This is a genomic window from Vagococcus sp. WN80Y (assembly GCF_059621045.1).
The window spans coordinates 1-42,989 of sequence record NZ_JCAQHY010000139.1 but is presented as its reverse complement, the minus strand read 5'-3'; the positions used below and the strand labels follow the sequence as shown (position 1 = coordinate 42,989).

The window sequence follows — 42,989 nt, the reverse complement described above, 5'->3', positions numbered from 1 at the left end:
ACAGATACCTAGAAAAAATTTGTATTCTTCTCTAGGTTTATTTATGTTGCATTAAAAATCACAACAAACAATTTTAAAATAGTTCAGTTTTTACTTGACCTTTTTATAGCTGGCTTATTGTCTAAAGTTCGGTTGCTCATTTAGTTTTTCTGGACCGTATCTTTTCTTCACATAAGTATCAAAAAAAGTGAGCATAATCGGAGCAAGTAGTAAGGTGATAATACTCGCGGTTGCAGCCTGTGCGGTTGCCATTTCAACATAGGGAAGTAACGAGGGATCTGCCTCCGCAACTATTCCTGGTGTTAAGGCCGAGTTAGCTGCCACCGTCCCCAGTAGTACCCCAAGAGCTGTTTTCTTCTTTAGAAAGACATTATATAAGAAGAAGTACAGGACGCCGATTGCTAGGGAAATAAATCCTAATAGAACACCAGAAAAACCCGCTTGCAAGATAGTTCCAACACTTGTATTGGCACCTATTGCAAATGACATGAAAATAATCACTAAGGGCTGAGCCTTGCCGCATAACTCTTTAAACTCTCCATCTAAATTTCCCCACAAAGCACCAACCAGCAACGGAATAATCATCGCGACAATTTGTTGCCAAGGAATATCAGCTAACCCCGTCATCCCCATTGCCACCATCGTAATAAAAGGGCCATCTTTAATTGAAAAGATAGAAATAGCTCCAGTATCACTAGCATTTCCATATTCCGATGACATCGCTATGTATAGCGAGCTATTCGAACTAGTTAATGTTGCAATCAGAACAAAGGGAGTTAAGCCTAACACCCCAGCAGGGCCGAAGACACTTCCAACCACGTATCCAATACCAGCACCGACAGCAAATTTTAATATCAGTAAGACCGATCCTTTATAAAGCGGAAGTCCAGCTTCTTTAAAGTTAATAGCTGAACCACAAACAATTAGAAATAACCCCATCATAGCAGCATTTCCATTTTTCAAGAGAGCCGTTGCCGGCCCACCGATTTCTAACAGTGCTGGAAAAAAAGTATTAACCATAATCGCTGCTAATAAAGGCACAATGATGAATCCACCTGGAACTTTTTTCAGAAATTTCATTTTTTTCTCCTTTTCTTATCTAAGCTTCCGCTATCAATTTATTAATAGCAACTGCAGCCGTCTCCAATTTACCAGTCAAACCGCCTTTACCGATAATAGACAGCCCTGAATAATTACCACCAATCACTTTTCCAAAATCAGTCTGCGGAATAACATAATCAATTAGCTCAATTCCGACAGCTCCTAGCGATTTTAAAACTGAAACCATCGTGTCGCCACCAGTTAAATACAAACCACTAACAGTCGCCTCAGTCTCTTTTAAAGTAGATAAGACCGTTTCACCTAGCATTGTATTAATATTATCGGCTGACGTTCCTTTTTCAAACTTGTTTTTGGTATCTAATTCATCTAAATCAGTGGCACCTGAATTAACAGCCGTCTCTAAAATAGCCACTGTCATCTTTGAATTTTCTAATGCCGCTTTTGCTTCACTAATAGTATTTTCAGCTAATTTCTGCTTACTTTTTTCAGATTTGTCCTGAGCGCTTACCTGAGCATCTATTGAAATACTTGTGACATTATCAAATTTTTGAATGTACCTAATTTGCTCCCTCGTTACCGCAGTCGCACTTCCCGCAACCACTATCACCTTTCCGTCTGCCACTATGTCATCACCACTCGGTAAAGTTGTATCTTCTAATTTTTTTTGACCTAAGCCTTTTTGCAAAGAGAGAGCCATAGAAAACGGCCCCGGGTCAATAGCTAACACAGACCATTGTAACTCATGAACACTTTCAGCAATCATCTCAATTTCTTCTAACGATACCGCGTCACAAATGATGATTCTGGCGCCTAAGGACTTTTGATATTCTAAGGCTGCTTTCGTCGAGTCCTTCCCACCAAGGATAGAAGCTAAACCAACCATCCCCATTTTATGCCGCGTCTGCTTCCCAATTATTTCTGGAACATAGGTTTCTCTGATTGGCGTTCTGACATCATTAGCCACATCTGTTTTTGATAGAGCGATACCATCAATAATCGAATACCCTCCAACCAAAATCCGATTTGACTGTGGCATAGATGGCACCATAATCCCAATCGTATCAGCTGGCAAATTATCCAGAAACTCGTCTACTTCATAGCCAATTCCCCCACGTAAAGTCGTATCAATCCGCTTTGAGAAAATGCTACACCCGTGATTCATCAGCTTTTGTAAATGATGATGAATACTTTTTTTCGCATTTTCAGGAGATAAATGACGACTATCGCTGCTTAACACGATAGCGTCTATATTTTCTACATCTGCTTTATCGAAATCATCGAAAAAGGCTGCCGTTCTTATATTATTACGAGCAAGTAAAACGCCAACCGTTGTCGCTCCAGTTAAATCATCAGCAATAATCCCTACCTTGTTCATCTAAATTCCTCCTATTGACTATTTTTCATGCTCCAATAATCTGCTGCTACCATCACGGATTCAAGTAAGCTAATATAATTAGCACTTCCTTTTCCTGCAATATCGAAAGCCGTACCATGATCAACCGATGATCTCATAAACGGTAACCCCCACGTAATGGTAATGGCTCTTTCAAAATCAAGAGTTTTACACGCGATATGTCCTTGATCGTGGTATAACGACAGGATCGCATCATAGTGTCCTTGTAAGGCAAGGTGAAAAACGGAATCTGCTGGAACTGGTCCTACCACATTTAAACCAATTGCTTGAGCTTCTTTAACAGCGGGAATCAACTCCAATTCTTCCTCATTACCAAATAAACCATTATCTGAGGCATGAGGATTCAGCGCAGCTAACGCAATCTTGGGATGAGCAAAGCCAATAGATTCAAAAATTTGATTGATTTTCCCTAAATAATCCACACACCGTTCTTTAGTAACATGATCACATGCATTACGAAGAGACATATGTCGACTTAAGAAAAAGACTCTTAAATTTCTAACATGGAACATGGTTAAACCAAATTCAGATTCGGTATTATTTTCAAAAATCTCGGTATGACCTTCTTCTTTAATCCCGACTAATTTAATCGCTTCTTTATGAATTGGCGCCGTTCCCACAACATCAACTATACCCTCATTGCCAAGTTCGATTGCCTTTAAAACAAAATCAACCGACATTTGGCCCGCAAGCTTTTGAACCTTGCCGTACTCAATACTTTCACAATCGTAGTCACCCGTAACAAGTAAATCAATCGTTCCAAATGTAAAAATAGCCTCTTTAACATCCGTAATAACGTTCAAATTAAATGTTGAATTTTTTAGCCTCATGGCACGCTTAATTGTTCCTTCTGCCCCAATTAAAAGCGGATTCATTTTGCCGTAAACTTCTTCCTGAGAGAGTGTTTCCACACACGTCTCAGGTCCAATTCCTGCTGGATCTCCAATAGTTATTGCTACAATAGGTTTTTTCATGTTATAGTCTCCTTTATTTTGTGTACTGTGCCCAGTCTTTTTCAAATTGCTCAATTCCTTTATCCGTTAAGGGATGCTTCACCATGTCACTAAAGAGACTCGGCGGAACAGTCGCAATATCACAACCAGATAAAGCTAAATCCTCTACATGTTTCAGTGAACGAATACTAGCTCCAATAATTTCCGTTTGATACCCATACGTATCAATAATTGAGTGGCAAGCCCTAATTAGGCTAAAGCTATCAGTCCCAATATCCTCTAAACGACCTAAGAATGGGCTTATAAATGTTGCCCCTGCTTTCATCGCCGTCAACGCTTGTGTAACACTAAAAATGAGCGTGACATTCGTTTTAATTCCCGACTTAGATAATTGCGAAACCGCTTTTAATCCCTCAGCAGTCATGGGTATTTTTACCACAACATTGTCGGCCCACTTTGAAAGCATATAAGCCTCTTCAACCATTTGATCTGCTTTAGTTCCGATAACTTCCGCACTCACAGGCCCCTGAGTTATCTGACAAATTTCTTTAATCGTTGCCTCAAACTCTTTTCCTTCCTTAGCGATTATCGAAGGATTGGTCGTAACACCATCGACTAATCCCATTTCATCAATTACTTTGATACTCTTGACATCTGCCGAATCAACAAAAAATTTCATGTTTATCCTCTACTTTCCATCGCAATAATCTGCTCAATTTTTTTTGCTGAGCTTTTACCTCGTTCATCCAAGGTAAAAGTATTTGTAACAAATGCTTCAACAATCTTTTTAGCTAGCTCTGGTCCAACTACTAAAGAGCCAATGGTAATAATCTGTGCATTATTACTCAATTGTGCTCGTTCCGCCGAATAAACATCATGGGTTTGCGCCGCTCTGATTCCCTTAACCTTATTAGCCGAAATCGCCATCCCTATCCCTGTTCCACATATTAAAATTCCTCGATCCAACTTATTAGCAACAACGTCATTTGCTACACTTTCTGCAATTTTAGGATAGTCTGTTTGTCCGTCACTATTAACACCATAATCAATTATTTCAATTGTTTGCTGCTTTAAGTACTCTTTTAAGAGGGTCTTCAATTCATACCCATTGCTATCAGAACCAATGCCGATTTTCATAAACATCTCCCCTTTCATTTATAAGCCCATCCTAACTTAAATTTTTTATTTACTCAACCAATTATCGACATTCGAAAGTTTTTTCTTTTCGAAATTTTCGTTTTCACTTTCTTTTGATTTTCGTTCAAGAGTGCGCTATACTGATAGACGAAAGGAAATGAGTAATATGAAAAATAGACAGGAAGAAATATTGACCATTATTGATCGACAAAATCATGTTGATGTTTCCGATTTGGCTGAGCTATTCGAGGTCTCAAAGCCAACTATTCGAGCAGACCTGAATGACCTGAATGAACAAGGCCTCATCTTAAGAACCCATGGTGGTGCAAAAAAGAAAGAATTAGATTATCATCTAAAGGACTCAGAGTACGACGAACGAAAATTACAACATATAAACGAAAAAAAAGAAATAGCATTAAAAGCTATTTCCTTAATTGAAGATGAGGATTGTATCTGTCTGGATGCAAGCTCCACTTGCTACGAATTAGCAAAACTTCTTTTTGTCAGTGAAAAAAAGGTGACTGTTTTAACCAGTGGCTTACGCACCGCCAACCTTTTAAAAGAAGCTAATAATTTAACAGTCATTATTATTGGCGGGATTGTTAAAGCAAAATCAAATGCTGTAGAAGGCAATTTAGCAAGTGATTTGATTCAAACCTTTAACATTAAAACATTTTTCACCTCTAGCTATGCGATTTCTATTGACGAAGGGTTATCTGATTTCAGTTTGCACGAAGCAAATTTAAAAAATGAGCTTATTCGCTCCTCATTAAAAACCATCGCTTTAATTGATCATACTAAATTTAATAAAAATTCAATCATTAAATTTGGGAATCTTTCTGATATTAATGCGATAATCACTGATAAAAAAATCAGCCCAGAAGTCTATCAACAGTATAGTCATCGCCTTAAAATGATTAAATAGATAAACTTAAAGACACCTCGTTGACTTCATAAAATGAAGACAAACAGAGGTGTCTTAAAAAAATACTAGTTTTTGTTCTCTATATCCTTGAGTTTTCTCATATCATTTTTTTGTAATACTATCCTTTATTGAATATATTTTGAGAGACTATTTCGAAAAGTGGTTAGTGTGATAGAACTAAGCAACTTTTGTACTCAGTCCTCCAATTAGTTTAGAATTATGTAAGTAAAGATATCTCATCTAACTTAATTTGACGAGTAGTTCTCTCATAGAAGTCCCCATGTAAAAAAGTATATGAAATATGATGAAGAATTTGGGTGACATTAAAAAAATCAACACTTCAAATTATTAATATAAATAAACATTATGAGAAATCACTCATATATATTTACTTACTGTTTTATAAACAGTAGTATATTAATTAACTATTGTTTATAAAACATTAGTTAATTGAAAACAGGAGGTTTTTTTATGAAAATTTTTAAAAGTATGATGGTTGCAGGTTTAGCAATTAGTTTATGTTCAGCCAGTTTAGCGATGGTGCCAAGCACAGCAGAGGCTGCAACTGTGGTAGAATCAAATTACAATAAGACAATCACTTTATTTAATAAAGCAGATATCTTAGAGTACACAGGCTTATCATTAACTAGTTCAAATGTATCGTCTGTTTACAATGAATTGGTTAAAACAAGTACATGGGAAGCCGCTGGTTATAGTTCATCAGAAGCAACTGTAATCGCAAGAGATTTCGGTAGAAACTATTACAAATCAGTAAATTTATTACAAAAAATGACGTATCAAAAAGATTTACACCTTAAAGTTATCTTAATTACAAAAGGCTATGTCAAAGCAGAATTTGGTTTACAATCATACTATGTACCAGAAACTGAAACACCTGAAGTTGAGATTCCTGAAGTTGAGATTCCTGAAACTGAAACACCTGAAATTGAGATCCCTGCTGCAAAATCTGATTTGAAAAAATTAGAAATCCAAGTAACATATAAAACTGGTCAACAGATCCAATTACAATACCAAGTAAATTCTAATGGGACTGTTAAAGCACAATATCAAGACAAATCAAATAAAGTTCAATTACAAGGTAGCGCTGCTGAAACCAAGATTGAAGGTATCATCGCTGGTTTAGATTTAAAAAATGCTAACGAAAAAACGATCACTTCACACATTTTGAACAAGTTAGGCCGTGGCACAAGCTATAAACAATTCCAATACCAAGGTCAATTTAACGATAATACACAAGTTAAATTCAAACTAAAATAGGCAGTAACATTATCGCAAATAGAAAAGAGCTCACGATACAAGTTCGCTAAACGAGCGTTAAAAAACGACAGCACAGCATCTATAAATTGGATATAATTCCAAGTTATAGATGCTGTTATTATTTGAACTCTAATTAAATATAATCAACTAATGGTAAATCAGTTGTTACTAATTCAACAACTTTATACCTCTCGCGTCAACGTCCACTGAATCTCTGTCTTTTGCTCACCAGTCTCTGTAAACTTGGCCGGAATCGTTAATTCTGGTTTTAATTGAATATCATATCTTTCCTTCTCGGCCCCACCATTAGTAAAAAATAGTTGCTCACTTTGAGAGAGTGGAGCTGCCTTTAAATCATCTGTATCAGCCGATATTGGATTTAATATCAAATTTAAGCCATTAGTAACAAAGTTTGGATCAATATACTTAGCTGTGACCTCCCACCCCTTAGCTTTATTTGAACGAGTATCAGTTACAATAACTTTCGCATTAGTCGTTTCTGCTGGATGCTGTTCTAAGCCATTTAATGTCACATCTGCAAAGCTCATCTTGGCATCGGTCGTGATATTTCCGAAGCTAACTGCGCCAGTCGGCTGCTTTTCTAACAATCTAATATTAGCATCTGCTAAGCCAGTATCTGTATCTGCATTAGATGAATTTGCTTTCCATCTGGCAGTAACAGTGATATTTCCCATATTAGCCACTTTTGGGGTCAGTTCATCATGCTGATACACTACACCGTTATCTCCTTGCCAACCATCAAAAGTATACCCTTCCTTGATTGGCTCTTTGAAAACTTTAAACTCTCTTCCATTGCTTAACTTGAAATCACCACTAATAGGAGACGTAAAAATAATTTTTTCAATAGTGTCTGTATAAAAAGCCTCTTCATCTAAGCCATTACCGCTACCAGCAACTGTATTACTACTGGTTATTCCTTTGGGTAGCCGAACGCTGGTTAACCCACTTCTAGCAAACGCTCTAGCCTCAATGGTTGAAACATTGTCAGGAATATCAAGGGTTGTCAATGCAGTTGTGCCGTCAAATGCCATGTATGAAATTCTGTCTAAATTCTTTGGTAAAGTCACAGAAGATAAATTTTTAGCCCCTGAAAATGTATTTATAAACTCAACGCTATCACCCATCATAGTCTCTGGAAAAACGACTGATTCTATCCCAGAGTCCTGAAAAACCAAGTTTCCCATAACTTTTAATGTATTAGGTAAATTAACGGATTTTAAGGAAGCTGTTCCCTCAAATACCGCACCTGACATAAATTCTAAATTCTTCCCTAAATAAATAGTCTCTAGCAGAGAACGGCCTTGAAAGGCTCTCCTCTCAATTCTAACAATCGTATCAGGTAAGATTATTTTTCTAACGTTATCAATTTCACCAGCCTCATTAGATTGTTGATCATAAGCTAATGCTTTAGAGTCAATCTCTGTTACAATGTACTCTTTTCCAGTAGTCGTATCTGTGACTTTTTCTGGAATCTCGACTACCTCAGATAAACTATTTAGCACATAACTCTGTAGCATTACCTTCGTTGAATCAGCTTTATTCTCATCTTGAATAACTGCATATTCAAAATTATCAGCAAAAAAAGTAACAGTCTCCCTCAAATGAGTTTTTTTACCTTCATTCACTAGACTTTTTCCAGCAACTTTAGCTGAAACATGAATAGGTTGAACCATCAATACTATCCCTGTTAAACACAAACTACTAAATAAAATCAGCTTTTTTTTCTTCATTCTACTGCTCCTTTAAACCTCAGGTGTTAGTGTCCATTGTAGGGTCGCACGATAATCTCCAGCTACGTCAAGCCCCATCGGAATTTTTAGAGTTGGATTTAAAACGACTTCTTTTTCATTCACGCCATCTTCATATTGGCCACTAAAAACTAGTCTATCTATGTCACTGATTGTTACAGATGAGCTATCAATATTTAGAGAAAGAACCAAGTTATTTGCTAAAAAAGGCTTAGGTTCTGTCGCTTCTGTTACATCCTTTACACTAACATCATAAGCTCCTGTTTTACCTGCATCCGGTTTTTTGCGCGTATCATCCAAAATAATTTTCGCACTTGTTTCAGCCTTTTCACTCACTGTTTGCTCTGCACCTGTTAGTGTTGTATCAGCGAAAATAATTCTAGCGTTTGTTGTAATGTCTCTAAACTTAATACTGCCAGCAGGTGGTGTACTATCTTCTAGTATTACGACAGACGCATTTGAATTACCGCTATCCGTATCCGCATAAACAGTTCCAGTCCCTCCAAGTGTTACTCCCATTGTTGCAACAAATAATACGCTTAAACTTTTTTTGATTTTCATGTTCATTTCTCTTTCCTTCCTATACTTATATATTTATGGGTTATTCCCACATAAACCTGAGTCACTTTTTACTTAAGATAATTACTGTGGATTAGCATTTCCTTCAATAGCCTCTTTGGATAGCTTAAGCTACCACTCAACACAAAACTAAAATAGAATTGACGTAAAAATGCTCTAACCATCGCCTAAAAAATCACTGGTCATCCTGTGTTTTTCAATAGGCTGTACCTTTTTGTTTTCTATATAACACGATACAAGTACTTGCTAATACTATGCTTCCTATATATGAGAATAAACACGTGTTGTTCTCCCCTGTTTTAGGTAATTCCTTACGATCTACCGCTTTATTATGCTCTTTTTTACTTTCATATGTGTGATCTGTTGATTCACTTGTCGTTGGCAGCATGAGTTTAATGGTTGCTGTACTAACGTCTGAATCCTCTGTTATTTCCGCATTGACTAAGACTGGTGCTGTTACTCCTAAATAGAGTAATAAAACAAGCAGATTCATTTTATTTATTTTCTTTTTTTTTCTACTACGCTTAACTTTTTTTTGCTTTCTTTGACGATAAAACAGATAGCAGACTATACTAAAGATAAGCAATACGAGGCCGATAATGAGATACAATCTCCAGTTGCTCCCTTTTTTGAAGACCATTGAGTCATTTAATTCTTTTGCTTCTTTTTTAGTGATCTCAAATTCTTCAACCCACTTCTTGTTTAAATCTTTAGCTTTAGCAGTCAATTCTAACCTATAACGTCCTGCTTTAAACTCATTTTTACCCAATGAAATGGAATAAGCAAAATTCGAGTTCGGTGCCAGCTTCATGTTCTTTTTAGTTTCTTTATAAACTGCCGTTTTTTCCTTTGCTCTAAAAATGTTTGCCTCGATAACTAATCCCCTCAAAATCTCTGGTTGGGGATTTTGCAGTTTTGCTTTGACAACATTTTCAAATGCTTGTTGCCCAATACTAACACCTTGAAAATTCAATTTGTTTACAATATCGATTTCAGTTTGTCTAATTTTAACGGGTAAAACATAAGAAAAAACGTTGGTAATAGCGCCATTACTTTTAGTCTCATCTGACCTTTGCTCATAAACCCGAATCCCACCAAGTATGATCCCATCAAACTCATCACTAGGCATCTCCAACTGAACCTTGAGCGTAGCTACATCCCGACCTTTGACCTCAACTGCTCCATCACTTTTAGCGAGGTCCGTCAATTTATGTTTTAACGTTGGGTCATATTCTTTTGTTTCATGCTGATATTCAATCACACCATTATCATTCGTAATTGAATTTTCAACAATCGCTACAAACGTTTTCGGTTCAATGCTTTCATTATGTACTTCTATCTCTAATACCTGCTTTTTATTGGGTCCTAACTTGATATCAAAAAAATCCGTTACATCTAATTTCTGATTTGTTGGTAACATCGGCACAACAAAAAATGTTTGCTTGTCCTCATTTTCAGCCAAAACTTTCAATGGGGCAATTACACTTAACAAGATAACTAAAAATAATGCCCACCTCTTTTTCCTTTTTATCCCTTCCTTTCGGCTAAAAATAATCTTATCCTCTGACAAAACATCATTCACTTTGGACTAACACATCCTTCCTTTCATATTAAATAAAACCCCAACAATGTTAATTCCTCTTTGTTTCAAATTATCTAAGCATAACTAGCATCGCTAGATTCTTTCCATCTACTTCCAAGGTGACCATTGCTACTTTTTCTCCACCAATATTGATCTTATATCAATTTAAACCGGCTAGCTGTTGCAGTAAATGTATAGTCAGTCCGCTCCTCTTGAAAAATAAACCATCCTGTAAAATCACTAAAACTAACTTCAGCCAGCTCTAAATCATTAAAGGAGGAACAAACGACACTATCTTCAATGATTACCTCAATTTTTTTCAATTGATGAGCAGATAATGCGACTATCATTTTTGTTCCAGCTCTCAACGACTCACCATTATTTTCGACCTCTTCTGTATAGATAGGCGAGAGGCTCACTAAAATAAATTTTCCACCATTTAAGATCATCGTATCACTGAGCTTAATATCTGTTATTTTTAGCATACTTCTACCCCTTTACTTGATACTAATGGACAGCTGGTCCTCATGAAAGCATGAAGACCAGCTACCACCGCTACTCTTTATTTTTTAGGTGTTACAATATTCCAGTCATGCTTATCATTCCAAATTGCGTCATGCTTGTTACCACTTCCATCTTCATACTTCACAGTTATTTTATTACGAGCTTGATCTAAAGGTATCGCTAAGATTTCTGTCTCCATCACCAGCGAATTATTCAGTCCGGTGAAGCTTTTATATTTCTCGCCATCAATATAAACAGTAAAAGAGTTTATATTAGAATAATAAACATGCAACTTGTCGTTAACCATCGAAAGGAAAACAGAAGTATTTAACTCTGGTTTCACATAAACTGTTAACCAAAATTCAAGGCTGCGACTGGTGTCTATAGAGATTTTCCCTTGAGCGATCTCAGTCTCCTTATGCTCCTTATTTTCAGTAGTTAATACATGACCGACCACTTTATAAAGACCTAAACTAGTTGGTGTTACAGTAAAAATTTCTTTTTCAGCCTCTAACAGCATTTCAATTGGTGTAAACTTCGATGGTGAACTATTTAAGCCTGATTCGATTTTTTTCGTTACCTTATTCTCTAAGTTCGAACCACGTTGAATCTTGACAGTTCCTTGTGTCGGAATTTCTACTTTACTTGTTGGCTCCAACACAATTTGCCGAATATTAAATGTCGTTGCCATTCTGTGGTAAACATACGTCACAGTGTAGTCTTTCTTCACTGAGGCGATTGACACTTTCGTGCTTCCCGTTGCAGCTATTTTTGCTCCACCGTCGATCTGATACCCTTTAATACTGTAGCCTGTTGAGGCTGCTGGGAAAGTTTTCGAATAACCTAACCCATCATTCAGGGTGACTGAGGTATCCGCCTTGACGGTAGTCCCTCTTTGATCGATATACTTCTCCGTTATCTTCCACTGCTTCTGATAGACATATGTTACAGTATAGTTTTTCTGCACTGACGCGATTGACACTTTTGTTGTTCCGATCGCCGCTTTTTCTGGCTCGTTCTCTATCTGATACCCTTTTATCACATAACCGGCTGGTGCGGCTGGGAAGGTTTTAGAGTAACTTGCTCCATCGCTCAGGGTTACTGACGTTGCGTCTTTGTCTTTGATCTTCACACCGTTTTGATCCACATACTTCTCTGTTATTTTCCACTGTCTTTGATAGATATACGTCACGGTCTGATCTTTCGTCACTGGGGCAATCGTCACTTTCGTCGTGCCTGTGGCCGCTTTTTCTGCCCCTCCATCAATCTGATACCCTTTTATCACATAACCGGATGGTGCGGCTGGGAAGGTTTTAGAGTAACTTGCTCCATCGTTCAGGATCACTGACGTTGCGTCTTTGTCTTTGATCTTCACACCGTTCTGATCCACATACCGCTCCGTTACTTTCCACTGTCTTTGATAGATATACGTCACAGTATAGTTTTTCTTCACTGGGGCAATCGTCACTTTCGTCGTGCCTGTGGCCGCTTTTTCTGCCCCTCCATCAATCTGATACCCTTTTATCACATAACCAGATGGTGCGTCTGGGAAGGTTTTCGAATAACTTGCCCCAATATCTATGGTCATAAAGGTATCTGCTTTGATTGACGCGCCACTTTGATCGACGTATTTCTCAGTAATTTTAAATTTCGATTGATAGAGTTGGGCTTTTGCCAAACTATTTAGCACAACATTTGCCCCTCGGGTATACCGATATTTCATGGTATAGTCCATTGCTTTTTTAGCATTTTTCAAACCCGTTAAATGTTCATTCGCTCCTGATTGATGAGCATCCGTTATATTGGTTTTATATCCTGTATTAGCTAATTTCGTTGCCGCTGTTTGTCCCGCTAATGCCCAATTATGATCATACGAATACGTTGCAGAATGACTTAAAGAAAGGACTTTTGCATCTGTTATTGCCGAAGCCTGTTCCAGTGGATATCTGAAATTATCGGCATACAAGACAAGATTTTTTGCTTTATCCACTTGAGTGGTTGGTCCTGTCACAAAAACAGTGATTTTTCTTGTGACCCCCTGATAAGTCAAGGTCAATGGATATGGTTTCAAAATATCAGAAAAATCCTTAGTAAATTCTTTTGCTTGTCCTACACTGGTTAAGGCATCATATTTGGCTTTCGCTCCTTTAATGGCATTCAACTCTGTTGCATTGACTGTTACAGCATTCTTAGCTGTAGTTCCATTATCTATGGTTGTTCCGTCAGTTAAGTTCCACGCAAAAATACCTGCTTTCTTTTTAGCACTTACAGGATCTAGGCTAGTCACACTGTTGATTGGGATATCAAAATTCTCAGCTCGAATTGCGAATTTTGCATTGTAAGCTGTTTTATCATCAACATTATTCACCCATCTGGAAGCCGTGGTTTTCTGCTTTTGACTATCTGTAATAAAATAGGTCACTTGTTGAGGCCCTATCTTTGTATAACTCTGATATCCCAATGCATTCCAATCAATCGCTCCCTGAGAGGAAATCGTATTACCAGTAGCGTCATAAGCCAGTAAATTGGGATTTCGATTAATTCTTGCGTTCAACCAGGCTTGTGTCTTTTGGCCCGAAATATTATTCGGGGATAGCTCATACGTATCATAAACACTTACCCCCGATAAGAGGTGTTTTTCAATCTGAGCCTTAGTCTTCGCAGTGTCAATAACCAGCCCATTCGTCACTTTGATAGCTGACGCAAAATCATCGTCTCTTTTTAGAGAAGCTGCAAAGTCATGGGAATAAGAATTTTTCAGTTTGGGATGATAGCTTCCACTCACTAATTCTGTAACATTAGTTTTTTCATTTTGCTGACCGACAAGTATCACTTGATTATTATCAGAAAGCATTGAGGTAAATTCAATGTTAAAGCCCACTTTGATAGCTGAAAATGTTGACAATGAAAAATTAGAAGCTAACACCTCACCTAGTACAATAGAATGGGCACTACCTCTACCTAAAAACTCCCCATCAAACGTGTCCATCGTACCAAAAAAAGAAATCTTTTTTGGATCATCTTGACTTGGGACGAATGTTAATTTGCTGTTTTTAGGAAACTTTTTTACAGTGTCAATATTCCAAGTTGAATAATTAATTTTTGCAAAAATTAAATTTTTGCCATCCTCATAAGTAATATACTGGTTCTTTACATCAGAAATTGCTTTTTGAAAGATAACACTTTTTCCAGCTAGTAGATTGGCCTTCAACCCACCACTAGTATTCCACAAACCCAGGGAACTTTTGTGAACATTTTTCGCAGTAACATCCAGTATTAACGCATAACCAGCAGGGGACTTATAAACATGAGACGCGCTATAAAAGTCAGTGGACGTTTGTCCCCAAGCAGGATTGACTGTTGCAAGATTTGGAAGTGCCAAAACTGAATAATCAGAAAAACCATCTAAATTAGCATTAAAATTGTAGAGAAGAAGAACGTCTTTTGCCCAATTGGCGTCACTAATCATACTTGTATAATGATGACCGTTTGGTGCGAACCACTGACCATTAAAAGAATCAATACTTGCTAACCATCTTCCACCAATCAAATTAACCTTTTTTTCAATATTTTTCTTACTAATGATTGTTCCATTCTGGTTGATTGTCACTACTGCAAATGCATTGGCTGATGGTTTATCATACCAAGCGACATAATTACTACCACGTTTTACAATTCTACTGTAAACTAACGTATTTATTGCCGCTAAGCCATTAGTATTTAACGGCGGTTCAAAATACTGTCTACTCTCTTCCTTCCCACTACTATCTAGAATGGCAACATATGAATTAGAGCTATAATTCAGTCCAGCCGTTACCGAGTAACTTGATTCACTCCCGATGACTATTTTCTTATTGTTAGGCAGTGAAACTATGTCACTGTATCTTTCAGATAAAGGAGAAACACTATTTGTATAATAACGATTCTTGACGTAGTTCTTTATTTTTTCGTTGCCTTGAACGTACCCATTATAAGTTGGATTCCCAACCAAGGACGGTTCAACTAGCTTTGTCGCATCAATTCCTATTGGAAATTTCTTTGTCGCATTCGTTGAATCTACCGTAATGCTTGTTATCGGATGAGCCTCCAGTTCTTCTTCACTCTTACTTAAGACAAAATAAATTCCCATGAAAATACTAAACAGAAGGACCAGTTTAAACGTTAGAAGGGAATAGTTCTTTGTAGTTTCTCGTTTCTTGATTTTCCCTGTCTCCTTCCCACTCAAGATCGTATCAATTGTTTTCAACAGCTCAACACTTGTAGCTTTCCCTTTTTTCCTAATTCTCCTTTTCACCCAACTCGCCTCTTTCGTTCACTCCTATTTTTTCGCCTCTTCTTCATTAACAGCTAATGCTTTCCCAGTTTCATATGTTGATAGATAATACATACTCAAATTGATTGTCGAAGAATAGCTAAAGCTCTCTTCTCCTGCCGAATCCGGGTTGTGACGGTAGTTGACTTGTGTCACTTTTGTAAACCGACGATCGTTCTCCAACTTTTCGATAAAGCTCAACAAGTTAACTTCACTTCCACTTATAACATCAAAACTCATAACCAAATTTCTAATTTGATGCTCACTCATGCTCGCATTTTCGGAAGTGACATCTGTGACAGGAAAGACCGGCTTATCTTCGAAGGTCATATGTTGAATAGACACACTATTATTTTTAGCTAATCCTTGAAAATAATCTGCCAACATCATGCCATTTGGAATGATTGGTACCTCCGTCACCAAGGTCGTTTCCAATAACGCCGGTAAGTTCTTTAGCTTATCGGCCTTCGCCTGCTCGGTTTGAATTTCAGCTGTCAACGTACTCACTTGCTTTTTTAGTTCTGTTACTTTGGCAGCTTTTGGCTGAATGAGTATTCCCCAGAAAATCAACGCAAATCCAATCAATGAAATAGCAAGCAAAGCTAAGACCATCATATGTTTTCTAGAAAATGAAATTTTAGTCATTTGGTTGATTCTCCAATCTAGTTATCATCGGTAAGCCCTCTTTTTTTAGACGAATAGTATAATCTGATTCTGCAAAATCCGCCTCTTTTGTCAGTGAGATTGGCTTACAATCATAAACCCACTCAAGCTTTTCTATGGCTTCTTTAAATCTAACGCCACCATTATAAAAGTCCCCTCTTACCTTAATCGTCAGGCTAGGAAATAATTTTGAGCCATCACCAGCTAACAGCTCCTGATTCAGTTGATCCTGACCTCCGTCTAGTAATAACTCGTAAGATAACAAGGTTACCTCAACCTCTTTGGCAGTCTCACTGAAGGCTTTCATGACTGAGGTCGCTAAGATTTGCTCCTGCTTCAACTCCGAAACTGCTCCCTGTAACTCAACTAATTGGGAATCCTCTAAACGCTTAGTTGTTTTCTCCAATCGGACCTTTTCCATCCGTTTAGTCGTGACATCACCTGTATAAGCAGTGACAGTCAATTGATAGAACAAGAAAAACAAAATGAGGGCAACGATGACAATAACGGCCGAGAACGCTGTTCCAATTAAAATAATATCCATTGCTCTATTTTTTATAAATTTATCTGGTAACAGATTTATATTCATACTTAAACCTCTTTCATGGCTAATCCTGCTGCCAGCAAGAATCGCTCTGGAATCGTCTCTTGACCATTTTTAAGAGGGGAATTTAACGCTTTAACAGGTAAGTCAGTTCGATTTTGAATGATGGATTCTGCTTCCTTACTTAACAGTGGGTGTCCACCAACTAAATAAATTTGAGATACTTCTTTTCCGAAAGCCAGTTCTGTTGTAAAATAGTCAACCAAATTTTGAATAGTCATCCCTAATGAATCTAGTGCTTCTAACTCACTCTCTGTCGAAAATTCTATCTTGACAGAACCACTTTTTTCGATATATTTCCAGTTCACTTGATTATAATTGTCATATTGAACATAAACAGGGACATTTTTTTCAAAAATAGTAATCGTCGCAGCTCCACCATTTAACTCCACCAACAAAAAGGTTTCTGACCAATTAATCCGCTTTTGAAACACTCTTCCGTAAGACAAAGAACTAGCATCCACACCGATTAATTGTCCGCCGCTTTTCTCAATAGTATCGCCAATCTTTTCTAAAAATGGTTCTGACGTCACAATGATAGATACATTTCCATCAATAACAAATTGTTGCTTTTTCACTAGGATATTTTTGATCTTATCCGGTGACCGCTTTTTTTTCTTTCTTGACTTTTTAATTTCCCCATGTTGATAGACCAATAAATCAAATATTGGTTGCTCAAATGGCAACGCAATGGACTCGCCTAATTCAAAAAACAAATACTCTCTGACTTCTTTTTCTGATTGTTTCTCTTGAACAGGGACCTGCCTAATCAACAATTTAGAATTAGGGGTTGCGATCACCATATCCGACTGCCTCATGCGCGTTTTACGATAAATCTCTTTCAACGAATTCACAAACTGCTCCGAATTTCGCAATTTGTCCCCCTTAAAAAAAGAGCCATTATTAACAATTTCGCCGTAACTCCATTTATTCCCTTTTGATACACAATAGCGTATGACATTTTTTTCTATATCAATCCCAATGCCGTGACGCCTTTTCTTTTTCAGCATACTATTTACCCACCTTTATCTCATCTAACTAATAACTCTATTAATTGGTGATATTGTCCTGTCGTATATTGATAAACGATCACGGTCCCAATCGCAATAAATGGCCCAAAGGGAACAACTTTTGAGTTGGTTTTCTTTACAAGAAAGAGTCCTAAATAGAAAAGAAGTGCCACTAATGATGCCACAAATAAAATGACTAATACCTGTAAAGGACCCACAAAAATACCAATAACAGCGAATAATTTAATATCTCCCCCACCCATTGCTTGTTCCTTAATCAACGTTAACAAGAACAATGGAAGAAATCCCACAAGAAAACCCGCAAAAGGGTACCACCAATACCCATTTTGAGGAATCAAAAAGCGTTCAATCAGAGCCAGTATAAAAAATGGCAATAACACTTTGTTAGGAATTAGTCGATATTGAATGTCAGATACACTAATGATTAGCAACAACGAGAATAATGTCATACTAACAAGTGTCTCTGATGTCAGCTGTAACAAAACAGCTGACATCACAAACAGTACCCCTGTTAAGACTTCAAAGAGTGGTGAATAACCACCAATCTTTGAAGCACAGTAATAGCATTTGCCTTTTAATAGTAAATAGGAAACACCAGGAATCAATTGCCAAGCCTTTAATTGATGCCCACAATGATCACAATGCGAACGGCCAGTCAAAGTTTCCTTTTTGGGTACACGATAGCCTACCACCATGAAAAAGGAGCCTAGACACATTCCTATAATGAAGATGTATAGATATATAATTATTTTCGGAACCAGTCCTAACACGCTCATAAAAAAACTCCTATCTTATTTCAAGTGGCAACAAAATTAATATAATAAATTACTTAGCAAATCCAAGTTCAGTTCTTGTTAAAGTCGCTACTTTTGTACTTGTCAATGCTGTAGTTGCTGTTCCTTTATTAGTTTTAGTGCCTGCCAAAATTGCCGAAGCACCAACCGTCATTGTTAATGTACCATCTGCATCTACATTGAAAACTACTTTCTTTTGATTAGTAGTTCTTGTTGCGGGATCTTTTCCCCAAATTGTTTCATTACCAACTTCGAAGTTTTTGGAAGTTACTAAATCTGCTAAATCAAACTTGTCTTTGTTAGTACCTAAAGTACTAGATTGATATAATTTAGCCGCAGTGTAAGCATTCTGAAGTTCTGATACAGCAGCATCTTCTCTCGAATTTTGTATCACCTGACCAATTGCTAATGCTCCAACTCCCATAATAATCGCCAAAATAACCACAGTTGCTAGTAACTCAACCATTGTTAACCCTCGCTCATCATTTAATATACTAGTCAATCTACTTTCTTTTCTTTCTTGTAACGTCACAACATTTGTCATTCTTTCATCCTCCTGAAATTCTTTTTTATCTATATTAGCTAGAAGTCTAGGTTTCTAGTTAATAACTCCTTTTATTACTGCTCTAACCTTGAATCGCTCCATACATCGCAAACATCGGCAACATAATCGCTGCTACAATAAAACCAACTATCCCACATATCAACAACAAAACTAATGGTTCTATGATGGTCTTAATTCGTTTAGACGATTCGTCTACTTCTTTTTCATAAATAATACTTAGCTTTTCAAGCATATCTTCCAATGAGCCGGTACTCTCTCCCACCTTGACCATTTGTGTCGCTAATAACGGAACAGCGGAGCTTTTTGAGAAGATAGCGCTAAGTCGTCCTCCTTGAGATACCTCTACTTCACATTCCTGAACCATCTGCTTGATATACGTATTACTGACCACATCACTACTCATGTCAAGCGCTCTTACCATCGGCACAGAACTAGAGAGTAATGAAGAAAGAGTGGTCATAAATACCGAAAAATTACTCTTTTGGATCAATTCACCAAAGCCTGGTATCCTCAACATCACCAAATCATATTTCAACCGAAACACTGCATTTCGTTTGCCAATAAATAACCCCAACCAAATTAGAACTATCACCACCACTATCACGAGTCCTTTAGTCTGTAAAAACTCACTAATTCCCATGGTCATTTTAGTGATCGCTGGCAATTCTGCTTCAAAACTATCAAACACCGTCACAAACATCGGCACAATTGAAACCATTAGAAAGATTCCAACGGCCACCGATGCGATCAACATCATAATCGGATAGATCATCGCTGTAATCACACTGCTACGATTGGCAGATGATTTTTCATAATAATCTGCCATCTTCTTTAAATTACTCTCCAATGAACCAGAGATTTCTGCTACGGCTATGACATTAATCAACAAAGGAGGAAAAGCATTCGTATGTTTTCTATAACAGTCTGATAGTGTCGAACCACTTTCTAACTCCTCTGTTACCTCCACCAAGACTTTTTTAAACGTTTTATCTCGTTGCTGTTCTTCTAACATCTTCGAGGCATCTAGCACCGTAATCCCCGCATTAATCAACGTCGAAAACTGTTGTAAGTAGCCTACTAATAATTTAGGCTTGACCTTAGAAAAAAGATTAATTTCTTTATTCGCAAGCGTAGCTTCTTGCTCGATCACAGATAATGGCTTGATATGCTTTTTCTTTAATTGCTGGCTTGCCTCTAGCGCAGAACTCGCTTGAATCGTCCCTCGAGCAGTTTCACCGGAGTATCGTTTTCCTTGATAGGCAAAAGTGGCCATTACACCTCACCTCCATCTTCTAACAGACTAGAAGCCACATCTGCATCCACTCTCCCTGCTTGAGAAAGCTGTGTAACAGAGGCGCTCATGGTATGCATGCCTTCTGATTTCCCCATCAATAACATGTTGGTGATTTGATGGGTTTTGCCTGAACGGATAATACTGGCAATCCCTTTAGAATTTACCAACATCTCAGTCGCTGCCACCCGTCCTGTTCCATCTCTCGTCGGCAATAACCGTTGTGACAAAATTCCCACTAACGCCCCTGCTAATTGCGTACGCACTTGTGATTGCTGCTCCGCTGGAAAAACATCCACAATTCGCTCAATCGTGGAAGGCGCACTGGAGGTATGCAAGGTTCCTAAGACTAAGTGACCTGTTTCAGCCGCTGTCAAAGCAATTGAAATAGTATCGAAGTCACGCATTTCGCCCACTAAAATAACATCTGGATCCTGACGTAACGCGGCTCTTAAGCCATTGGCAAAAGACACCGTATCACGGCCGATTTCGCGTTGAGAAATGATGCTTTTTTTGTGCTTATGGAGATATTCCACTGGATCTTCTAGTGTTAAAATGTGCGTCTTTTTCGTTTCATTTAAATAATCAAGCATCGCCGCTAAGGTCGTGGATTTACCAGAGCCTGTCGGTCCTGTCACTAAAAATAAGCCTTGATTCTTTTGAATCATACTCCGCAACACCTCAGGCATCCCTAATGAATTAAGATTAGGGATGTCAATGGGAATCTGTCGTAACGCGATTGCCACTGTGTCCATTTGCCGAAAAACATTTACCCGAAAACGGCTAATGTCTTTCAGCTCATAAGCTAAATCGACTTCTCCCATTTCCTTAAAATCCTGCCATTGCTTGGGTGTACAAATCACTTGTCCCATCGCTTCAATGTCTTTCGAATAGAGAGTCTCTGTCCCTTCAATCCCTTGTAAATTTCCATGAAGGCGAAACATCGGGGGTAACCCCTCTACGAGGTGAATGTCCGAAACACGTTGTTCAACCGCTAACCTTAACCAGCTCTCAATTAGGCGTTGAGCGTCGTTTCTAACCAATAATTCATCCGGGGTAGGGGAAAGAAATAAGGCCTCGTTATTACTTCGGCTTCTCCTTCGTGACTGTTTTTTTGAGCGAGTCTCACTCATTTGCTCACACTCCTGTTCTTTTTACGCCTCTTCCGCCACTACTTTCAATAATTCTTCCACCGTGGTTTCACCAGCCATGACTTTCTCCAAACCATCATTAATTAAAAAAGTCATGTTTTGTTGCTCGACATAGGCAACTAACTCATCATTCGTTGCCTGATTTGTCACCATTCGGCGTAGTTCAGCTGTCATCATCAACAATTCTTGAATCGCAAGTCGTCCTTGATAACCGGTGTAGCCACATTTGGCACAGCCTTTTCCCTTCATCAACGTCGTGTCAAAATGACCATGTTCCTCTAAAAAGATCCGTTCCTGTTCCGTGACAGCTGTTTTAGTCTGGCAACTGGTGCAAACCTTCTTCACTAACCGTTGAGCCAATACGCCTTCCAACGCATTGGCCACTAAAAAACTGTCCACTTCCATATCAATTAATCGATTGATAGTTCCAACTGAATCATTCGTATGAAGGGTAGACAAGACCAAATGACCGGTCATAGACGCACGAATCGCAATTTCAGCTGTTTCCTTATCTCGAATTTCGCCGACCATCACAATATTGGGGTCTTGCCGCAAAATACTTCTTAACCCGCTAGCAAAAGTTAGCCCAATGCTGCTGTTAACCGCCACTTGATTAATGCCTTCCAATTGAAACTCAACAGGATCTTCAACCGTAATGATATTAACATCTGGTCGATTCAACTCCTGTAAAGCCGCATAAAGGGTCGAAGACTTTCCCGATCCTGTTGGCCCAGTCACTAAAATAATCCCGTGAGGCTGCGTCAATAATTTTCGGAAGTTTTGAAGCAGGGTCGCCTCAAACTTAAATTCATCCAAGCTACGAATCCCAATTGAGCGATCAAGAATCCGAATCACAATTTTCTCCCCATGAATGGTCGGTAAAATTGAGACCCGTAAATCAACTACGCGCCCACTATTTGTCAACATTGCCCGGCCATCTTGAGGCAGACGAGTTTCAGTGATGTCTAATGAAGATATTATTTTCAGTCGCGAGGTAACCGCCTGTTGACTATTTTTAGGCAATCGTTTCAATTCGCGCATCTCGCCATCCACGCGTATCCGAACAACCAAGTACGTTTCCTGAGGATCAAAATGAATGTCACTGGCCCGTCTATCAACCGCTTCTTGTAATAAAGTCGTCACCGTTTTAATCACAGGGGAGTCCTCATTAACAGGCCCTGTTGGCTCAGCCATTGTTGGGGCGAATTCTTGACCGGCAAACAAGGTATCAATATTTAAATCAGAAGGATAGTCACGGACAATCAGCTGTTGGATGTCGCTCTGATCGGCTTGTACAGGGTTAATCACAAGTCCCGTAATGAGTCGCAATTCATTCAACACTGAAAAATCTTTGGGCTGACTCATGGCTACTGTGAGTCGATCCTCTTCTCTTTTTAACGGAAAAACGTTGTATTGTTTCGCAAAACTCCGAGGAATTAATTCTAATAAATGCTTATCTAAAGAAGCGTTGAACACGTCTTGAACCTGAGTCGTTTCAGACTGGCTAGTCGAGCCTCTTTTTCTTCTTTTAGATGACTTACCACTTTTAGTGGACACTCTCTGACTCACTTGCTTCCCTCCTCTAATACTCAAGACTTTCCACATAATCAAAGGTCCGATTAATGATCTCACTGGCCCCTTTATTCGTTGTTTTCGTCGGCTTCACCAACACTACTTTTCCTTCTAGAGAATGACTTTCCTTGGCAGTTGTTAGGTCAGCCACAGTCGTAATTGGTAGACCTCTTCGCTTCAAGTCCGTTGCCAAAGAAGTGGCATCTGCTTCACTATAGGGCTGTAAAATCACCCGACCTTTTAACTGTCCTTTACTTACCATTTCTTCCAAAAAGAGAGGATCAAAGAGTAAATTATCAGGTAATAGCTTCAGTGATAAATAGGACTTCTTCCCTACTTCTAAGTGAAACGGCTCAACTCCGGTATAGCCCAGCTCTATTTTACTTCCTTCTTTTAAGATAATTTGATTCCAGTACGCCTCATCATCGTAAAAGTGAGTAAATTCTTTGGTATCAATTGATAGACCTGTTTTATCTTTAGGGTATTCACTATAAGACTGTCTCCGCGACGTTTTGACAGAATCTATAAAACTAACGCCTTTGACAGCTAAACTTGTATTAGGCCCCTCTAAAATGATACTTGACGGTGTCTCAGGTTTATTTTTAGCAAAGTAAGTAAAATTAATGCTGTCAGAATCTTTTTTCATTAACACATTTGTCAAAAGAAAATTTCCTTCCACCTCAATTGTTCGAGCATCATTCACGGTTGAACTAATCCCACTTTGACTCACTGGTCCAGCATATAAACTGCCACTAGAAACCACCATCCCTCCTTTGAGAAAGTCGTTCCAATTAGTCGCCTTTGGATCTTGTGCTAAGGCGCTTGAAGCGTACTGAGCAAAAGAAAGACTATTCGCCTCTACTTGATTGTCAATACTTAGCTGGCCCTTTGAAAACAACACACCTTGTGTTGATTTCGCCTTACTTTCCGTATGAGTTCCGTTGATCAATAGGTTAGTTGTTTGAAAATCTGGCACATCAATCACTAAGCTCGACTTTGGGACATCCAGCTCAATAAAGGTGCCTGTTGCCGCCTTAACTGACTCAACTTGAATAAAACTCGCCTGCTGTGGATTCGTCGTGGTGTTTCTTAGAGACAGTAGATTGCCCGTTTGAAGTGAACTCCCGGTATTACCTGTCATTTGTGGCCCATATCTAACCAAAAATGACCCAGCAAAGCGTAAGGTGCCGATTTTTTTAGTACCTGTCGTAAAATCCAAGGGGGCTCCATCTGTTATATCCACAATGTGTGACGGATAATCCCCATAAAGAGGACTCTTTTGACTTGTGTAGCTGCCATAATCAAAGCCCTTTTCAAGCCCCTCCTGATACGTCTCAAGCTGCATCATTTTCTTCAACCATTCATCTGCAGACAGATACTTGCTGCCACTTGGTAAATAATAGGAATAAAACACATTTCGCCAGGTATCCATTTCTTGAATCGTTTCATCAGAATCCACTTGCTCCCACTGTATCTCATACAGATAATTGGAACTGATTTTAGACGTTGACTCACGGCCCTTGTGCGTCTCTGTGACCTCAACGGTTAACGGAAAAACAAGTTGAATATTCGTCCGAGTATCTCCTATTTCATAACTCGATTTCGCCCAACCAAAGCCTCCTGAGCCGCCACCTAATTCATATGGATCAATTTTACTGGCAGTCATCTGGCTTGGATCATAGATAACCTTATAGGAAAATTGTTGCTCTGAGCCAACATTGGTGTCAGTTATATCACTCACTGTTGACGGCAAAATCCAATTAGCCACCAGACTCTTTAGTTTCTTTTCATCACTTCCTAATGATTGGGTCACAATGGTTACTGCCAACTTTTCTTCCAGTGTCTCTTTAATTTTCTGGGTGCCCTTTTGCATGGCATACTCTCCGACATCCTTGCTTTGCTTGAATTTATCTACCCGATCAATTTGAGAAAAAGCCCGCATCGCAAACAGAAAGATCGCCCCTACAATCACACTTGCTAAGATAATCGCCCCTAAAGCGTAAATTAAGGCATATCCTGATTCTTCTTTTGCTTTACCACCTACCATTGCCCGGCGTGTCTCCCTTCGCTTTTTCATCGTCTCGATAACTACTCACAAATTTACGGCTATACTGAATCTTATCTTTAGTACGTGTATCTGTTAGTAAGGCGTCCATATCCCATGTCCCATCGCTACTATAAAAAGGGGTAAAATTGATGGACTCTTTATAAAATAAAATGATGCCACTTGTTTGAATCGTAAAAGTATCACGGTAACTTGACATACCATATTTTGTTTTTCTCGCTTCATACTCATTTTTTTGTAACAACACTTTAATTTTTACGGCACGATCTTTTATCTGATAAGCTTCCGCTTTCAAGTTATTATTATCATTGATATCAGTCAGAAAAATCGGATTGAGTCCGTCTTCTGACGGGGTGTTTGTCTTCGGTGCTGACGGATCACCATCCGTTAATTTAATGATGTGTGCTTCCTTCCAATTGACTGTCGGATCAAATTTGCCAAAATAATTGGCCTCTTTATAAATAGCTGAATTTCGATTAATTTTTTCGATATGCGCAATCATCAAATTGGCTGTTTGTTGATACTCCACCTGTTGACCTTGAATCGTAGAGGCTTTAGAAATACTAAACAAGATACTTGAAAGCAAGGTCGCGACTAAACCGAAAATAGCCAACGCCCCTAAGACTTCTATCAAGCTCAAGCCCTCTTCATTTTTGAGTACCGTCATCTTTCTCATCTCCTCACCCCTCCACTACCCAATTCAATACCGTTGACGTCAACAAACTCCCCGTCTTTTTGTCATAAATCAGGATGGTTAAATCAATCCCATTTGTTCGAGAATTGTAATGAGGGTCTACCTTAGGCTTTTTGGCTTGAACCTCGACTAAGAACTCACTCGCTTTTTTTTTCGATGAGACATAGACATATTCGCCAATATAGAGTTGATTCGCCGCCGATTGAAGTCTTGTTGGTAAAAATTTTGGATTATCAATGTGATAGAGAACCTTTGGAACGAAGTTACCGCGCGAGTTCTCACTATCCGTTTCTTCTATCTCTACTTCTCCATATAAAGGCTGTGAGCCTGAATCTTTTTGTATCCCAGTATTATCCAAGATTAAGTGTGCTCGCCGAGCTTCTTGTTCAGCCGTTAAGCTTTTGTCGGTTTGAACAAACACATATTGATTTAAATCTGCCACATCTTGAATTTGTCTTTTATAAAGTAGCCATTCCTTAATATCTTCTCGAATATAGGCGGCTTCTTCTTTTCGTTTATTTAATTGAATGGCTAACGCATTTTGATGAATCAGTGTGGCTAATAGCATAAAACACGATCCTAGAAGAACCACCGCAACAAGTATTTCTATTAAAGAGAAGCCAGTCTCATCTTTAGTGATCTGGTAGTTTCGTTGGAACATCCTTAACCACCCCTTCAATAATAACGTTCATTTATCATAATAGTTTAACAACACCTGAGTACTCCAGCTCATAATCAATACACGTTTCTCTTTAAGAAGTGTGAGGTGCCCCTTGATTGTATTAAGTTCACTTCCAAACACATGTAAATTGACTACTACTATTGTGTCTCCTGGAATTAATTGATCAGACATTCGTTGAAATTCTCCTTGTAGTCCATTTCTTCTAGAGGGTTCAATAAAAATTGTTTCACAATCATAATCTGAGACAATTTTTAGCTGATCATTTGTTGGTAAGGGATACAGTTGTCTGACATAGCCATATATCGCCATAACCTTCATTCCCTCCTTAGTTGACTCCTAGCTTGGTTTCCTTTTTTATACGGTCTTCTTGCTGAGTGTACTTATAGACGCTTCCCAAAGATACCCCACATTCACTTGCAATTTGGCGCATGGACCATTTTTGCTCATGATATAAAAAAGCAATCTGTTCTATGGTTTGATCATCAATCGTTGGACGGCCAATAACTCTCCCTCCTTGACGAGCAAGATCAATGTTTTCTTTTATCCGTTCACTTCGGCACACAATATCTGTTTCTAATAGCAGATCGAGTGCTTTATAGAAAGACAAATCATTAGACGTATCTACCTGATCATCGATACTAATAATATAAATATCCTTTTCTTGAAATAAAGCCATGATTGCCTTTAAATCACGAAGCCCTTTCCCAAATACCTGCAATGTCAGAATAATGACATAATCCTTCGGTCGTAATTTCTCTAATAATTCTTTTAATTTGGTTTCTTCAAATAATGACTGATTTTCAAAAAACAATTCCTCACACTTATATTGCATGATTTTTTCGACCTGCTCAATTTCACTTTTTGGAAATCCTTTTCTCACATAGCCATATACCGTCATAGCTTACATTCCTTTCACTATTTTTATCTTTTTAATCGAACGACTTTTTTGCAATTCCTTGATAGATTCTGCTGTCAATTGGGTGAGCTAATTCCTCTTGTAACTCACTATGAATGGTTGTCAATTCTTTGATTTCATTATAAACAGATCTAGGTAATACCACTCGCTTAGGAAACCGCTTAGACTGTACATGAGACAACAAAACTTCCTCTGTCTCATGGTCAGTAAAACAACGTAAACGAGGAGAGTACTTAAAGTCATACCACCCATCAGGAAACTGTTCTTGATAAACTTGCCATGTCCAGCTTAGCCCTTGAAGGGACTCTTTAAGACGGTCATACTCCTCATAAGATAATCGTTTTTTTTTCATGATCCTCTTTCCTTTATTTCTTGTTCAACTATCATCTTTGGAAGTCATCAATTGGTTAGCATACTTATGAACAGTTCCCAGTGAAACACCACATTCAATAGAAATTTCACGTAATGTCTTCCGTTGTGTTGAATAAAGTTTTTGAATGCGTTGAATTTTTTTCTTATTAATTGTCGGACGTCCCCCTACAATTCCCTTTATCTGAGCTTTTTCTATGCCAATACGTGTTCGCCAACTGATTACTTCTTTTTCTTTTTTTGCCAAATCATACAGCAAGTCCAAATAACGTGAGGTCGAATCTAGTGGATTTTCAATGATATCAAATGTAATCTGATAATCCTTGATCAATTGAAATATAGGAAGTAGCTGCGTTAATTGTAGCCCCATACTTTGATAATTTAGGACTACTAGGCTTTGTTCCCTATAGGTTAATAAAAACTGTTCAAACTGATTAAAATAATCAATTTGATGATTGGCTATGATAACTTTCTGACAGTTGCCTTGTTGAATCAACTGGTTATATTCAGTGTTTGATGTAGAATTTACTGTATAACCAATCACTATTTTCGACATATTTTATCTCCTCATTTTATTATTTATTAATCGAACATTGATAGTAAATGATAGTCTATACTAGCCTCATAGCTAATGATCTCTCATATCTGAATAAGTAAAGAAAATAATGGACATCGTGGCTACTGCACAAATAATCAATTGAATCGCCCAGTTATCTGAATAGTACTGCGCCACTTTTAAGCAGAGAACGGTCATAATAAATGTGGAAATTAACCATAATACTTGTTTTAATTTGGTGATTTCTCGTTTAATTCGTAATACGGTTGCTTTAGATACATCATTCAATTTAGCCGTTTTACGCAATGACACGCCATGAGTCAAGTCATTAAAAATTTTCCAATACAATTGCCGATCTAACGCTATTTTTGAAAAGGGCCGAATACGATCGCGCTCAGTTAGTTCTTCTTTTCCAACAGAAATAATTTTGAGTGCTTTATTATATTTGACCTCATTCTCTTGCCACCAGTTCAATAAATCTAACCATTCCTCCATTCTCATAGAAGGAAACGCCTGAACTTTTATTGTTACTTGACGGTCATAAAAAGATGTAAATACGTCAAGCAAGGTGACATAAGAACGGCTCAAACGTTCTAATGAGAGAATAATCACCGTATCTCCAGGTTGACACTTTGCAACTAATTTGGTGAACTGACTTAGTTTTGAGAAGCTATCTGGAGGATGGTAATCGTCAAAAATAAATTCATCCATTGCTTGATCATCAAAAAGCCGCTGTTGATCAGCTTGGGACTCTTTTTGAGTTAAAGCTCGACTATATCCGATATTCACCTAATCTTCTCCTTAATTTGAGTTTAGATAACTTGCTAGTTGTCTCATGCATCACATAACCAATCATCGTACTTGTCTTAATATGACACCGAGAAAGTCATAACTTTCTCGGATTTTTAGTTCTCTTATTTGATAACACTATACGTCTTTCCATTTTGGCCACTATAATTTAAGCCATAAAAAGCTGGCTCTACTGTCGTGGGTTCTAAATAGATCGTAATCTGATAGTTTTTATTGCTATCAAATGTAAGTTGGATAGGATCTGTATGAGCGTATTGGTTCGTGCCATCAGTCCAACCAATATAATGATAATACTCAGGAACAATTGGTCTAATCACTAAACCTTGATAGCCAACATTCGGTTTGATTAGCAGTTCAGTATAAGAAGACAACGTTCCTTCATTTCCACTCAAAATAACACTATTAACAGTACTCGCAATTTTCGTTTTATCCGACAAGTCATTATTATCTACAAAAATATAACCTTGAGTTGGTAACACTACTTTTTTATTTGACGACTTGATTTCTTGACGAATATTAAATTTCATAAAATTAGTGTAGATATAGGTGACAATATAATCTTTCTTCACTGAGGCGATCGCCACTTTTGTCGTGCCTGTGGCCGCTATTTCGGTGCCTTTATCAATCTGATACCCTTTAATCACATAACCAGCTGGCGCTACTGGGAAGGTTTTAGAATACGTCGCTCCTTCATTCAAGGTCACTGACGTTGCTTCTTTAACCTTCACACCATTTTGATCGATATACTGCTCCGTTACTTTCCACTGCCTTTGATAGATATATGTCACGGTCTGATCTTTCTTCACTGAGACGATTGACACTTTTGTCGTGCCTGTGGCCGCTATTTCGGTGCCTTTATCAATCTGATACCCTTTAATCACATAACCGGCTGGCGCGGCTGGGAAGGTTTTAGAATAGGTTGCTCCATCATTCAAGGTGACTGACGTTACCTCTTTAACCTTCACCCCATTTTGGTCAAAATATTCCTCCGTTACTTTCCACTGTTTTTGATAGATATAAGTCACGGTCTGATCTTTCTTCACTGAGGCGATTGACACCTTCGTCGTACCTGTAGCCGCTATTTCGGTGCCTTTATCAATCTGATAGCCTTTAATCACATAACCAGCTGGCGCGGCTGGGAAGGTTTTAGAATAGGTCGCTCCTTCATTCAGGGTCACTGACGTTGCGTCTTTGTCTTTGATCTTCACACCGTTTTGATCCACATACTGCTCCGTCACCTTCCACTGTCTTTGATAGATATACTTCACGATGTAGTTTTTCTTCACATTGGCGATGGTCACTTTCGTGGTACCGGTGGCCGCTTTTTCTGGCTCGTTCTCTATCTGATACCCTTTTATCACATAACCGGCTGGCGCGGCTGGAAAGGTTTTAGAATAGGTCGCTCCTTCATTCAAGGTAACTGACGTTGCCTCTTTGATCTTCACCCCGTTTTGATCAAAATATTCCTCCGTTACTTTCCACTGTTTCTGATAAATATACGTCACGGTCTGATCTTTCTTCACTGAGGCGATTGACACTTTTGTCGTGCCTGTGGCCGCTATTTCGGTGCCTTTATCAATCTGATACCCTTTAATTACATAACCGGCTGGCGCGGCTGGGAAGGTTTTAGAATACGTCGCTCCTTCATTCAAAGTAACTGATGTTGCTTCTTTAACCTTCACCCCATTTTGATCAAAATATTCCTCCGTTACTTTCCATCGTTTTTGATAGATATAAGTCACGGTCTGATCTTTCTTCACTGAGGCGATTAATATCTTCGTCGTGCCTGTGGCCGCTGTTTCTACACCCTTATCAATCTGATACCCTTTAATCACATAACCAGCTGGCGCAACTGGGAAGGTTTTAGAATACACCGCTCCTTCATTCAAAGTAACTGACGTTGCTTCTTTGACCTTCACACCATTTTGATCAAAATATTCCTCCGTTACTTTCCACTGCTTATGATAGATATACGTTACAATCTGATCTTTCGTCACTAAGGGGATTGAAACTTTCGTGTCCGATTTTTCTGCCCCGTCATCAATCTTATACCCTCTAATCACATAACCAACTGGCGCGGCTGGAAAGGTTTTAGAATAGGTCGCTCCAGCATTCAGGGTGACTGACGTTGGTTCTTTCAGCTTCACACCATTTTGGTCCTCATACTTCTCTGTTATCTTCCACTGTTTTTGATAAATATACGTCACGGTCTGATCTTTCTTCACTGAGGCGATTGACACCTTCGTCGTGCCTGTGGCCGCTATTTCGGCCCCTCTATCAATCTGATACCCTCTAATCACATAACCGGCTGGCGCGGCTGGGAAGGTTTTAGAATAGGTCGCTCCAGCATTCAAGGTAACTGACGTTGCTTCTTTAACCTTCACACCATTTTGGTCAAAATATTCCTCCGTTACTTTCCACTGTTTTTGATAGATATACCTTACGGTCTGATCTTTCTTCACTGAGGGAATTGACACTTTCGTCGTGCCTGTGGCCGCCGTTTCTGCGCCAGTATCAATCTTATACCCTTTAATCACATAGCCTGCTGGAGCTACTGGGAAAGTTTTAGAATACGCTGCCCCCTCACTCAGCATAACCGACGTATCTGCTTTAATCATCGTGCCACTTTGATCGACATATTTCTCAGTAATTTTAAATTTGGATTGATAGAGTTGGGCTTTTGCCAAACCGTTTAACACAACATTGGCCCCTCGGGTATAGCTATATTTCATGGTATAATCCATTGCTTTTTTAGCATTTTTCAAGCCCGTCAAATGTTCATTCGCTCCTGCTTGAGAAGCATCTGTTATATTGGTTTTATAGCCTGTATTAGCTAATTTCGTTGCCGCTGTTTGTCCCGTCAAAGCCCAATTATGATCATAAGAATACGTTGCAGAATGACTTAAAGAAAGAACATTTGCATCTGTTATTGCTGAAGCCTGCTCTAGCGGATATCTGAAATTATCAGCATACAAGATAAGATTTTTAGCCTTATCTACTTGAGTGGTTGGTCCTGTCACAAAAACAGTGATTTTTCTTGTAACACCTTGATAAGTCAAGGTCAACGGATATGGTTTTAAAATATCAGAAAAATCTTTAGTAAATTCTTTAGCTTGTCCTACACTGGTTAAGGCATCATATTTTGCTTTCGCTCCTTTAATAGCAGCCAACTCTGTTGCATTGACTGTGACGACATTCTTAGCTGCGGTCCCATTATCTACAGTTGTGCCATCCATTAGATTCCATGCAAAAATACCGGCTTTATTTTTCGCTCCTACAGCATCCAAGGTACTTACATTACTAATTGGTAAATCAAAATTTTCAGCTCGAATTGCGAATTTTGTATTGTAAGCTGTTTTATTATCAACATTACTCACCCATCTAGAAGTTGTTGTCACCTGTTTTTGGCTGTCTGTAATAAAATTGGTTACTTGTTGAGGGCCTACCTTTGTATAACTCTTATATCCCAGCGCATTCCAATCAATCGCGGCTTGAGAAGTAATCGTATTACCAGTAGCATCATAAACCAATAAATTAGGGTTTCGATTAATTCTTGCATTTAACCATGCTTGTGATTTTTGCCCAGAAACATTATTCGGGGATAGGTCATACGTATCAGAAACACTTACCCCTGATAAGAGCAGTTTTTCAATCTGGTCCTTTGTCTTCGAAGTGTCAATCACTAGACCATTCGTCGCTTTGATAGTTGGGGCAAAATCATCTACTTTTTTTAATGAAGCAGCAAAATCATGCGCATAAGAATTATTCAGTTTTGGATGATAACTTCCACTCACTAATTCTGTCCCACTGACTTGTTCATTTTGCTGGCCGACAAGTATCACTTGATTACCATCAGAAATCATTGAGCTAAAATCAACAGTAAAGCCTAATTTAACAACAGAAAAGGTTGCTAATGAAAAATTAGAAGCTAACACATCTCCTACTACGATAGAATAGGAATTTCCTTTACCCAAAAACTCCCCATCAAAGGTATCCATCGTGCCAAAAAAAGAAATCTTTGTTGGATCATCTTGACTTGGGACAAACGTTAATTTGCTGTTCTTAGGAAATTTTTTTACAGTGTCAACATTCCAAGTTGAATAATTAATTTTTGCTAAAACTAAATTCTTGCCATCTTCATAAGTAATGTACTGGTTATTTACATCAGAAATTGCTTTTTGAAAGATAACACTTTTTCCAGCTAGTAGATTGGCCTTCAACCCACCACCAGTGTCCCACAAACCTAGAGAGCTTTTGTGAACGTTTTTTGCACTAACATCCAATATTAACGAATAACCAGCAGGGGATTTATAAACATGAGACGCACTATAAAAATCACTTGCCGTTTGTCCCCAAGCAGGATTGATTGTCGCAAGATTTGGAAGTGCCAAAACCGAATAATCAGAAAAACCATCTAAATTAGCATTAAAATTGTAGAGAAGAAGAACGTCTTTTGCCCAATTGGCGTCACTAATCATACTTGTATAATGATGCCCATTTGGTGCGAACCATTGACCATTAAACGTATCGATACTTGCTAACCATCTTCCACCAATCAAATCAACCTTTTTCTCAATATTTCTCTTACTAATGATTGTTCCATTCTGGTTGATTGTCACTACTACAAAGGCATTGGCTGATGGTTTACCATACCAAGCCAAATAATTACTGCCACTTTTTACAATTCTGCTGTAAGCTAACCCATTTTTTGCCGCTAAGCTGTTATCATTTAACGTCGGTTCAAAATACTGTCTACTTTCTTCCTTTCCACTACTATCTAAAATGGCGACATATGAGTTCGAACTATAGTTCTCTCCAGTCGCTAGCGAAAAGCTTGATTCACTCCCAATAACTACTTTTTTATTGTTAGGCAGCGCAGCTATATCACTGTATCTTTCAGATAACGGGGAGACACTATTTGTGTAATAATGATCCTTAAGATAGTTCTTCACTTTTTGATTGTTTTGAACATACCCACTATAAGTTGGATTTCCAACCAAAGACGGTTCAACTAGCTTGGTCGCATCTACCCCTATCGGAAACTTGTTGACAGCATTCGTCGCATCTACCGTAATTCCCGTTGTGGGATGAGCCTTCACCTCTTCTTCACTCTTACTTAAGCTAAAATATATTCCCATGAAAAGAATAAACAGAGGCATTAGTATAAACGTTAGAAGAGAATAGTTTTTTTTATTTTCACGTTTCCTGATTTTCTCCATCATCTTCACCCCTATTCTTTCTTTCCATTCAAGATCATATCAATTGTTTTTAATGGCTCAGCACTTGGTCCACTCGTAGTATTCCAGAAAGCTTTTTGATACTGACTTCCTCCTGTCGTGATAGACTCAGCTTTAACAAACATCGTTAGCTTTCCTTCACCTTTACCAGTTGGAATTTGGAGCTTAGTGAAAAGCATCGAAGTCACTTTGCCAGCTTCTAGTTTATCCAGATAGTAATAATATCCGTCACCACCATCTTTCCAATTCGTTGTGTTCAAATCCTTGGCTAACGTCTCCACCTTAAATTCCTCTTGCACATTACTCTTGTTCGTATACACAGGTAAGATCATGACACGTACAAACTGATTCGTTTCTCCATCATTTTCAATTTTGAACTCACGATTCGTTGGGCTGGTTGCGCCAATTTGAATACTTCCTATCGTTCCAATATCTTGAACATCAACCTTCAAATTACCAATATATGTTACAACTTCCTTTTTATCCTCAGCCTTCGGTAATGCATTTGTTGAGCCGACCCATACAAGCAACGTCACAAATAAAATAAGAAGTGTCAATAACAGCACAACTTTCTTGTTTATCTTTCGTTTCATTTGTCTCTTCCTCCTACTCCAAATGCTCAATCAATAAGTCATAAACGGGATTTCCTGATACCTTTGGTATGTCCCAAGCAGTAAATACTTTTTCGGTTGCCAACACTGCATCAGCCACTAGTTCTTCTGCATAAAAACTTCCTTTAATCCCATTAGGCGCATCCTCTTTCAATTGAATATTATCCAAAAGGACACTACTACTATTTGTTGGATAGAGACGTTCAGAATAATAAAAATACCCTTTATAATAAATCCAATACATAGAAGGATCGGGTGTTGTTGGATTTAAATTAGTAAAATTTAAACTTAGATACTTCAAATCTGTTGTATCGCGATCCAAAGTATCCTCTTTGTAAGAGTATTCCACTTTTTTGACTGCCTTGTAGATTCGATTTTTTTTATCGTCTCGAAAAAAGTGATTTGCCCCCCATGTTCTCGGCTTCTCAAGTAAAATTGACGTTGTCGGAACTGGTGTTGTATTGGCATAATCATTTAAATTCGCATTCCCAATCTGGTCAATAGTATCTATTTCATACATCAGTAATACTTCCTTCAAAGAAAGCCGTACAAATACCGGTTCTTTGCTGTCATTGCGTATACTAATCATTTTTTTCATTCGTTGGTTTGGTGCTAAAACCACTGGCTCTAATTCTCCTTGCAGATTGACTGCCAGTTTATAGTCATCTGCCTCTACACGGTTGATTCGCTTATCGCTATAGGTTTGCCAAGAATAGGTTGCCCCTACTAAAACAATTGTGCTGAAACATACGGAGTATAGAAAAAAAGCTAATTTATTCCTTCTTTTTTTAGAATACTTCATCTTATTTCTCCTCATCCTTCTGCTCCCTTTGTCTTTTCCATAAAAGTAAGACAATCAATAGTAATAATAAACCTGCTAATAGTTGATAAATAAATTGTCGCCATTCTTCACCTGTACTTGGCAATCTGCCCAAGGAGGTTTTGTCTGAAGTGCTTATATCCGGTACTGTTCCCTTTTTTGTGGCAATAAATTGCCAGGAAAATAAAAACTCATTATCTTTTTTAAAATCATCTGTTGTTAAATCCTTATTAATCTCAAAGGTTGCTTCTAACACCTTGTCTGTTCCAAATCCAAATTGCCCTAAAGAAAGTTCTTCTTTTGACCAGTCTCGCTTTCCGTCTCCTAGCATTTTGCCTTTATAAATCACCTTATCATCTAGCTTCAACGTCATGATAATATGATCATTCCAATCAATGATTCCTTTCGAACCTTTAGAATGGACACGCAGCCCTAATTCAAATGCTTCTTTTTCACTCGTACTCCGCAGTGTAATTTCCTTTTTATAAACCTCACCAGGCTTTACATCCGGTATATCAATAAAATATTGGTCTTTATTATTAACTGTAAGACCCTCATTGTCTGCAATCACCATTCCACGAGGGAGCTCAGAGGCGAAAACAGTTGAAGTCCCCGCCAATCCGATCAAGATGATTCCCAAAATCCAAATACTAATATATTTTCTGTTCCTCATTTCTCTCTTCTCCCTCTAGAATGACGATAAAAATACTAATTATTTATGCGGTGTCGCTTTGTTTTTCAAAATTTCTTTCAAAATTGGATCATCTGAAGCAAGCCCCCATCCAGCTGTTGCATCTGTCAATGCATCATCTACATACTGAATTGCTTCAATTTTGACTGTTAGATCAAAGAATGCACCTGATACTTCTTCGCTGATGTTATTACCATACGAAATTGCGTTCAAAAGATTGGGCGTAGTTGCTCCAGAAGCCAATGGACTTGTAAAGTAGAACCAACCGTCAGCTTTGTTATAAACCCATTTTCCTGCCTCTAGTGTTCCAGTAGGATCTACAACTCCAGCTGCATTGTAATTCAGGTTAATAGTGTTATTTGGTGCTTTGATATCAGTATCTAAAACAGCTTGAAGTTTAGCTGTTTGTATAGGCGCTCCAGCTGTCGGTACTTGTGCTGTAGCAGGTGTCGGCGCAGCAATTGTCCCAACAATACTTGTTTCATAGTTGTAGTCTTGACCGTAAAGGTTGCCTTTTGAGCCTAAAACAGCTGCTTTATCTGCTGCACTAGGCTGACGTCCAATTTTACTTTCTGCCCAGTTACTGTTTTTGAAAGCATAACCACTTGGATAAACCATATACTCAAGATCAGAGGCTTTTTGGACTTTTACATCCCATTGTGCCACATCCGTTGGATTGGCTGCTGCTTTCGTTTTATCAAATACTACCTTCCCATCAGTTACTTGGTAACGTGTTTCTTTGACATTTGTTTCATCCTTGATGATCTCAACCTTTGTAAAGAACTCTGCCTCCACACTATATTTGATATCTGTTGGATCCAACGGGTTAGGCGTTACTTTTCCAGATACATAGACAGCTGTCTCTGCTGGAAATGCTGAAGCGTCATCATAGACGCCACTGATTTTTGTTTTTCCTTTATACTCAGCTGGTAAAGCCGCTGGTGAACCACTTTCTGATAATGCTGATAGCACTGGGAAAGATTTTCCTAATCCCTGAGTTTCATAGTTATCATCTGTTCCAAGGGTCCAAGCTTTTTTTTCTGTACCTTGTGCAGCCTTATATTTCCCAATTGAATCAGAACCATCTTTGCTAGCTGTCAAATACTTCAGCACCTCTTCATAAGACGCTCGTACATAAACTGGTGCTGAACTAGCATTAGATATAGCCACTTCCTTTTTTGTTGTACCACCAGGCACAATTTCTGTTGGTGCTGGATTAAATTTTTCCGTAATAGTTACGGAGCCATCTGTTACATACGCCGATTTCACTCGGTTAATACGTGCATCAGTTGCTGTCAACCATGCAAACGTCCCTGCAATTAATGAAACAACCGCTAGAAAAGCTGCTATAACTAACAGTTTTCTTTTGTTTTTCTGCTTTTTCTTCATAAAAAAGCCTCCTATCAGTAAAATAATTTTTATATAAACTCAAAAATGAGGTCATACCGCTCTTTAGCATTTCCCAATAGTCAATAGATGATTTAGCCAGAATTTCAGCCTTTCTAAAAATCATATCTAGGCAGAAATACCTATCAATACTCCTTGTATCCTCCACTTAATTTCCAAAAAAATATATTTTAAGAACAAGCAAACTCCCAAATACGCCTAAGACAAAGACCAGACATAACCAAGAATAGTCACGGATAAACTCAAGAATATATCCGATATACGGCACTATAAAAACAGCCTTTCCGACCAGTCTATCTGCTAAAATAGGAGGATCATTTGTTTTATTGGCGTCCCCCTTAGTGATTAGGAATTCTCCTTCCCTATCACCTACATGGTCTATTTTTTCAATCACTCGGTGCGTCAAGTAACTTTTGTCATTACCTAACTTATACGTAACTACATCATATTTTTGAATCTGATTGTATGACGTATTCTTAACGATAAGCACATCTTGTGCATTGAATCCCTTAATGTCCCCTTTAATTGTTTGCCCCTTTACCGGTACCATCGAATTCGTCATAACTGTGTAAAATCGATACCCATATAACGACGCATTTTCATTTGAATTTAAAGCAAACAAAAGAGCTGTCAAGATAATACTTATTGTGAAAGCATAAAAGATAAGACTAAACATCATTTGGAATAAAATCCCAACTAACGACCTCTGCTTTTTTTTATTCGTCGGCGACGACTGTCTAATGAACTCTGAGTCTCTTTGTCTTTGACTACGTCGACGTGAGGTACCTACAGTGCTACCACTCTCATCTATGACGTGTTTCCTATAATCATGTCTAGTCTCACGTGTTCTTCGGTGTCTTCGTGGTCTTTCGTGTTTTCTTTGTTTTTCTGACTGACACGCTCCTTTTTTTCTTTCTCGACTTTCCAACGACTCTTCGCCCCTTTTTCTTCGCCTCTTGCTCTTTTCGATTGTGTAAAATGCGTTTGATTATTACCCATCCACTTATCACACCAACGATACTTACCATCGCCAAAATCCAGTTTGCTTTCAATTTGAAAAGTAAATAACCAACTTTAGGTACTTTACCCACTACTTTTCCTAAAACACGGTCATAAGCTATAGGAGGATCCTCACTATTGTTCGCGTCTCCCTTAGTAACTAAAAACTCTCCTTCTATACCAGCAAGTGAGCTCAGCTTTTCAGTCACTCTATGAGTCAATTGATTACTATCCGTGTCTAAGCGATAACTGACGACATCACCGACTTTAGTATCTTTATAGGTAATTTTTTTTATAAAAATTAAATCACCTGCAAAAAAGCCACCTTTTTGATTTTTTCGAGTTGGTGCCATTGAATTTGTTAACACATTCGATGCACGATAACCGAATAAAGACCCATCACTATCTTTATTAAAAAGATAGAACAGAGAAATTGTCACCAACCCTATAGTTATCAGGTAAAACAATCCATTACTAATGATTCTTAAAACGTTTAACTTATTATTTTTTTTTCCTTTCTTATTTGGCATTTTGATATTTTTGCGTTTTGAGTCGCTATTTCTCAATTCCCACAACTTCCTTCACCCAATTTCAAAAAGAGAAATTCTGATAATATTCTCATAAATTATATATATTTTCTAAACGTACAATAGAGTCTCACTCTCAATCTATCTCATGCATGTTGTTTATAAGGTAAGTAAATCTCAGCCATACTCTTTTCAGCACAGGCATAATTGATTCCTGATCGCTCATGCATGCCAGGTCTCCTCCTGCTGAGAAGTTGGCTTTAATATAAACATGATTTGTCATGATATTTTCCTCCTTATTAGTAAACAAAATAAGTTCGCTACGCTAACAGGCGTATCATTTTTCATTTCACACATTATTCAGTACACTAACACGTATAAGACTATCTAGTGATCGCATGTCCATTTCTTGGTTTACTTAATACCAAGAAGTACTGATGAAGATAGCTCTATATCAAAATTTACAGGTGATCTTGACGGCGTATCTGACGGCTATCGGCCCTAAAAAAAAGTCGCATAGCCTCGGCTTGCAATCTGGAAATAGAATAGTTAGCAAAAAAATACTTAATAAACGTTTCTCGAATTCTTTGTAAGAAAAACAGAAAATTGATTTGACTCATTTTTTTAAAGAATCGCTAATTTTTCCACAGCTACCCGCTGATCCGACATAAAAGAACTGGTATAAACATCTAGAGTCATTTTGATAGAAGAATGACCCATTAAAGAACTAATGGCCGCAATATTGACTCCTAATTCCACACAACGTGTCGCAAAGGTGTGACGGAGCGTGTGAAATGAATAATTGGGTAAGCTTAATTGCTCTTTTATACGCTTGAATCGATAAGTAACTGTTCGAGGATCAAGTGGATTTTCCGTTTCATTTAATACATATTCACCGATGTGAGTTGGTTTTATTTTTAATAAGACCTGTTTAAGACGATCGGATAATGGGAGTATTCGTTCTGATCCCACTGTTTTCGGCGTACCAATAGCAAGATAGGTTTTTAAGTGGGGGTGAGAGTAGTCTGTTAACCGTTGTACCGTCCGCTTAACCTGAATCAGCTGCTGGCTAAAGTCAATATCAGACCACCTTAAAGCACAAATTTCCCCAACACGCATACCTGTTTCTAAAGCAATCATTACAGGAAGAGCTTTGGCATCCGTTTGACAGTGGCTCATTAATAAGCGTTGTTCAGTAACAGAGAAGGCCTTAGGTTTTTTGGGGGACAAGCGGGGTAGTGAAATGGCCGTTGTTGGATCAACTAAAATCATGCCACGTTTCTTGGCATACGCAAAACACCCTTTGACAATCCGAAAAAGCACATGAATGGTTGAAAGAGCTAAGTCCTTTTTTAGCCCACGTAGCCACTCTTCAAGTGACTGAGGGGTAATTAGGTGTAAACGTTGATCGCCAAAAGTCGGAATAAAGTGAAGACTTAACTTGTTCATGTAACTGGCATAAGTACTTGACTTTACCCTTCCTGCGACAATCTCTTCCAACCAATAACCGACCCATTCTTTAGTAGTTCCTTGGTACAAGCTAGGTGTCTCGTCACTGATTACAGCAAATTGATTGCGTAATAAGCTGACCTCTTCTTTCACTTTTTTATAACTACGAGCATAAACGTACCCATAGTAAATAGCCCCATCAGGCTTCCTACTCTTGGGATAGCGTCCTTCCCACCGACCATCTTTTCGTTTATAAATATTTTCACCACGTTTTGACATAACTGTTCCTCTCCTTTAGCATATAAATAGTGACGGCTCATTTGACGGCTCAAAAAACTAGGGATAATTTTTACAATTTCCCTCGCCTTCAGTCTCGACAGGTCGTTGGATTGTTTTCCTTTCTCTAAACTGGCAATTTAGCGTACAATTGCAAAAAAAGGTTGACCAACGTAATAAAAAAGGTATAATTAACATAGTAATTAACTTCTTTTCAAACAAAACTAACAAAAAAAAGGAAACTATTTCTTGGTATTAAGTAGACCAAGAAATAGTTTCCTATTAATATTTCAGTAACTCTCAGCAAGCCTCTTTAGGCACCCCATTCACCGTTTCCCCTATTTATCTGTCACAGTAACAGTCTTTATTGACAAGCTACCTTTAATTTTTTCAGTGATTTTAGTAGGATGCCCCTTACCGTTGATATCGTTTAATTTCTTATGTGTGACTTTATGTTACAGCTATTGAAATAAACACTAGAAAAATAGAAAATGCCAGCATGTATCAAAGAGAATATACTAGTTATTACTATAGATAAAGCAAGTATTCACATGATGATAATTAATACGGTTACATAAATAAGAGACATATATTCTCTCTAAATCTGATTATGGTTATTTCAGCACATTAAAATAGCCTATAATAACGAACGACTTTCTACGTTCTAATTAATTATCATGACAGAACCTCACTAATTTTGAGTCAAATTTTATTATACCACAAAATCATAAGGAACAACTCTTAGTTCCTGACACCTCAGATCGAGTCGTCCTTTAATAGAAAACGCTCCCTTAAAACTATTTCCATAAGAACGGTGACGTTTAACTATTTCTTTGTTCACTTAATTTCCTCCAGTTAATTTTAGCCTTTCCACTAGCCCCAAACTGTCCGGTTACTACTCACTTTTATCGACTTAAGAAATTCCTAAAATTTCCCCTAAACTAAGCTGTTCTTCTGATAAAGCTGACGGTACACTTATAACGGCAAGGAGAGATAGTGGCTGCTTAAATCAATTGTCCTATTTTCTAATTGATTGACAGTTTGCACTTCAAGTAGATTATCTCAATCATTGAGAAATACAAAAACTGAGACATAAACTAGAATTTCTTCTAACTCCATGTCCCAGCTTTTTTGTCGCGAATACTAAAATTAAGATAGACAAATAAAAAAATATTTTGAATGTATCACGATAGCCAGTATCTCCATTTCTAGCTAAATTAATATAACACTCTTATCAACTAATAACCTACAGAAAGAGTCTCAGTTGACAGTTTTGATGCTAGGACATATTTTAGTAGAGACGATTACACCATCCTATCGGTTCGAATTTAATTATAGATACTTTCGATACAACTAAACAGAGATTTTTTCACTTCTTCAAATCTGAGTGTGTAGATATTCATTTATTCCTTTTTCAGTGAAACATAAAAAATTCGGTCTTAGCACTCTCATAAGGGGCACTCTTATCCCTTATTATAATAATCCACCGCTTCGCTTATAGTAATTCAAATGCAACTGAGTACTCCAACTAATTAACTGTACCTGCTTGTGTCGCAAGGTCGACAAATGGCTGGATACTTTTGTCGCCTCCTCTCCAAACACCTGTAAACTCGCAACCACAATGACATCACCAGGATTTAGTGCCATCACCAGTCGCTGAAACTCATCTTGCTTTCCCTTCCTTCTTCCTTCAA

39 protein-coding genes are annotated in these 42,989 nt (G+C 38.1%); 2 read left to right on the top strand and 37 right to left on the bottom strand.

Annotated elements, in window-relative coordinates:
* Nucleotides 1–114: 114 nt before the first annotated feature.
* From AC5KOD_RS08280 to AC5KOD_RS08260, 5 genes are read right to left on the bottom strand one after another with little or no spacing between them, the layout of a single operon-like run.
* The gene (locus AC5KOD_RS08280) at nt 115–1,080 is read right to left on the bottom strand and encodes a 2-keto-3-deoxygluconate permease (protein WP_496914078.1); all 966 of its coding nucleotides are present in this window, start codon (nt 1,078–1,080) and stop codon (nt 115–117) included.
* Between the two features lie 19 nt (nt 1,081–1,099).
* The gene (locus AC5KOD_RS08275) at nt 1,100–2,437 is read right to left on the bottom strand and encodes a four-carbon acid sugar kinase family protein (RefSeq protein WP_496914077.1); all 1,338 of its coding nucleotides are present in this window, start codon (nt 2,435–2,437) and stop codon (nt 1,100–1,102) included.
* An 11-nt stretch (nt 2,438–2,448) separates the two neighbouring features.
* On the bottom strand, nt 2,449–3,450 hold the full coding sequence (gene pdxA / locus AC5KOD_RS08270) for a 4-hydroxythreonine-4-phosphate dehydrogenase PdxA (RefSeq protein ID WP_496914076.1): 1,002 nt from the start codon (nt 3,448–3,450) through the stop codon (nt 2,449–2,451).
* Nucleotides 3,451–3,463: 13 nt separating this feature from the next.
* On the bottom strand, nt 3,464–4,108 hold the full coding sequence (gene fsa, locus AC5KOD_RS08265) for a fructose-6-phosphate aldolase (RefSeq protein WP_496914075.1): 645 nt from the start codon (nt 4,106–4,108) through the stop codon (nt 3,464–3,466).
* Nucleotides 4,109–4,110: 2 nt separating this feature from the next.
* Entirely contained in the window at nt 4,111–4,566 is a 456-nt protein-coding gene (locus AC5KOD_RS08260; protein WP_496914074.1) for an RpiB/LacA/LacB family sugar-phosphate isomerase, read from the bottom strand.
* A gap of 166 nt (nt 4,567–4,732) precedes the next feature.
* Between AC5KOD_RS08260 and AC5KOD_RS08255 the strand changes: the two genes are divergently transcribed.
* Together AC5KOD_RS08255 and AC5KOD_RS08250 are read left to right on the top strand one after the other, a co-directional pair.
* On the top strand, nt 4,733–5,491 hold the full coding sequence (locus AC5KOD_RS08255) for a DeoR/GlpR family DNA-binding transcription regulator (protein WP_496914073.1): 759 nt from the start codon (nt 4,733–4,735) through the stop codon (nt 5,489–5,491).
* Between the two features lie 471 nt (nt 5,492–5,962).
* Nucleotides 5,963–6,769 (top strand): YusW family protein, encoded by an 807-nt coding sequence (locus AC5KOD_RS08250; protein ID WP_496914072.1) that lies wholly within the window; start codon nt 5,963–5,965, stop codon nt 6,767–6,769.
* 182 nt (nt 6,770–6,951) lie between these two features.
* Here the strand turns inward: AC5KOD_RS08250 and AC5KOD_RS08245 are convergent, their stop codons facing one another.
* From AC5KOD_RS08245 to AC5KOD_RS08090, 32 genes are all read right to left on the bottom strand, one after another.
* Nucleotides 6,952–8,520 (bottom strand): leucine-rich repeat protein, encoded by a 1,569-nt coding sequence (locus AC5KOD_RS08245; protein ID WP_496914071.1) that lies wholly within the window; start codon nt 8,518–8,520, stop codon nt 6,952–6,954.
* A gap of 12 nt (nt 8,521–8,532) precedes the next feature.
* The gene (locus AC5KOD_RS08240) at nt 8,533–9,099 is read right to left on the bottom strand and encodes a hypothetical protein (protein WP_496914070.1); all 567 of its coding nucleotides are present in this window, start codon (nt 9,097–9,099) and stop codon (nt 8,533–8,535) included.
* A gap of 214 nt (nt 9,100–9,313) precedes the next feature.
* Complete coding sequence (locus AC5KOD_RS08235; RefSeq protein ID WP_496914069.1) at nt 9,314–10,699, bottom strand: WxL protein host-binding domain-containing protein; 1,386 nt, start codon at nt 10,697–10,699, stop codon at nt 9,314–9,316.
* A 155-nt stretch (nt 10,700–10,854) separates the two neighbouring features.
* Nucleotides 10,855–11,184 carry a hypothetical protein gene (locus tag AC5KOD_RS08230; protein ID WP_496914068.1) on the bottom strand — a complete coding sequence of 110 codons (330 nt, stop codon included), beginning with the start codon at nt 11,182–11,184 and terminating at the stop codon, nt 10,855–10,857.
* Between the two features lie 77 nt (nt 11,185–11,261).
* Entirely contained in the window at nt 11,262–15,497 is a 4,236-nt protein-coding gene (locus tag AC5KOD_RS08225; RefSeq protein WP_496914067.1) for a MucBP domain-containing protein, read from the bottom strand.
* Nucleotides 15,498–15,521: 24 nt separating this feature from the next.
* Nucleotides 15,522–16,160, bottom strand: coding sequence for a hypothetical protein (locus tag AC5KOD_RS08220; protein ID WP_496914066.1), 639 nt, complete (start codon nt 16,158–16,160; stop codon nt 15,522–15,524).
* Nucleotides 16,153–16,767, bottom strand: coding sequence for a hypothetical protein (locus AC5KOD_RS08215; RefSeq protein WP_496914065.1), 615 nt, complete (start codon nt 16,765–16,767; stop codon nt 16,153–16,155). The genes AC5KOD_RS08220 and AC5KOD_RS08215 overlap by 8 nt, the downstream gene beginning before the upstream one ends.
* A gap of 2 nt (nt 16,768–16,769) precedes the next feature.
* Nucleotides 16,770–17,792, bottom strand: a complete 1,023-nt coding sequence (gene pilM, locus AC5KOD_RS08210) for a type IV pilus biogenesis protein PilM (RefSeq protein WP_496914064.1) — start codon at nt 17,790–17,792, stop codon at nt 16,770–16,772.
* A 20-nt stretch (nt 17,793–17,812) separates the two neighbouring features.
* Complete coding sequence (locus AC5KOD_RS08205; RefSeq protein ID WP_496914063.1) at nt 17,813–18,589, bottom strand: prepilin peptidase; 777 nt, start codon at nt 18,587–18,589, stop codon at nt 17,813–17,815.
* Between the two features lie 49 nt (nt 18,590–18,638).
* Nucleotides 18,639–19,151, bottom strand: coding sequence for a pilus assembly FimT family protein (locus tag AC5KOD_RS08200; protein ID WP_496914062.1), 513 nt, complete (start codon nt 19,149–19,151; stop codon nt 18,639–18,641).
* A gap of 82 nt (nt 19,152–19,233) precedes the next feature.
* A complete protein-coding gene (locus tag AC5KOD_RS08195; RefSeq protein ID WP_496914061.1) occupies nt 19,234–20,445 on the bottom strand; it encodes a type II secretion system F family protein in 1,212 nt (403 codons plus the stop codon).
* A complete protein-coding gene (locus tag AC5KOD_RS08190) occupies nt 20,445–21,596 on the bottom strand; it encodes a type IV pilus twitching motility protein PilT (protein WP_496914060.1) in 1,152 nt (383 codons plus the stop codon). Before AC5KOD_RS08190 ends, AC5KOD_RS08195 begins: the two co-directional genes overlap by 1 nt.
* Nucleotides 21,597–21,617: 21 nt before the next feature.
* On the bottom strand, nt 21,618–23,183 hold the full coding sequence (locus tag AC5KOD_RS08185; protein ID WP_496914059.1) for a GspE/PulE family protein: 1,566 nt from the start codon (nt 23,181–23,183) through the stop codon (nt 21,618–21,620).
* A gap of 13 nt (nt 23,184–23,196) precedes the next feature.
* Nucleotides 23,197–25,263, bottom strand: a complete 2,067-nt coding sequence (locus tag AC5KOD_RS08180) for a hypothetical protein (protein ID WP_496914058.1) — start codon at nt 25,261–25,263, stop codon at nt 23,197–23,199.
* Nucleotides 25,220–25,918: a PulJ/GspJ family protein gene (locus AC5KOD_RS08175; RefSeq protein ID WP_496914057.1), complete on the bottom strand. Its 699-nt coding sequence runs from the start codon at nt 25,916–25,918 to the stop codon at nt 25,220–25,222. Before AC5KOD_RS08175 ends, AC5KOD_RS08180 begins: the two co-directional genes overlap by 44 nt.
* 13 nt (nt 25,919–25,931) lie before the next feature.
* Entirely contained in the window at nt 25,932–26,606 is a 675-nt protein-coding gene (locus tag AC5KOD_RS08170; RefSeq protein ID WP_496914056.1) for a type II secretion system protein, read from the bottom strand.
* 27 nt (nt 26,607–26,633) lie between these two features.
* Nucleotides 26,634–26,936: a recombinase family protein gene (locus AC5KOD_RS08165; RefSeq protein WP_496914055.1), complete on the bottom strand. Its 303-nt coding sequence runs from the start codon at nt 26,934–26,936 to the stop codon at nt 26,634–26,636.
* A gap of 16 nt (nt 26,937–26,952) precedes the next feature.
* Nucleotides 26,953–27,525 carry a recombinase family protein gene (locus AC5KOD_RS08160; RefSeq protein WP_496914054.1) on the bottom strand — a complete coding sequence of 191 codons (573 nt, stop codon included), beginning with the start codon at nt 27,523–27,525 and terminating at the stop codon, nt 26,953–26,955.
* 31 nt (nt 27,526–27,556) lie between these two features.
* Nucleotides 27,557–27,895, bottom strand: coding sequence for a hypothetical protein (locus tag AC5KOD_RS08155; RefSeq protein WP_496914053.1), 339 nt, complete (start codon nt 27,893–27,895; stop codon nt 27,557–27,559).
* A gap of 24 nt (nt 27,896–27,919) precedes the next feature.
* Nucleotides 27,920–28,468 carry a hypothetical protein gene (locus AC5KOD_RS08150; RefSeq protein WP_496914052.1) on the bottom strand — a complete coding sequence of 183 codons (549 nt, stop codon included), beginning with the start codon at nt 28,466–28,468 and terminating at the stop codon, nt 27,920–27,922.
* Nucleotides 28,469–28,540: 72 nt separating this feature from the next.
* Nucleotides 28,541–29,257 (bottom strand): recombinase family protein, encoded by a 717-nt coding sequence (locus AC5KOD_RS08145; protein ID WP_496914051.1) that lies wholly within the window; start codon nt 29,255–29,257, stop codon nt 28,541–28,543.
* Nucleotides 29,258–29,382: 125 nt separating this feature from the next.
* The gene (locus AC5KOD_RS08140; protein WP_496914050.1) at nt 29,383–34,497 is read right to left on the bottom strand and encodes a MucBP domain-containing protein; all 5,115 of its coding nucleotides are present in this window, start codon (nt 34,495–34,497) and stop codon (nt 29,383–29,385) included.
* 11 nt (nt 34,498–34,508) lie between these two features.
* Entirely contained in the window at nt 34,509–35,108 is a 600-nt protein-coding gene (locus AC5KOD_RS08135; RefSeq protein WP_496914049.1) for a hypothetical protein, read from the bottom strand.
* Between the two features lie 13 nt (nt 35,109–35,121).
* Nucleotides 35,122–35,928: a hypothetical protein gene (locus AC5KOD_RS08130; RefSeq protein ID WP_496914048.1), complete on the bottom strand. Its 807-nt coding sequence runs from the start codon at nt 35,926–35,928 to the stop codon at nt 35,122–35,124.
* Between the two features lies 1 nt (nt 35,929).
* Entirely contained in the window at nt 35,930–36,619 is a 690-nt protein-coding gene (locus AC5KOD_RS08125) for a cell wall protein (RefSeq protein WP_496914047.1), read from the bottom strand.
* Between the two features lie 39 nt (nt 36,620–36,658).
* Nucleotides 36,659–38,026 (bottom strand): hypothetical protein, encoded by a 1,368-nt coding sequence (locus AC5KOD_RS08120; RefSeq protein ID WP_496914046.1) that lies wholly within the window; start codon nt 38,024–38,026, stop codon nt 36,659–36,661.
* A 166-nt stretch (nt 38,027–38,192) separates the two neighbouring features.
* Complete coding sequence (locus tag AC5KOD_RS08115; protein WP_496914045.1) at nt 38,193–38,723, bottom strand: signal peptidase I; 531 nt, start codon at nt 38,721–38,723, stop codon at nt 38,193–38,195.
* 160 nt (nt 38,724–38,883) lie between these two features.
* Nucleotides 38,884–39,609, bottom strand: coding sequence for a signal peptidase I (locus AC5KOD_RS08110; RefSeq protein ID WP_496914044.1), 726 nt, complete (start codon nt 39,607–39,609; stop codon nt 38,884–38,886).
* Between the two features lie 97 nt (nt 39,610–39,706).
* Complete coding sequence (locus AC5KOD_RS08105; protein ID WP_496914043.1) at nt 39,707–39,853, bottom strand: hypothetical protein; 147 nt, start codon at nt 39,851–39,853, stop codon at nt 39,707–39,709.
* A gap of 341 nt (nt 39,854–40,194) precedes the next feature.
* A complete protein-coding gene (locus AC5KOD_RS08100) occupies nt 40,195–41,298 on the bottom strand; it encodes a tyrosine-type recombinase/integrase (protein WP_496914042.1) in 1,104 nt (367 codons plus the stop codon).
* 709 nt (nt 41,299–42,007) lie between these two features.
* Nucleotides 42,008–42,136 carry a hypothetical protein gene (locus AC5KOD_RS08095; protein ID WP_496914041.1) on the bottom strand — a complete coding sequence of 43 codons (129 nt, stop codon included), beginning with the start codon at nt 42,134–42,136 and terminating at the stop codon, nt 42,008–42,010.
* Nucleotides 42,137–42,768: 632 nt separating this feature from the next.
* Nucleotides 42,769–42,989: recombinase family protein (locus AC5KOD_RS08090; RefSeq protein ID WP_496914040.1), on the bottom strand; the 221-nt coding region annotated here is incomplete at its 5' end.

Bases quoted from the DNA above. Each gene is read 5' to 3' on its own strand.
- AC5KOD_RS08280 (WP_496914078.1), bottom strand. From the start codon at position 1,080: ATGAAATTTCTGAAAAAAGTTCCAGGTGGATTCATCATTGTGCCTTTA.
- AC5KOD_RS08275 (WP_496914077.1), bottom strand. From the start codon at position 2,437: ATGAACAAGGTAGGGATTATTGCTGATGATTTAACTGGAGCGACAACG.
- pdxA (WP_496914076.1), bottom strand. From the start codon at position 3,450: ATGAAAAAACCTATTGTAGCAATAACTATTGGAGATCCAGCAGGAATT.
- fsa (WP_496914075.1), bottom strand. From the start codon at position 4,108: ATGAAATTTTTTGTTGATTCGGCAGATGTCAAGAGTATCAAAGTAATT.
- AC5KOD_RS08260 (WP_496914074.1), bottom strand. From the start codon at position 4,566: ATGAAAATCGGCATTGGTTCTGATAGCAATGGGTATGAATTGAAGACC.
- AC5KOD_RS08255 (WP_496914073.1), top strand. From the start codon at position 4,733: ATGAAAAATAGACAGGAAGAAATATTGACCATTATTGATCGACAAAAT.
- AC5KOD_RS08250 (WP_496914072.1), top strand. From the start codon at position 5,963: ATGAAAATTTTTAAAAGTATGATGGTTGCAGGTTTAGCAATTAGTTTA.
- AC5KOD_RS08245 (WP_496914071.1), bottom strand. From the start codon at position 8,520: ATGAAGAAAAAAAAGCTGATTTTATTTAGTAGTTTGTGTTTAACAGGG.
- AC5KOD_RS08240 (WP_496914070.1), bottom strand. From the start codon at position 9,099: ATGAAAATCAAAAAAAGTTTAAGCGTATTATTTGTTGCAACAATGGGA.
- AC5KOD_RS08230 (WP_496914068.1), bottom strand. From the start codon at position 11,184: ATGCTAAAAATAACAGATATTAAGCTCAGTGATACGATGATCTTAAAT.
- AC5KOD_RS08220 (WP_496914066.1), bottom strand. From the start codon at position 16,160: ATGACTAAAATTTCATTTTCTAGAAAACATATGATGGTCTTAGCTTTG.
- AC5KOD_RS08215 (WP_496914065.1), bottom strand. From the start codon at position 16,767: ATGAATATAAATCTGTTACCAGATAAATTTATAAAAAATAGAGCAATG.
- pilM (WP_496914064.1), bottom strand. From the start codon at position 17,792: ATGCTGAAAAAGAAAAGGCGTCACGGCATTGGGATTGATATAGAAAAA.
- AC5KOD_RS08205 (WP_496914063.1), bottom strand. From the start codon at position 18,589: ATGAGCGTGTTAGGACTGGTTCCGAAAATAATTATATATCTATACATC.
- AC5KOD_RS08200 (WP_496914062.1), bottom strand. From the start codon at position 19,151: ATGACAAATGTTGTGACGTTACAAGAAAGAAAAGAAAGTAGATTGACT.
- AC5KOD_RS08195 (WP_496914061.1), bottom strand. From the start codon at position 20,445: ATGGCCACTTTTGCCTATCAAGGAAAACGATACTCCGGTGAAACTGCT.
- AC5KOD_RS08190 (WP_496914060.1), bottom strand. From the start codon at position 21,596: ATGAGTGAGACTCGCTCAAAAAAACAGTCACGAAGGAGAAGCCGAAGT.
- AC5KOD_RS08180 (WP_496914058.1), bottom strand. From the start codon at position 25,263: ATGAAAAAGCGAAGGGAGACACGCCGGGCAATGGTAGGTGGTAAAGCA.
- AC5KOD_RS08175 (WP_496914057.1), bottom strand. From the start codon at position 25,918: ATGACGGTACTCAAAAATGAAGAGGGCTTGAGCTTGATAGAAGTCTTA.
- AC5KOD_RS08170 (WP_496914056.1), bottom strand. From the start codon at position 26,606: ATGTTCCAACGAAACTACCAGATCACTAAAGATGAGACTGGCTTCTCT.
- AC5KOD_RS08165 (WP_496914055.1), bottom strand. From the start codon at position 26,936: ATGGCGATATATGGCTATGTCAGACAACTGTATCCCTTACCAACAAAT.
- AC5KOD_RS08160 (WP_496914054.1), bottom strand. From the start codon at position 27,525: ATGACGGTATATGGCTATGTGAGAAAAGGATTTCCAAAAAGTGAAATT.
- AC5KOD_RS08155 (WP_496914053.1), bottom strand. From the start codon at position 27,895: ATGAAAAAAAAACGATTATCTTATGAGGAGTATGACCGTCTTAAAGAG.
- AC5KOD_RS08150 (WP_496914052.1), bottom strand. From the start codon at position 28,468: ATGTCGAAAATAGTGATTGGTTATACAGTAAATTCTACATCAAACACT.
- AC5KOD_RS08140 (WP_496914050.1), bottom strand. From the start codon at position 34,497: ATGGAGAAAATCAGGAAACGTGAAAATAAAAAAAACTATTCTCTTCTA.
- AC5KOD_RS08135 (WP_496914049.1), bottom strand. From the start codon at position 35,108: ATGAAACGAAAGATAAACAAGAAAGTTGTGCTGTTATTGACACTTCTT.
- AC5KOD_RS08130 (WP_496914048.1), bottom strand. From the start codon at position 35,928: ATGAAGTATTCTAAAAAAAGAAGGAATAAATTAGCTTTTTTTCTATAC.
- AC5KOD_RS08125 (WP_496914047.1), bottom strand. From the start codon at position 36,619: ATGAGGAACAGAAAATATATTAGTATTTGGATTTTGGGAATCATCTTG.
- AC5KOD_RS08120 (WP_496914046.1), bottom strand. From the start codon at position 38,026: ATGAAGAAAAAGCAGAAAAACAAAAGAAAACTGTTAGTTATAGCAGCT.
- AC5KOD_RS08115 (WP_496914045.1), bottom strand. From the start codon at position 38,723: ATGATGTTTAGTCTTATCTTTTATGCTTTCACAATAAGTATTATCTTG.
- AC5KOD_RS08105 (WP_496914043.1), bottom strand. From the start codon at position 39,853: ATGACAAATCATGTTTATATTAAAGCCAACTTCTCAGCAGGAGGAGAC.
- AC5KOD_RS08100 (WP_496914042.1), bottom strand. From the start codon at position 41,298: ATGTCAAAACGTGGTGAAAATATTTATAAACGAAAAGATGGTCGGTGG.